Origin of the sequence: Parafrankia soli (genome assembly GCF_001854695.1) — a bacterium.
GTDB classification, from domain to species: domain Bacteria; phylum Actinomycetota; class Actinomycetes; order Frankiales; family Frankiaceae; genus Parafrankia; species Parafrankia soli.
Genome location: NZ_MAXA01000247.1, coordinates 1 through 51,944, shown reverse-complemented (window position 1 = coordinate 51,944; position 51,944 = coordinate 1). Strand labels below are relative to the sequence as shown.

Here is a 51,944-nt window from a genome sequence, read left to right as displayed (position 1 = left end):
AGCCCGAGCCGACGAAGTACTGGCTGTCGACCCTGCCCGCGGGCACCCCGCTGCGGCGCCTGGTCCGGATGGCGAAGATCCGCTGGCGGGTCGAACACGACTACCGCGAGCTCAAGACCGCCCTGGGACTCGGGCATTTCGAGGGCCGCACCTTCCACGGGTTCCTGCGCCACCTCACCCTGGCCTCGGTCGCGCAGGCATTCTGCACTCTGGAGCGGCTGTGCCCRCCAGCGGCGGCCACGGCCTGACGCTTTACCAGGTCGTGGCCGAGCTCCAGGTGCTGCTGGCCTGCTGGGTGGGATGGTGCCCGACCTGCCGACAGCCCCTGCCGCCCCTTCGACACATCGACCTCGCCCCGACTTAACCAAGTCCTACTAGCTGGTCGGGGTGGCGGGATTCGAACCCACGACCTCTTCGTCCCGAACGAAGCGCGCTACCAAGCTGCGCCACACCCCGCGACCGTGGCTCAGTGTACTAGACGCAAGGATCCGAGTGGCGTGCCGGGGTGCCCCGGTTTTCGGAACGGTCCACCGGGCCGGCACCGGCGCTCCGCCGGCTCGCCCGCCCTCCAGCCCGCCCTCGGGACCGCCGGCCTGCCCTCCGGGGACGGGCACGGATCAGCGACGTTCGGTGAGCGTGAGCAGCGTCGCCTCCGGGCGGCAGTTGAAGCGGAACGGGGCGAACGGTGAGGTACCGAGCCCGGCGGACACGTGCAGCCAGGAGTGCCGCCCGCCCGCCGCGTGCCGCGACAGGCCCCAGGCCCGCTCCCGGCCGATGCCGCAGTTGGTGACCAGCGCGCCGTAGCCGGGCAGCCGGATCTGTCCGCCGTGGGTGTGGCCGGAGAGGATGAGGTCGACCCCGTCCGCCGTGAAGGCGTCCAGCACCCTGGGCTCGGGGGTGTGTGACAGGCCGAGCGCCAGCGCCGCGCCCGGCTCGGGCGGGCCGGAGACCAGGGCGAGCCGGTCGCGGCGCAGGCGGGCGTCGTCGACCCCACGCAGGTCCAGGGTGCGGCCCCCCATGTCGATCGTGCCCCGGATGTTGGTCAGCTCACGCCAGCCGCTGGCCGTGGCGAGCGCGCGGGCGAAACCCGCCCAGTCGAGCGCCGGGCCCTTCGGCCCGGGCGTGTTCGTGCGTTCGAGATAGCGGTGTGGGCTGCGCAACGTCGGTGCGTGGTAGTCGTTGTTGCCCGGCACGAACAGGCCGGGGAACGTGAAGAGCGGGTCGAGCGCGGCGAGCAGCGGGGCCTGGGCCCGGGGGTGCGAGAGCACGTCGCCGGTGAGCACGACGAGGTCGGGGACCAGCCGGGCCAGATCCGACAGCCAGGCGAACTTGCCGTGCTGGTTCGGGGTGACATGCAGGTCCGAGATGTGCAGCAGGCGCAGAGAGGTACTTCCCGGCGCGAGAACCGCCACCTCGCGCCGGCGCAGGGTGTAGGCGGTCCGCTCGTAGACGCCCGCGTAGAGCGCGGTGCCGAGACCCGCGGCCGCGAGCCCCGACACCGCGCGGACAGTTCCCCGGCTCGGTCGCATCGGTCGCATCGCTCCAGTCTCGCCCAGCCGCACGACGGCCCGGCTGCCCGGTGCCACGCCCGCGGACGTGTCCGACCACCCCGGCGGACAGGTCCCGCCACCCCGGCGGACGTCCCCGGTCGCGTCGGCGCCGTCTACCAACGGCCGCACCGGCGCGAACCGGACCAGCGGCTGCACCTGAACGGAAACCGCGTGGCCGCCGGTGCGGGCGGGCCGTAGGCTCGGCGACCATGAGCACACTCAAGGAGCGGCTGCGCGAGGATCTCACTGTCGCCATGCGAGCACGTGACGACCTGCGCCTGTCGACGCTGCGCCTTGCCCTCGCCGCGGTGAAGGACGCGGAGGTCGCCGGCACCACCGCCCGGGAGCTCGACGACGCCGAGGTCGAGAAGATCCTGGCCCGGGAGGTCCGCAAGCGCCGGGAGGCCGCGGAGGCGTTCGCCGCCGCCGGGCGGCCCGAGCAGTCCAGCCGCGAGAACGCCGAGGGTGACGTTCTCGCCGACTACCTGCCCAGCCAGCTCGGCGAGGACGAGCTGCGAGCGATCATCGACGAGGTGATGGCCGAGCTCGGGCTCACCGGCATGAAGGCGATGGGCCAGGTGATGAAGGCCGCGCAGGCGCGCATCGCCGGCCGGGCGGACGGGAGGCGGGTGTCCGAGCTCGTCCGCGCGCGGCTGAGCGAGTCCTGACAGCCGGATCCCGCCGCGCCGCGCCGGCCTTCAGTTCCGGAGCTGGTTGCGCAGGTCCGGCAGCCTCGGGATGCCTGCGCGGCCGTCCCCCGCCGGTGGGGCGGCGGGCTGGCCGGGGCGTGCGCCGGCGCCGTTCGGCAGCAGCACCGCGCCGGTGAGGCCGCCGGACACCTGGAGCACCACCTCGGTATCCATGGAGACCTCCCCCCCGGGCTCGGGAGCCATGCCGACGACGATCCCGGGCGGGGCCACGTGCGGCACGGTCTCCGAGCGGACCCGGAATCCCAGCGAGCGCAGGGCGTACTCGGCCGCCTGCTGGCTCTGCCCGCGGACGTCCGGCAGGGCCTTCTTGGGCACCTGCGGCTGGGTGTTGTCCGGCGCCGGCAGTGGCATGACGGGCAGCGCCAGGCCGTCGATCGTGCGCGTCATCGTCCGGGCCCAGATCTGGGCCGGGAATCCGCCGCCGAACACCACACGGCTGGTGAGCACGTTGCGGAGCTGATGAGTCGTCGGGCCGCGCGGGTCGGCGAGGGTGACCGCGGTGGCCAGCTGCGGGATGAAACCGGCGAAGGACGCCGTGCTGAATGCCTCGGCCGTTCCGGTCTTGCCCGCCGCCGGACGTCCGATCTGCGCGTTCCCGGACGCGGTCCCGTGGTTGATGACGCCCTGGAGAACCGAGGCGACGGTGTCCGCGATCCCGGGGGCGAGGACCTRTTCGCACGGCTTTCCGGTGTTGAAGGCCAGCGGACGGTCAGCCGTCCCGACGCGCTGTGTGATCGAGAGCACTGTGCGGGGATAGCAGCGGTTTCCGCGGGCGGCGAGCGTCGCGTAGGCGGTGGCGAGGTCCAGCGTGCTGATCTCGTTCGAGCCGAGGATCGCAGAGCCGTCGACCGGTCCGATCCCCCCGCCCCTGCACTCGGGGTCGTTCTCTTCGTTCGGCCGGATCCGGCAGGAGGAGACGCCTAGCCGGCGGGCCATCTCGGCGGTCTTCATGACACCGAGACGCTCGGCGAGCTGGATGTAGTAGGTGTTGACCGAGTTCCAGGTCGCCGTGGTGAGGGAGTAGAAGCCGTCCTCGCTCGGGTCGGCGTTGCTGTAGCAGTTCTTCCCGCCCGGATCGGGGTTGGGGAAGCGCTCCGAGCGATAGCACAGCGGCGAGTGGAAGGTGGTCGACAGCGGGATGTTGTTCTCCAGCGCGGCGGCCAGTGTGAAGACCTTGAACGTGGAGCCGGGCGAGAACGAGTCGGGGTCGACCGGGTAGATCTCCTTGGTGTGGACGAAGTCGGCGGTCAGCGCCGGCGGCTGGTTGTCGTCCGGCGTGCCGTAATCCCGGTTCACGGCGAGCGCCAGCACGTTGCCGGTGCCCGGCTGCACCATCGCGACGCCGGCGGCGACCCGGTTCCCGGTGGGGATCACCTCGCGTGCGGACGTCTGCGCCGCGCCCTGCGCGACCGGGTCGAGCGTGGTCCGGATGGTGAGCCCGCCCTCGAACAACAGCCGGCGGGCGTCCTCGGGGGTGGCGGCGAACGTCCGGTCGGCCAGCAGCACCTGGCGGACGTAGGAGCAGAAGAAGGGGGCTGAGGAGTCCTGGCAGGCGTCCGGTGACCGCGCCGGGCGGTTGAGGACGAGTTCCTCGGCCCGGCCCGCCTTCCACGCGGCGGCGTCGAGGTGGCCGAGCTCGCGCATCCGGTCGAGGACGATGTTGCGGCGTTCCCTGGCGGCCTGTGGGTGAAGCGCCGGGTTGTACGCGGTGGGGTTCTTCACCAGGCCGGCCAGCATCGCCGACTGGGTGACGCCGAGCTGGCTGACGTCGATGTTGAAGTAGTGCCGGGCGGCCGCCTGGACGCCGTACGCGCCGTCGCCGAAATAGGCGATGTTGAGGTACCGCTCGAGGATCTCGTCCTTGGTGAGGTGTTCTTCCAGATACAGCGCGTAACGGGCTTCGCGGAGCTTGCGGTCGACCGTCTGCTCGGTCGCGGCCGCCTTTTCCTCCGGTGTCCGGGCGGAGGCCAGCAGGACGTTCTTCACGTACTGCTGGGTGAGGGTCGATCCGCCCTGGGTGACCCCGCCGGACTCCTGGTTGGCGAGGTACGCGCGGATCATTCCGCGGTAGTCGACGCCGGTGTGCTCGTAGAAGCGCGCGTCCTCGATGTCGATCATCGCCTGGCGCATCTGCGGCGGGACCTTGTCCAGGGCGACGATCTCGCGGTCCTGCTCGCCGCGCAGCACCGCGATCTGGTTTCCGGCGGCGTCCAGGATGCGTGAGGGCTGGGCCAGCGGGGGGACGGTCAGATTCGCGGGGAGAGAAAGGAAATGGTCCGCGCCGCCCTTGGCGGTCACGCCGGCCAGGCCGATGACGGGCAGCGCGAGCATGCCGACCAGAACGCCCGCCGCCACGCTGGCGGTGAGGACACCGAGCAGCCGTTTCGGTGTGACTCGGCGGCGGCGCGCCGAGTCGGGCCCGATATGCCGTGAGGCTGTGCCGGAGGCCGGCGCGGACAGGCCTGATTGCCACGTGGACCGCGCGTCGGCCGCGCCGCGGAGTTTCGACCGGATCACGCCTGGACCCACCGTGGCGCCGGGAACGCTCCGAACACGGGGTGCACGGGGTACGCGGGGAACGGCTGGGTGCACGGAACGCCCCGGGGCTCGGTCCCGGCTTCGGCGACCGGCGCTTCACCGGTGTTTCGGCCTGGTATGAACACTGAGCCCGGGACCCCCTGCTCGAGTCCTCCGCTGCCGTCGACGATGCCCGCCTTCGTCAGGTGCCCGCACCGGCCGCGGCCGAGGCGCTGATCCAGTACTGCGCTGACCCAAACACCGTGCCCGCCCGGGGCCCGCCAGTCCAGGACTGTGGTCCCGCACACTGCCCGCCCGGGACCACACGGGCACACACGGCAAGGCGTCCGAACGGCTACCTCATCGAGCTAAGACTACGACGCCACAGCAAGGTCACGGTTGCGTCACCGAAGTGACACACGGGCGTCACAGATCGCACTACTGTGGCGATCGGGATCAATGGCCCGGACTAGTCATTTGGACAACCACCCGTGTGGGGTCTGTGCCGTGGCCACGCCACTCCGTACGGTTTCGGTTCAACGCCACGTCACCACCCGCACGGGCCCCCTGACCCGGACTCGAGAAGAAAGGCAGGTGGCATGACCAGTAGCCTGACCCCACCCGTCAGCCTGTCACGCCGTACCAGTACGACCGGGCTCGTCGGCTCCACCACCGACGGCGACTGGACGGCCCACGCCGCCTGTCGCGACCTCGACCCGGATGAGCTCTTCGTCCAGGGAGCGGCCCAGAACCGGGTGAAGACCAGGTGCTTCGGGTGCGTCGTGCGCACCGAGTGCCTGGCGGACGCCCTCGACAACCATGTCGAGTTCGGCGTCTGGGGAGGAATGACCGAGCGGGAGCGCCGCGCGCTGCTCCGCCGCCGTCCGGACGTCACGTCCTGGCGGAAGCTGCTCGCGGACGCCCAGGCGGATCACCGCTCCGCGTCCGCCGGCTAGCCCGGCCTCGAGCCCTCATCCGGAGGTGTCCGACGACAGCGGGGTCGAGCGGACACCACCACCCCGAACGTGACACCAGCAGTACACAGTTGTTTCCATCCGAGTCGCGTATAGCCCGGATGGGCGGTGAAGTCTCCACCAGTGGCGCTGGTCCCCCGCAACATCCCGGGCAACACGTTCCTGTGTATGGCCCGGACGGGCGGAGGCCCTCCTTGGACCCGGGTTCACATCGCACCGGCGCGATTCCCGGGGCCGTCATCTCAGTGCGTCAAGCCAGTTCAGTGCGTTGAGTCAGTGCATCGAGCGAGTGCGTCGAGTTCCGTACGCGGTCCCCGACGGGTCCCGCGGAACGACCCTTCGTGCCTACGGCAGGACCCCGCCAGGTGCCTACGCCAGCCACCTCCACGTCGGCCTCCCCCAGAACACGCGCCGCGCGCTCCCACCCGCCGTTCCCCGGCCGGTCAGCCGGCCGCCGCGGCCCGTTCGTCCCCGGCGAGCGCGCGACCGATCTCCCGCAGCCCGGCCAGGTCGTGGACGTCCTCGGACAACGCCTCGACCTCGACGAGTGCCGTGTCCGGATGGGCACTGGTGAACCGTTCACGCAGCCGGACCTCACGTTCGGCGAGCCGCGCCCGGTCGGCGTGGATACGCAGCACAGCCGCGGCCAGCGGATGCTCGCCGTGGTCGGTGAGATTCTCAGCGGCGGCCAGCCCCCGCTCGACGGTCAGCGCGGAGGCGGCGCAGAAGTGCATCCTGTTGACGATCAGTCCCGCGAGCGGCATGCCGTCCGCGTCGAGCCGGTCCACGAAGTAGGACGCCTCCCGCAGCGCGGCCGCCTCGGGCGCCGCGACCACCACGAAAGAGGTGCCGGGCGCCGCGAGCAGGCGGAACGTCTCGTCGGCGCGGGCCCGGAAACCGCCGAACATCGTCTCCAGCGCGGCCACGAACTGGCTCACGTCGGCCAGCAGCTGCGCGCCGAGCACCTTCGTGATGACCCGGGTGAACATGCCCAGGCTGGCTCCGATGACCTTCGCGTACGCCCGGCCACCGGCCTTCGCGGGCGCCAGCAGCAGGCGCAGCAGGCGCCCGTCGAGGAAGTCGCCGAGCCGGTTCGGCGCGTCCAGGAAGTCCAGCGCCGAACGGGTCGGCGGGGTGTCGACGACGATCAGGTCCCAGGAGCCGCTGGCGTCGAGCTGCCCCAGCTTCTCCATCGCCATGTACTCCTGCGTACCGGCGAAGGACGACGACAGCGACTGGTAGAACGGGTTCGCCAGCAGCGCCTCGGCCCGTTCGGGCGTGCTGTGGTCGAGGACGATCTCGTCGAACGTCCGCTTCATGTCGAGCATCATCGCGTCGAGACGGCCACCGGCGGCCGGGTCGACCCCCGCGACCTCGCGGGGGTTGTTGTCGAGCGCGGTCAGGCCGAGCGACTGCGCGAGGCGCCTGGCCGGGTCGATCGTCAGTACCACCACGCGCCGGCCACGCTCGGCGGCGCGCAGCGCGAGCGCGGCGGCGGTCGTGGTCTTGCCGACCCCGCCCGACCCGCAGCACACGATGATCCGCTCGGTGTCGAGCATGGCGTCGACGTCCAACCGCGGGACCCCGAGCGGATGCGGACGCGGCCGCGGCCGGCTCGGCGCCGTCCGCTGACCCCGTCCCGTGGCCCTACGGGCCCCGGTCGCCTTCCGCGGCGATCCGGGCGTCGCCTTCGCCCGCCCCGTGGTGGTCTTCTTCCCCGCAGCGCGTGATCCCGTAGCGCGTGACCCCGCGGCGCGGGTCGGCTTCCCGGCCGTCGCGCCGGAACCACTCTCACCGGCGCCATCGCCGCCACCGGCCCGCCCGCGGCCGCCCGTGGAGCCACCGGCCGGGTCCATGCCGGTGGTCGGGTCAGCCGGGTTCTCGCCCGCGGGGGTCATGCCACCATCCGCTGGGCTCGGAGCATCTCGGCGAACCGGTAGAGCGAACCGAGATCCACGCCGTCCGCCAGCAGCGGCACCTCGTAGACCGGACGTCCCAGCGCGGCGATCTCGGCACGTTGCGCCGTCTCCAGCGCGACCCGCTCGGCGTGCTGCGCGGCCTCCCAGGCCAGGTTCGAGATCAGTTCCTCGGTCGGCTCGATGCCGGTCTCCTTGATGCCGGTGGCCAGTTCCTCGCGGTCGAGCTGGCCACGCCGGGCCAGGTCGAGATCGCCGGGGGCGAGCAGCGGGCTGCGCACCATGTTCACCACCACCGCGCCGACCGGCAGGCCCACCTCGCGCAGCTCCCGGATGCCGTCCACCGTCTCCTGGACCGGCATCTCCTCGAGCAGGGTGACCAGGTGGACCGCCGCCCGCTCGGGCGCCAGCACCGCCATCACGCTGTCCGCCTGTGCCCTGATCGGGCCCATCCGCGCCAGCCCCGCGACCTCCGCGGTGACATTCAGAAAACGGGCGATCCGGCCGGTGGGGGGCGCGTCGAGCACGACCGCGTCGTAGGCGAGCCCACTCGGACGGGTGCCGTCCGGCCGGTTGACGGCCTCCTTCACCTTGCCGGTGAGGAGCACGTCACGGACACCGGGGGCGACCGTGGTGGCGAAGTCGACGGCGCCGATGCGGCCGAGCGCCCGACCCGCGCGGCGCAGGTTGTAGAACATCTCGAGGTACTCCAGCAACGCCTCGTCCGCGTCGATGGCCAGCGCGAAGACCTCGCCGCCGCCGGGCGCGCTCGCCACCTTGCGCTCACGGTAGGGCAGCGGCGGGGTATCGAAGAGCTGGGCGATCTGCTGGCGCCCCTCGACCTCGGTCAGCAGCACCCGGCGCCCCCCGGTGGCCAGCGCGACGGCCAGCGCGCCGGCGATCGTGGTCTTTCCCGTGCCGCCCTTGCCGGTGACGATGTGCAACCGACAGTCCCAGGGGCCGGCGGTCGCCGCTGGCGCGTTGTCGTCACCGGTCACGTGCTCGACCGTACCCGTGGGCCGCCGATCCGGACTGCCACGCCCCGGACCCTCGTCACGGCGGCCACACCKCCTACCCAACCGGGTGGCGGTCCGCGGATGCTCTAGGGTCCATCGTCATGCAGACCAAGTGGGAGTACATGACTGCCCCGCTCCTGATCCACGCCACCAAGCAGATCCTCGACAACTTCGGTGCCGACGGCTGGGAGCTCGTCCAGGTCGTCCCCGGGCCCAACCCGGAGAGCCTGGTGGCGTACTTCAAGCGGCCGAAGTCCCAGTAGGGACGTCCGCCCGCGACGGGACGGTCGTCCCCGCCCCCCGCCCCCTGTTCCCTGACGTGCCCTCCTCGACAGAAGGTCGACTCCGACGATGACCGCTCCCGTCCCGCCCGCGGCCGCCACGACGCCGTCCGGGCGGCTCGCCGAGCTCGGGCTGGTCCTCCCGGCGGTGCCCACCCCGGCCGGGGCCTATGTCCCCGCGGTGCGCGACGGCGATCTGGTCTGGACCGCGGGGCAGCTCCCGCTGGTGGCCGGGAAACTGCTGGCGTCCGGCCTGGTCGGTGCGGAGATCACCGCCGAGCGGGCCGCTGAGCTGGCCCGCGTGTGCGCGCTCAACGCGCTCGCCGCGGCCGCGGCCGCGGCGGGTGGCCTGGACACGATCACCCGGATCGTGAAGGTCGTCGGCTTCGTCGCGAGYGCGCCGGGATTCGTCGGCCAGCCGGTCGTCCTGAACGGCGCCAGCGAGCTGCTCGGCGCCGTCTTCGGTGCCGCCGGACTGCACGCGCGCTCCGCCGTCGGGGTCGCGGCGCTCCCGCTGGGAGCGCCCGTGGAGGTGGAGCTCGTCGCCCGCGTGGCCGGCTGACCTCGGCTTCTGTCGGCCGTACTGTCTACCATCAGGGGATGGTTGATCATCAGGCGGCAATCGTCGCCCGGTTCGGCGCGTCCCGCCGGATGGAACCGGAGGAGGAACTCCGGCTGGCTCGGCTGGCCGCCAACCCGGCACCCGCCCGGGACGCGGCGACCGTTGTGCTCCTGCGCGACGCGCCGGTCGGGTCCGGCATCGAGGCCTACCTGCTCAGGCGCACCCGGGCGATGTCGTTCGCGGGCGGCATGCACGTCTTCCCGGGCGGGCGGGTCGACCCGTCGGACGCCGCCGAGGATCTCCCGTGGGTCGGGCCCTCCGTCGAGGAGGCGATGCCGGGGCTGGACGACGATCCCGCCCGCGCGCGGGCCCTGGTCTGCGCGGCCGTCCGCGAGACCTTCGAGGAGTGCGGCGTCCTGCTCGCCGTACCGACGGGCACATCCGCACCAGCCGGCAGAGCCGCACCAGCCGGCAGAGCCGCACCAGCCGGCGGAGCCGCGCCGACGGGCAGGAACGTGCCGGCCGGACGTGTCGACGCGGCGGGCGGCGCTGCCGGTACCGGCGATCCGGGCTGGGCCGCCGAGCGGCGGGCGGTGGAGAGCCACCGCAGTGGCCTCGCCGAGCTGCTGACCCGCCGCGGGCTGACCCTGCGGGCCGACCTGCTGGCCCCGTGGACCCGTTGGATAGCCCCTGAGCTGGAGCCACGACGGTACGACACCAGGTTCTTCGTCGCCGCGCTGCCGGCCGGGCAGCTGCCGGGCGAGCTCGCGACGGAGCTCTCGACCGAGGCTGACGGAATGCTGTGGATCCGTCCGGCGGAGGCGATGGAGCGGTTTGTCGCCGGCGAGATCGGCATGCTCCCGCCCACCGCCTTCACCCTCGCGGAGCTGTCGGCCTACGACGACGTCGCCGGTGCGCTCGCGGCCGCGCGCACCCGCGACCTGAAGCCGATCATGGCGAGGATCGTCGCCCGCGACGGCACCTGGCAGCTGTCGTTCCCACACCTGTTACCGCCGGACGGTGCCCCCGGCACACCGCCGGACGGTGCCCCCGGCACCGAGCCGGGCACGCCTTCGGGAACCGCCCCGGCACCGGCCGCGGGCACCCGCGGTGGTGTCCCGCGGTGACCGCCCTCCGCCGGGTCACGAAGCTGGCCTCCGTCGTCCTCGCGCCGAATCCCGGCCCGATGACCCTCGACGGCACGAACACCTGGATCCTGCGGTCACCGGGCGACGCCGGCTGCGTGGTGGTCGATCCCGGCCCCGACCACGGCGAGCACCTCGCCCGGGTCGCGGCCGCCGGCCTGGTGCGCACGATCCTGCTGACCCACGGCCACTCCGACCACAGCGAGGGCGCCGCGACGCTGCACGCGCTGACCGGGGCGCAGGTGCGCGCCCTCGACCCAGCGCACCGCCTCGGCTCGGAGGGCCTCGGCGCCGGGGACGTCGTCGCCGCCGCCGGGGTCGAGTTGCGGGTGCTGGCCACCCCTGGGCATACCTCGGACTCGCTGTCCTTCGTGCTGGCCGGCGACGACGAGCACCCGGCCGTGCTCACCGGCGACACGATCCTGGGGCGCGGCAGCACGGTCGTCGCCCATCCCGACGGCCGGCTCGCCGACTACCTCGCGAGCCTGCGCCTGCTGCGCGAGCTCGGCGACACCACMGTGCTGCCCGGCCACGGCCCCGAGCTGCCAGCGGCCGGGCGGGCGGCCGAGGCCTACCTGGAGCACCGGGCCCGGCGGCTCGATCAGGTGGTCTCCGCGTTAGCCGATCTGGGTGCGTCGGCCGAGCAGGTGACGCCGATCGACGTGGTCCGGATCGTGTACGCGGACGTCGACGTGGCACTCTGGCCGGCGGCCGAGCTGTCGGTACGGGCCCAGTTGGACTATCTCCGCCCACGCTGAGCCACCCGCCGCCGCGCGCGCGGGGTCACCCCGGCGCACGCCGGTCCGCCACGCCCCGCGCAGGTCAGGGCCCCGGCGGCGGTCACCGCGGGTAGCCGGCGGGGCCGGTGTGGACGTTCAGAGACTGGCCGCAACCTGCCGAAAGACGCGGGTCATATCCCGGAAACCGGGTAGACAAGTGAGCTGCGCCACTATAGAGGCCGGGCCGCTCGCGGTCTGGATCCCCGCGAACGGGGCCAGGTCGGTCATCCGACACACCTTGATCCAGAAAGGGAGACGAAGGCCACTAAACTTTCCGGCGGAGGAGACCGCTCGTGCGCTTTGTGACCCTTTGGACCATTGGTACCGACCGCGGGCCCTCGTACCCGCGGGACGTTACCGACCGCGCGCGCTCCGGTGCCGGCCCCCACCCGGCCTTCCGACCCAGCGGTTCGCGCGGCCCAGCGATCATCCGGCGGAGAGGAACCGATCCACGATGGTGATCAGCTCCCCCACGACCGGTCCCCTGGTCTGTCCCAGATGCGGCACCCCGACGGTGCCCGGCGGGCGGTTCTGCTTCAACTGCGGGCTCCGGTTCACCCAGACCGACACGCCGCGCGCCGAGGCCGCCGAGCGCCGGGTCGTCACCGTCCTGTTCGGCGACCTGTCCGACTTCACCGCCTGGGCGGAGGACCGCGACCCCGAACGGGTCGGCGAGGTCACCGACCGGGTTCTCGCCGCGCTCGCGCGCGAGGTCGACGAGGTCGGCGGGCGGGTCGACAACCTTAGCGGTGACGGGATCATGGCCGTCTTCGGCGCCCCGACGGCGCACGAGGACGACCCGGAACGCGCCGTGCGCGCCGCGGCGGCGATGCAGGAGACGGCCCGTCGCCTGATCAAGGACGAGGGCGGCGACAGCAGCCCGCTCGGCCTGCGGGTCGGCGTCAACACCGGCGAGGTGCTCGCCGGCGTGCAGGCGGCGCTGTCATACACGGTCATCGGGGACACGGTGAACACCGCCGCGCGGTTGTCCGGCGCGGCGGCGGTGGGCACCGTCTACGCCGGCCGGGACACGGTCACCGCCACCCGCTCCGTCGCCACCTGGCGCGATCTGCCGCCCCTGGTGCTCAAGGGCAAGCGCGAGCCGGTGCCCGCCTACGAGCTGGTCAGCCTGCGCCCGTCCAACATCGCCCGGCCGGGCCTGGCCGACGACGCGACGTTCATCGGGCGCGAGCAGGAGCTGGCCGAGCTCAGCCGCTACTTCGCCGGCGTGGTCGACGCCGGCCAGCCCGACATGGCGGTGGTCATCGGCGAGGCCGGCATCGGCAAGACCCGGCTGGCCCGGGAGCTCGCCGAGACCGCCGAGGCGACCGCGGGCGCGACCGTGCTGTGGGGGCGCACCGTGCGCCACGGCGACGTCCGCGACCTCGCCCCGCTGATCGACCTCATCCGCGGGGCGTGCGGCATCACCGACGGCGACACCCTCGACCGGGTCGCCGACCGCGTACGCCGCACGGTCGCCGGCCTCACCCATCCGATCTTCGAAACGAAGCTGCCGAGCGGCATCGGGGACCGCCTGCTCGGGATGCTCGGCGTGCCGCCGGACCGCCGTCCCAGCGCCGGGGCGACCACCCCGCCGGGTGACCCGGTCGGCCGGGCCTCCCACGGCGAGGCTGTCCAGCGGGCCGCCGACGACGCCGTCGAGACGGTCGGCCTCCTGCTGAGCGCGCTGGCGGTCCGCAACCCGGTGCTGGTCGTCGTCGACGACCTGGAGTGGGCGACCAGCCGGCTGACGACGGCCCTGCGGCGGCTGACGACGACCCTCAACGGCCCGGTGATGCTCGTCCTGCTCGACCGGGAGAGCCCGCAGTTCTCCGATCTCGTCGGCGCGCGCCGCATCGCGCTCAGCCCGCTGCCGGAGAGCGCGGCGCGTGCCCTGCTCAAGGACTACCTGGGCGAGCCCGGCCTGTCCCGGGCGACCCAGGCCGAGCTGCTGGCCCGGGTGCACGGGAACCCGTTCTTCCTGACCGAGCTGCTCAACCTGCTGGTGGACCGCGGTCTGCTGCACCAGGTGCCCGACCCTGGCGGTGAGGGGATGCGCTGGGTGCTGGAGGGCTCGCTGGCCGCGACCGTCCTGCCCGCCGGTGTCCAGTCGGTGCTGGCAGCCAGGATCGACGACCTGGACGCGGCCGCCAAGGCGGCGCTGCGGGCGGCGGCCGTGCTCGGCCCGCGCTTCCCCGCCGAGGCGCTCCAGGTGGTCGGCGAGCGCCCGGCGGCCGAGGTCGAACGCGCGCTGTCGGTGCTCACCGAGCGCCAGCTCGTCCGCCCACCGCGGCAGGGCGAGACCCTGTGGCGGTTCGTCCACCCGATGGCGCGCGACGTCGCCTACTCGGGCCTGCCGAAGGTGGAGCGGGCCCGCCGGCACGCCACGGCGGCGCGCTGGGGCGTCACGGCGATGATCGGTTCGTCCCGCGAGGTGTCGACCTTCGTCGCCACCCACGCGCTGCGCGCCTACGACCTGGCCGCCTCGATGGCGCTGCCCGCGGGTGACCCGGCCTGGTCAGCGCGGGAGGCCGGCTTCCACGCGCACGTCCGGCTGGCCCGCTCGGCGCTCGCCCGCGACGACCATCGGGCCGCGGCGGACCTGCTCGCCGACGCCCGCCGGCTCGGGCGGGGCGTCATCGACGGCGACGACGACATCAACGTGCGGATCCTGCACGCCGAGGCGCTGGTCTGGCTGCGCCGGCTCGACGAGGCGGAGCGGACGCTGCGCCCGGCGCTGCGGGTGAACGTCCCGAGCCGGCGGGCCGCCGCCTACGCGGTGCTCGGTGAGCTACGGCAGAAGCAGGGCCGTGGCGAGGAGGCCCGCCAGTCGCTGATCACGGCGCTGGAGGCCGCGCACCGGGCCGGCGACGACCGGGCAGTGGCCGCGGCGCTGCGCCGGCTCGGCCTGCTCGAATACGCCGCCGGCCGCATCCAGGCCGCGGAGGAGCGCTACCGCGAAGCACTCTCGCTCGCCCGCCGCGTCGACGACCCCCGCGGGGTCGGCTGGGCGCTGCAGCACCTGGCGTGGAGCRCCACCACCCGCGGGGACTACGCGAAGGCCGAGCGCACGCTGCGCGAGGCGTCCGCGGTGTTCGAGCGGCTGGAGGACGCCGGCGGGCTCGGCTGGTGCTCGGGCACCGAGGCCCTCGTCCTGCTGCTCTCGGGTCAGCTCACCCGGACCCGCAAGGTCTCCCGCGTGCTCATCAACCTCGCCGAGTCGATGCGCGAGCGCTGGGGGCAGGCGGTCTGCCTGACGATCGACGCGGTCGCCGCGGCCGAGCTCGGCGACATCGAGACCGCCGAGAGCGAGGCGGCCCGCGCGGCGGAGCTGTTCACCGAGACCGGCGACAGTTGGGGGCGCACCCTGACCCTCATCGCGCGCGGGCTGGCCGCCCGTGGGGCTGGCCGCCCCCGGCGCGGTGCGGACCTGCTGACCGAGGCGTGCGCGGAGGCGGCGTCCACCGGGCATGTGCTCATCGGCGCCTTCGCCCAGGTGCTGCTCGGCCTGACCAGGCTGGACGCCGGCGAGGTGGATGCCGCGGAGGAGGCCGCCCGGCGCGCCCTGGCCGACCTGGACCGGCTGGAACTGCGCCCGCACGCCCAGCTCGGGGCGAAGGTGCTCGTCGCGCAGATCGCGCGGGCGCGCGGGCGCCTCGACGAGGCGATCACCGAGCTGCGGGGGGCGCTGTCCGCCAGCGAGCCGGCGACGCTGATGTTCCCGCGCCGGCAGGCCTACGCCCACCTCGCGGGCACCCTGCTCGACGCGGGCGAGCCCGACGAGGCCCTGCGGGTGGCCCGCCAGGCGGTCGGAGTGGACGCCGAGGACGTCCGGGCACAGGTGCTGGCATACCGGGCGCTGGGGACGGTCCTGGCGGCGCACGGTGACGTCGAGGGCAGCCGCGAGGCCTACGAGCAGGCCCTGGCCGCCGCGACGGCCACCGGCGCGATCAGCGAGGCGCCGCAGACCCGGCGGCTGCTCGCGGCCCTGCCGGGATCCGCCCCGGACGCCCTCGACGCACCGGACGGGCTCAGCGCACCGGAAGGGCTCGGCGCAGCAGACGGACCGGGCGTGGCGGACGGGCTGGGCACACCACACCAGGACGGGCTGGCCGCCCAGGATGACCTGAGCGCACAGGACGGGCTGGGCGCGGCGGCCGCGCTGGCGAAGGTGAGCGTGAACGGGACGAGGGCGCGGGCCAGGACGGCGGCGCGCCTGCCGGGATCACCGGTGGTCGTGCCGGTGGCCGACCCGTCCGGTGAGGCCGTGCCCTCGGTGGAGATGCCGCCCGCCGAGGGCACCAGCCGGTAGCCGGGTACCGCTGGCGACTACCGCTGAGGACGTCTGCCGCACGGATGCGTCCCCCGGATCCGGCGGCGGCGGCGGATCCGGGGGACGAACGGGCAGGGGACAGGCCGGTTTTCAAACCGGCGGTGGGTTCAGCGGGCCCGGCGGGCGAGCCGCTCACGGTCGAGCAGCACGACAGCGCGGGAATCCAGCCGGAGCCAGCCACGGGTGGCGAAGTCGGCGAGGGCCTTGTTCACCGTCTCCCGCGAGGCTCCGACGAGTTGAGCCAGCTCCTCCTGAGTGAGGCCGTGTTCGACCCGGACCCCGGCCGCCTCGTTACCCGGCTGGGCCGGTTCACCGAAGCGGTCGGCCAGGTCGAGCAGCGCCTTGGCGACGCGACCGGGCACGTCGGTGAACACCATGTCCGCCATCGTGTCGTTGGTCCGCCGCAGGCGGCGGGCCAGCACACGCAGCAGCAGCGCTCCGGCTTCGGGCCGGGAACGCAGCCATGGCCGCAGCGCGGTGTGCTCCAGCGCGACGAGCGACGCGTCGGTCACGGCGGTCGCCGTCGCGGTGCGCGGCCCGGGATCGAACAGGGAGAGCTCTCCGAACAGGTCTCCCGGCCCCATCACATACAGCAGGTTCTCCCGCCCATCGGCGGACTGGCGTCCTATCTTGACCTTGCCGGACAGAACCACGAAAACGCGGTCGCCGACATCCCCTTCGCGGAACAGYACGTCGCCACGGGTCACGTCCTGCCGGTCCAGGTGATCGGAAAGCGCCTGGCGGTCGGGCTCGGACAACCCGGCGAACAGCGGAACGCGGGCTAGCAGATCGTCCACGCCCTGAGCATGCCAGGACACGGGACGCAGAGCACGGCCAGGGACCCCCATCGGCCTGACCAGGTCACGCAGATGCACCCGAATGCTCTGTTCTGATACGTAAAGTGACGCAAGAAGGACCACCAAAGTGGTCCAGGTCACAATCCGCCTAGTACGGCCGATCGGCACCGGCCCGATCGTGCCACTCCCGGCGGGGGTCACATCGACACAGCCCGGCCCAGTTCAGGACGGCTGTTCGGGGGTCAGGAGGGCACGACACGCGACACGCCCGGGGCCGCATGAGTTGCCCGTCAGGCGGCACGGTGCTTGCCCGGCGGCGTGCGGCGAAGCCGGCGCCGGTAACGCTCGAGCGCGGCCGGCAGGCCCTGTTGGACGAACGTGGCGACTTCGTCCGGGCGGGCGCTGTCGAGGAAGCCCTCGAGCCCCTTACCCGTGTCGGCGGCGTTGAGTGGCCGCTCGACCCGCTCCATCGCCAGCAGGAGCCCGAGCAGCACCAATGGGAACGTGATCGCGGCAAAGACAAACATGGCCCGTCCATGGTCGCCGATGTCGGCGCCGCGCCCGCACCCGGGGGGTCGACGCGCCCTGCCGGACCACGTCGAAGCGACGGGTCCCGCGGGCCGACACGCCGGATACGCTGCGAGGCATGGCAACCACCGTCGACGCGCGAGCCGAGACGGCGCTGGCGCGCACCCGGCGCGCCCGGCGGATCGTGCGCGCGCTCGGCGAGCTTCACCCCGACGCCCGCATCGCGCTGCATTTCAGCAGTCCGCTGGAGCTTCTCGTCGCCACGGTGCTGTCGGCGCAGTGCACGGACAAGAAGGTCAACGAGGTCACGCCGGGAGTCTTCGCCCGCTACCCGACCGCCGCCGCCTACGCCGCCGCGGACCGCGACGAGCTCGAGGCGATCCTGCGGCCCACCGGCTTCTTCCGGGCGAAGGCGAACTCGCTGATGGGCATCGGCGCCGCCCTGGTCGAGCGCTTCGACGGCGAGGTCCCTGGCCGGCTGGAAGCCCTGGTCACCCTGCCCGGTGTGGGCCGCAAGACCGCGAACGTCGTGCTGGGCCACTGCTTCGGCATCCCCGGGATCACGGTCGACACCCATGTCGGGCGGCTCTCCCGCCGCTTCGGCCTGACCACCGAGACCGATCCCGTCCGGGCCGAGAGCGACCTCGCCGCGCTGATCGAGCGGCGCGACTGGACGATCGCCTCCGACCGCATGATCTTCCACGGCCGCCGGGTGTGCCACGCCCGCCGGCCGGCCTGCGGCGCCTGCGCCATCGCGCGGATGTGCCCGTCCTTCGGCACCGGCCCGACCGAGCCGGCCGAGGCCGCGCGTCTCGTCCGCGGGGACGCGGAGGCGGCCCGGTGAGCGACCCCGCGCCGTCCGGGGATCCGAGCAGCCAGGACGTCAGCCAGGACGCCCACTCCGCGAGCGCCGGCGGAGACACTCGTCCGGCGAGGGGCGGCGGAGCTCCGGTTCCCCCGTGGCTGACCGCGCTGATGGCGGCGGTGGGCGACGGCATCCCCGTCCAGACGCGACACGCTCGCCAGACGCGGCCGGGCGGGCGGGCGGCGGCCGTCCTGATCCTGTTCGGGGAGGGTCCGGACGGGCCTGACGTGCTGCTCCTGCAGCGGGCCGCCGACATGCGCGACCATGCCGGGCAACCGGCGTTCCCCGGCGGCGGCGCCGACGAGACCGACGCGTCGAGGGCCGCGACGGCGCTGCGTGAGGCGGAGGAGGAGGTCGGGCTCGACCCGGCCGGCGTCGAGGTCCTCGCCACCGCCAGCCCCCTCTACCTGGCTGCCAGCCACTTCCTGGTCACCCCCGTGCTCGCCTGGTGGCGCACGCCCACCGCGGTGGACGCGGTCGACCCGGCGGAGACGTCCTCGGTGGCCCGGGTACCCGTCGCGGAGCTCGCCGACCCGGCGAACCGGATCCTGCTGTGGCATCCGTCCGGCTTCGGCAGCCCGGCGTTCCGCGTCCGCGGTATGACGGTCTGGGGTTTCACCGCGGGCGTCCTCGACGCCCTGCTGCGGCTCGGCGGATGGGAACGCCCCTGGGACACCGAGACGAAAGTGGACGTGCCCGAGATCACCGTGGCGATCTCCGCGGCCATGGCCCTCCCCCACGCGGTGGTGGAGCCGCGGGGACCACTCGACGAAGCGGGCGGTACCGTCGGAAGATGACCTCAAGATCCGCTCGATCGGCCCTGGTCGCGCTGGCCACGGCCGTGGCGGTGCTCACCGCGTTGACCGGGTGCGGGAGCGGCGGCGACGATGCCGGCACACCCTCGGCCGCGGCGACGCTGACCCCGAGCGTCAGTGACGGCACCCAGGTCTTCGCCGTGGTCGGCCAGGTGGACCAGACGTTCTCGGCCCGCGAGCTCGTCGCCCACCCCGGCACGATCCGGGTCGACTTCTCGGTCGCGAAGGGGTCCGCGCCGCACAACTTCGTCATCTCCGCCATCCCCGGCGCCACCACGAGGATCGTCAGCGCCGGCAACTCCCAGTCGATCACGTTCACCGCCGACAAGCCCGGGCGATATCCGGTGGTCTGCACCCTGCACCAGGGCATGACAGCCACGCTTGTGATCGTCTGAGCTCGGCCGACGAGCCCCGGTGAACCTTCTCGATCTCGTCCTGATCGTCCTGGTCGTGATGTTCGCGGTCTCCGGCTACCGCCAGGGGTTCGCCGTGGGGGCGCTGTCGTTCGTCGGCTTCCTCGGCGGCGGTGTGCTCGGCGCCAAGGTGGCACGCCCCTTCGCAGAGCTCATCGGCCGCGAGGAGGACGGCGCCCTGGTCGGCCTCATCGTCGTGGTGGGCCTGGCCCTCGTCGGGCAGATCGCGGGCACCGCGCTCGGAGCGGCCCTGCGCGGCCGGCTCACCTGGCGGCCCGGCCAGCGGCTGGACGCGGTCGCCGGCGCCGTGCTCTCCGGGGTGTCCGTGCTGCTGGTCGCCTGGCTCGTCGCGACCGCGGTCGACCGCTCGCCGTTCCAGACCCTCGCCCGCGCCGCCCGCGGATCCGAGGTACTGGGCACCGTCGACACGACGATGCCCGACGACGTCCGCCACACCTTCGCCGACCTGCGCCGACTCATGGACGACCAGGGCTTTCCCGAGGTGTTCGCCGGCCTGGACGGCGAGCGCATCGTGGCCACCGATCCACCGGACCCTGCGGTCGTCAGCGCGGCGGACGTCCAGAACGCCGCGGCGAGCATCCTCAAGGTGCGGGGGCAGGCGCCGTCGTGCGGGAAGCAGGTCGAGGGCACCGGCTTCGTCATCGCGCCCCAGCGGGTGATGACGAACGCGCACGTCGTGGCCGGTGTCACCGAGGCCGTCGTGGAGCTGGACTCCGGGGCGCTGCCGGCCGAGGTGGTGCTGTTCGACCCCGACCGGGATGTGGCCGTCCTGCACGTACCGGGGCTGCTCCGGCCCCCGCTGCGCTTCCAGTCCGCGCCGCCCGGTGACATGGGCGACTCGGCGGTCGTCGCCGGCTACCCCCAGGACGGGCCATACACCACCGAGCCCGCGCGCATCCGCAACGAGCAGGTCGCGCGGGCGCCGGACATCTACTCCCGCGGCACGGTTCGCCGCGAGATCTACGCGATCCGCGGGCGGGTACGGCCGGGCAACTCCGGCGGGCCGCTGCTGTCGAGCGCCGGGACGGTCTACGGCGTGGTCTTCGCCGCGGCCACCGACGACAACGACACCGGGTACGTGCTGACTGCCGACGAGGTCAGCGAGCCCGTGCGGCAGGGAGCGCAGGCCCTCGTGCCGGTGAGCACCCAGAGCTGCGACTGACCGGCGGGGTCACCGCCGCCCGTACCCCCGTCCAGGCTCCGCTCGGGCGTCCGGCTCGGCGTTCGGTTCAGCCGCCGGCTCGGCGTCCGGTTCGACGTCCGGTTCGACGTCCGGTGCCGGTTCGGCCGCGCCCTCGGCCGTGCGGGCCTGCTCGGGCGCGGTCTCGGCCAGCCAGGTGATCAGGTCACGGGTGACGGTGTCGGGGTCCTCCTCGTGCGGGAAGTGGCCCAGCCCGTCGTACAGCCGCCAGGAGTAGCTGGCAGCCACGTGGCGGTCCGAGCCGGCCGCCGTGGATGGCAGGAAACAGCGGTCGAGCCGTCCGTGCAGCTGCAGCGTCGGCACCCGCACGGACGTCCGGAGCAGCTCGGCGAAACGTGCCCCGTCGGGGCGGAACAGCGAGCGCACGACCCAGCGGTGGTACTCCAGGGAGCTGTGCGCGACCCCGGGGATCCGCATCGCGAGGCGGTAGCGGGCCTCGGTCTCCGGCGCCGGGTAGCCCGGTCCGCCCCAGGAGCGCAGCAGCTCGCCGACGTGCGCCGCCCCGTCGGCGACGAGGCGACGCTCAGGCCGCCACGGCAGCTGGTAGGCGGCCAGGTGGCGGCTGGCCAGGCCCTGTCCGCGGGGGTCCGCGGCGATCTGGCGCCGGATCCGCAGCGGATGGGGCATGCCGATCACCGCCAGCGCGCGCACCACCCGCGGGCGGCGGACCGCGGTCGTCCAGCCGAGCAGGCCCCCCCAGTCGTGCCCGACGATCACCGCGTCCCGCTCGCCGAGGGCCCGCACCAGGCCGGCGACGTCGTCGGCCAGGGTGAACGCGTCGTAGCCTCTGGGCGGCTTGTCGCTGGCGCCGTACCCGCGCAGGTCCGCGGCGACCACCCGGTAGCCGGCCCGCGGGAGGTCCCGGAGCTGGCTGCACCACGTCCACCAGAACTGCGGGAAGCCATGGAGAAGGAGGACCAGCGGCCCCTCGCCGGCCTCGGCGACGTGCAGGCGGGTCCCGTTGGTCGATACGTCACGGTGGCGCCACGGCCCGTCGACGAGAACCGTGGCGGACTCGGGGGTCGCATCCTCCATCGCTCGCAAGGATGGCAGATCCCGCGGCTGTGCCGACCAGTGGTTGCGCGGGTCACACGGATCGTCGGGACCTCGGCGGCCTGAGTGACCAGAGGGGCCTCCGCGGCTCCGCGGCTCCGCGGCTCCGCGGCCTCAGTGGACGCTGGGGCCGTCGTCCAGGTGCGCCGTCGGCGCCGGCGGCGTTCCGGCGTTTCCCGGCTTCGTGCGCGCCCGCGCCGAGCCGTTGGACCCGTTCGTCGGGTTGCGCAGCCAGGCGATGTCGTCGCGGACGGTCTGGATGGTCCGTTCGGGCGGTGAGAGGCGCTTGAACCTGGTCACGGCGAAGATCGTGAGCAGGCCGGCCGCGGCGAGGTAGAGCACCGCCGTCAACAGGTACGCCCAGAATCGCTCCAGGCCCGCCCAGGTGAACAGCTCACCCAGGAACACCGTGCCGGCGATGAACGCGCCCAGGCCCAGAGCGGCCGCCGCGACGAGGAACCCGATGCCCAGCCCGGCCGACACCGCCTGGCGCGCGAGCTCCGCCTTGGCGAGCTCGATCTCCTGGCGGATCAGCAACGACATGTCCCGGGTCGCGAGCGCGACCAGCTCCCCCAGCGTCGGTTCCCGCCCCGCTCGCGAACTGTCGGTCGTCATCGGCACACTGGCCCTCCCTCTCGAAGTCGGTCGGCGGACCCCGCGGTCAGATCCGGGACTGATGCCCTCCCGGGAGCGCGCACGGCCGCCGTCACGCGGCCGACCCGTCCGGATGCCCTGCCTGCAGTGTGACCGCTCGTTGCGGACCACGGGGGGCAACAACCCGAAGGAGCGATGTGATCCGGAGGACGATTCGCCCACCTCACGCTTCACGGCGCACCTCATGACACACCTGATGGCGGACGACCTGGCGCCTTCCGCCCGCACGGTGGGCCGGTGCCGGCGAACCCAGCCGGGGTAGCGTCTGCGGGGTGACAGCACGTTCGTCGGTATCAGTCGTCGGAACCGACCCATTGAGCCAGGTTGCGGCGATTCCCGGTGTCGACGAGGCCGCGACGGCGGCCCGCGCGGCCGTCGACGCGCTCCTTCGGCATCGCATCCTGCGGCGCCGCAGTGCCGAGGTGACCGCCGAGGCATCGCTGCGGGCGGCCCGCGCCTCGGCCGCGCTGGAGGGCCACGACATCGCGCTGGACGCGCTGCGGGCCCGGCTGGGCGAGACCGGCCGCGACAACGACCAGCCCGCGGTCTCGGTCAGCCAGTCGGCTGACCCATGGGAACGCTCACTCGCCGTGACGCTGGGGGCGGTACGCCTCTACGCGGAGCTGGGCACGCTCTCCTCCGCCTGGGAGCGCGCGCCGCGCCAGGCGCTGGCACGCATGCACGTCCTCGCCGGGCGCGGGCTGCTTCCCGACGACGTGCTCGGCCGGCCGCGAACGGACGCCTCATGGTCGCCGACCAGCATCACCGGGGCCGCCGTCACGGACGTCGCGGGATCTCCGCCCGTGCCGGCGATGCCGGCGGCGGAGATGTCCCAGCGCCTGGACGGGCTCACCGCGGTGCTGACCGTGCCGACCAGGGCTCCCGCGATCGTGGTCGCGGCGATCACGCACGGTGAGCTGCTCGCGATCCGTCCCTTCGGCGCGCTCGACGGGATCATCGCCCGGGCCGCCGCGCGCCTCGTCCTGGTCAGCCGCGGCCTGGACCCGAAGGCACTGGTGGCAACGGACGTCGGCCATCTCGAGCTCGACCGCGACCGCACCGGCTCGGCGGGAGCGGCCGGCACGGATGCCGTAGTGCCGGGTGTGGGTGTCGGCACGGAGCCGGACTACCGTGCCGCGCTCGCCGCGTATGTCGCGGGCGGCGCCGAGGGTGTCGGGGTCTGGGTGCGGCACTGTGCCGGAGCCCTGGAGCTGGCGGCACGGGAGTCCCTCGCGGTGTGCGAGGCACTCTCCCGGGGCTGAGTACAGGCCCGTTCCCGGCGGGACGCCTGCCGAGGCACGGCCCGCGCGAAACGGTTCTTATAGCACGGCCCGGCCCACCCTGAAGATCCACTCAGACCGGGGGGCACGGCGCATGGTGGCCGCACACAGCCACCCGCGCCGAAGGGACGGGCCCCGCCATGACTCCCGCGAAGCCCCTGACATCAGCAGACGACAACCATCGCCAGCGCCCCCTCGTCGTCACCGACGCGCCCGACCTGCTGGACGACCTGCTCCGGCTCGCGGCCGCGGCAGGAGCGGCCGTCACGGTGGTGCCGACGGCCAGAGCCGCGAGCCGGTACTGGGCGAGCGCGCCGCTCGTCGTCGTGGGCGCCGACCGCGCCGCCGCCTGCGTCGCCGCGGGCCTGCCGGAGCGGTCCGACATCGTGCTCGTCGGCACCGACGTCGACGATCACCGCACCTGGAACCTCGCCCTCCTGATCAACGCCGAGCACGTGATCTTCCTACCCGAGGCCGAGACCTGGCTGGTCAACCTGCTCTCGCGCGCGGCTGACGCGGCGCGGCGGCGGTCGCGGACGGTGGGCGTCCTCGGCGGCCGGGGCGGGGTCGGCTCGACGACGCTGGCGGTGGCCCTCGCCCGGGCGGGGCTGCGGCGTGGCGTCCGTTCGGTGCTGCTGGAGGTCGACCCGTTCGGCGGCATCGCGGTGGGCGACGACAGGCCGCCGACGGCCGGCCCGTCAGCGGCCACGATGCCGTCGACCGCGGCACCGCCGGCGGACCCGCCCGGGGTCGGCCGGGGCCCGTTCACCACCGCCCCTCGCGGCGCACGCCCGGTGCCGCCGGGTGACCGGTCGCGGCGGCACCGTCCCGGCCCGCCCAGCGGGGCGCACGGACGTCCCGGCGGAGGCACCGCGACCGGCGGGAGCCCACGCGAGGCGCCCATCACCGACGAGGAGGACGGCTTCCTCGACGGGCTGCTCGCGGGGCCGACCATGACCGGCGGCGACCTGCCGGTGCTCTCCTGGGACCGCGGGGCGATCCCGGTGCTGCCACCCGCGGCGGTCGGCGCCCTGTTCGCCACGGCGCGCGGGAGCGCCGACCTGATCGTCGCGGATCTCCCCCGCTCGGCCGACCCGGCCTGCGACGTCGGCCTGTTCCTCTGCGAGACGGTGCTCGTCGTCGTGACGACGCAGCCGTGGGCGACCGCCGCGGCGGCCCGGGTGATCGCGCACGCCGCTCGCACCTGCTCGGACGTCAGGCTGGTCGTCCGGCTGCCGCCGTCCGGTCCCGGTGGCGGCGGCGAGCTCATGCTGCCCGGTGGGACGGACCTGTCCGGGCGTCCGGCGACGGCCGGAGCGGTCGCGGCCCGGCTGGGCCTCCCCCTGGCCGGGGTGATCCACGACGAGCCCGGGGCGAGCCCCGCCGCGCTCGCCACCGAGGGCCGGCGGCGGGAGGCGGACGGCGAGGGAGACCCTCCGACCACAGGTCGCACTTCGGGCAAGCCGCGCTCAGATGCCACAGACGGGACCACGAAGCGGGGCGTCGTCGACAACGCGGCGACCGGCTCGGAACCCCGAATCGGCGCATCGATCATCGAGTTCAGTGATCTCTTCATCGCGGAACTCGGGCTGGACGGCGGAGCTCGGCGATGAATGGCCGCCAGTCGCTCCCCTCCCCGGGGAACCGCCCGCGCCTGCCCGGCGTTGCTCGCGCCAGTTCTCCTCTCCCCGGAACGGGTGGAGCCGGTGGGACCGGTGGGACCGGTGGAATCGGTGGGCTCAGCGCGACCAGCGGGATCGACCGAATCAGCCAGATCGGCCAGATCAGCCAGATCAGTCGATTCGGCGCAATGGCCGGGATGGCGGAGATCGGTGGGATCACCGGCAGCGGCCCCGGCCGAACAGGCGAACGCGAGGCCGCCCCGAAAATCCCCGGCGCATCCGCGGGCGGCGAGCAACGACTCGGGCCACTCAGCGTCCTGCTGCGGGACCCGGAGGTCACCGACGTCCTGGTCAACGGCCCCGATCAGGTCTGGATCGAGCGGGCCGGCCGCCTGCGGCACACGGCCGTGCGCTTCCCCGACGACGCCGCCGTCCGCGGGCTCGCCGTGCGGCTCGCCGGCAGTGGCGGCCGGCGCCTGGACACGGCGATGCCGTTCGTCGACGTCCGGCTGCCCGACGGGATCCGGCTGCACGCGGTTCTCTCCCCGCCCGCGCTCGGCGGGACGTGCCTCTCGCTGCGCAGGCCACGGCCCCGGCCGTTCACCCTGGACGAGCTCGCCGCGCTGGGAACGATCGGGCCGTCCGAGGTGATCGTGCTGCGCGCCGTCCTCGCCGCCAGGTTGACGACCGTGATCAGCGGCGGGACGGGCACCGGGAAGAGCACCCTGCTCGCCGCGCTGCTCGACGCCGTCCCCGCGGGCGAACGGATCGTGCTGGTCGAGGACACCGCCGAGCTCGTCCTCGCCCGGGTCAACCTGGTGCGGATGGAGGCCCGCCCGCCCAACATCGAGGGCGCGGGCGAGATCACCCAACGCGAGCTCGTCCGGCAGGCACTCCGGATGCGCCCGGACCGGCTGGTCGTCGGCGAGGTGCGGGGGCCGGAAGTGCTCGACCTCCTGATGGCGATGAATACGGGTCACGAAGGGGGGCTCGGTACGGTTCATGCCAACACAGCCGAGACGGTGCCCGCCCGGTTCGAGGCTCTCGGGGCGCTCGCCGGCCTGCCGCGCGCCGCGCTGCACAGTCATCTGGCCGCGGCCGTCCACGTCGCCGTCCACCTCGGTCGCGACGGCGACGGCGCCCGCCGCGTCACCGGCATCGGTGTCGTGCGCCGCGACACGGACGGGATCGTGCGGATCGTGCCCGCGCTTGCCGGCGGAACCGGCCCGGTCCACCGCGACCCGCACGGCGACGACCGAGCACGTGGCGATGACCGAGCACGCGGCGACCGGCGGGCCCACGACGACCACCGGTCCCGCGGCGGCCAGCGAGCGCGCGGTGACCAGCGGACGTCCGGCGATCAGCGGCCACCCGGTGGCCGGGGAGTCCACGGCGGGCGTCCGTTCGCCGGCGTCGAGCGCGAGGGGCTTCCCATCCTGCGGGCGCTCCTGCGCGACCGCGGGTTCTCGCTGTGGCCCTTCGATCAGGCCACCCCGGTCCGGCGCGGCCCACGGCCGGCCCCGGTCACCGCACCGCCGCCTCCCGCGAGCGCCCCGGAGGCACGATGACCACCGGCGGCCGCGGGCGGCGGGTGGCGACCTCGAGGCTCGCCGGCGGGGCCGCACGGCTGGGCCTGATCGTCGCCGTGACGGCTCTCGCCGGCCCGCTCGCCGGGCTTGCCGTCATCGTCGCTCGGGCGGCGCAGCTCGCCATCCGGCGCGCGGCTGACCAGCGGTACGAGGCGGAGCTGCGCGGCGCGGCTGAGGACGTGCTGGCCGCTCTGTCGACCGAGCTCGATGCCGGCGCGGCCCCCGACGAGGCTCTCCGAACCGCTCTGTACTCGGTCGGGGACCTGCCGACCCGGGCCGGCCGACGGCGACGCGGCGCGGGCCACGGCCACGGCCAGGCAGGCGTGACCGGGCAGGCGGCCGGTGGGCTCGACCTGGCGCACCTGCGGGAGCTGCTGCCCGGCACGGAGGACCCCGCGCGCCTGCTGGCCCGGTGCGAGGCTCCCGCGCTGCGCCAGCTCGCGACGGCGTACCGGGTCTGCCGGCTGGCCGGCGTCCGGCTCGCCCCCGTCGCGACCATGCTCGCCGACGCCGCCCGCGCGGATGCCGCCCGGGCCGACGAGCTGGCGTCCGCGCTCGCCGGGCCACGGTCCTCGGGTCGCCTGGTGGCGGGGCTGCCCCTGCTCGGGCTCGCGCTGGGCGCGCTCGTCGGCTCGTCGCCGGTGGAGGTGCTGCTGACCGGATCGGCCGGTCGGGCGTGCCTGACCGCAGGCGTCCTGCTCGACCTCGCGGGACTGCGCTGGCTGCGCCGCATCGCGGACGGCGTGCAGGCTCGAGTGCCGCCGGTCTGCGCCGGGCCGCTGCCCGCCGGCCGGCGCTGGGGCGGTTCGACCTCGCGCGAGTACCGGCGCCGCCTACTGGCCGATCTTCCGCTCGCCCTCGACCTCGTGGCCGCGTGCCTGCGGTCGGGCGCGACCACCCAGCACGCGCTGGAGGTCGTCGGCGTGGCGACGGGCGGTGCGGCGGGCTCCCAGCTGAAAGCCGCCGGCCGGGCCATGCGCCGGGGCGTCCCCGTCGACGAGGCATGCGACCGGCTCCTGGCGGCCGGCGGCGCCCCTCGTCCCGATGCGGCCCGTGCCGGAACGGGCCGCGCCGGCGCGGCCCGCGCGGTGGGGCGGCGTGGGGGCGACCGGCGCGCGGCCGGTCGCCGTGAGGGGCTCAGGCACGACTCCTCCAGGCACGAGAGCGGCGGACCAGGCAGGGGCCCGACCCGGCACTCGCGCAGGTCGTGGCGAGCCGATCCGCACCGCACGGGGCGCGGGTCGAACCGGCACAGGGAGACCCGCGTGGTGACGGCCACCGCCGCCGCCATCGGCCGGACGGAGTCGTCGGGGGCGAAGCTCGCCGCGACACTGGCCAGGATCGGGGACCGCGCCCGACAGGAGGCCCACGCCGCGGCCATCGCCGCCGCACGCCGAGCGGGTGTCCTCGCCGTCGCCCCGCTCGGGCTGTGCTTCCTGCCCGCGTTCCTGCTGCTGGGGGTCGTACCCGTCGTCATCGGCTCGGCGCCGGATCTCGGCCCGGCGTTCGGCCCGACCACTCCACCCACGCACCAGGGCTGAGGCGCCTTGACCACGCCGGGAGGACCCGTTTGCGGCCCCTCGGTCGCGGCCGTTCGGTTACGGCGGCCCCTGTGGACGGGAACCCGCCGTCCACAGGAGCTCCTTCGTCGGCGCGGGGCGGCTGATCCGGCGACACGATCGATGGTGCACGGGCCGGTCCGGCCCGGCTCCCCTTGAACCCGGAGGCAACCATGCTGTTCCTGTACGCGCTGCTCCGCCCGCGGCGCTCCGTGCCCTCGCCGCGGCCACGGCACCGGCGCTGGTACCGCTCGCCCCGGTCGAACACGGGCATGCCGACGGACGCGGGAATGTCGACGGCCGAATACGCGGTCGGAACGCTGGCCGCCGTCGCGTTCGCGGGGGTCCTCTACGCAGTCATCTCGAGCTCGGCCACCCGCTCGTTGATCTCCTCGGTCGTGCAGCGCGCGCTGACGGTCACGTTCTGACCTCGCCGCGATGCCCGTACCGGTACGGCAGCCACACGACGACCACGACGACGACGGCGGCCAGGTGACCGCCGAGCTCGCCATGGGCCTGCCGAGTCTCGTGGCGGTCGTGTTCATGCTCATCTGGATGATCGGCGCGGTGTCGGCGCAGGCCCGGTGTGCCGACGCCGCCCGCCTCGGCGCACGGGCCGCCGCCCGCGGCGAGGCGGAGGCCGCCACCCGGGCCTGGGCGCAGCGCGTGGCACCGCCAGGCGCCGCCATCGAGATCACCCGGGCCGAGGGCGCGGTCCGCGTCCGCGTCACCGTGGCGGTGGGTGGCGACGACATCGGCCGCCTGGTGCCGGTGGTCACGGTGGCGGCGGTCGCGGTCGCCGCTGTGGAGGAGGGCCTGGTGGAACACCCGTGAATCGGCTTCCACCGCCCGCGAGGCGGCTCTCGCGCCTGCTTCTCGGGGAAGCCCGCGCCGACCGCGGCTCGGCCACGATCTGGCTGCTCGGCGCCCTTTCCGTCATCGTGCTGGTCGGGTCGGCGACGCTGGGCCTGATGGTGGCCGGGGCGGCCCGCCAGCGCGCGGCGGCCGCGGCCGACCTCGCCGCACTTGCCGCGGCGTCGGACCGATCGGCCCAGCCCGAGGCGGCCTGTCGCCGGGCCGCGGCGACGGCGTCCGCCAACGCCGGAAGGCTGTCCCGCTGTCAGGTCGAATCCGACAGCATCAGGATCGACGTGGAGGCCGACCTGCCCGGCCCGCTGCGGGTGCTCGGCCCGGCCCGGTCATGGGCGCGCGCCGGGCCCTGGGAGGGTGGGCCCGGCGCGTATCAGCCGACCGCGGTGGAAGGCGTCAGCCCCACTCGCTCACTTGATGGTCAGGGCGTGCGCACACCGACGGATCGGGCGGTGCGCACGCCCACGGGTCAGGGGGTGCGCACACCCACGGGAGGTGTGGGCGACCCGCACTCCGGCACCGCCCCGGACGCCCCGGAGACGGGCCCCGGCGCCGTGGGAGCACCAGGGACGGTCTCGGCCGCCTGCGCCTCGCGCTTCTTGCGCCGCAGGTCGGAAACCCGGGCCACGACGCGGTCCCCCGGATGCGCCGTCGGCACGGGCCGCGCCGGAGCGGCCGGCGAGCCGGTCGTGGCGGCGCGCTCGGCGCGGGCGGACCGACGTCCCGCCGACCGTCCCGACCCCGGCGCGGGGGCGGTTGCGTTCGCTCGCCCGCCCCCGGCCTGGCCGACCGGAACGGTCACGGCGGCACCCTGTTGGGTCGGTGCGCCAGCGGCCCGCCCCTCGCCGGGCTGGCCCTCCCCGGTCCCACGGCGCCCCATCCGAAGCGGACCGGTGTCGGCTGCCGCGGCAGCCGCCTGGCGACTGGACTGGGAACGCACGACCGGGTCAGGCGCGGTCGTCGGCACGGAGCCGGTCTGTGCGGGCATAGCCGGTGTCGGTACCGCGGATCGGCGCGAGGGCGCGGTACCAGCGACCCCACCCGGCATGACGGCGCCGGGGCCACCGGCGGGGACCGGGGCCGGGCCGGAACGAGGCGCCACCCCCACCGGAGTGGGCCCAGCGGTCGCGGCGGACTTAGTGGTCGCGGCAGACCCAGCTGTCGGGGCGGACGCGGTGGTCGGGGCGGAGGCGGTAGTCGGTGCGGTCGGGGCCGAGTGCCGAGGTGCCGGGGTGGGCACGGCCCGCGTCATGGCGGCCAGGTCACGGGCACGCTGGCGCTCCAGCCGACGCCGGTGCCTGTCCCGGGCGAAGCCCTGCAGCGTGATCTGCGTACCGGCCACCACCAACACGCCGGTCGCGAGCCCGAGAACGAATAGCCCCCAGACGTCGAAGGAGAGCGACTGACCCATGATCATTACTTCTGTCTGACCGGAGTTCTCCAGGACGATGTCCGCGGTGAGAACACCCGCCAGAAGCAACAGGACCACACCGACGGTGACCACCGGAACCTCCAGATTTCCTGCTACGTATCGATTGCGCCGCCTTGAAAATCCGACAGAGGGCGGTCTACCCCCGATACGGTCGTCTGCACCCCCGGCCCGCGATCGTGTTCATTCCCGCCGGGGGCTCGGCGGGTCCGCAGGGTCGCCGTCCACCGCTGCCAGCACGGCGTCGAGCAGCCGGACCGCGGCTGCCTTCTCGAGCGGCTCGTTGCCGTTGCCGCACTTCGGCGACTGGACGCAGGACGGGCAGCCGGCCGGGCATTCGCACGCGGCGACGGCGTCCCGGGTCGCCCGTAGCCAGTTCGCCACCCGCAGGAAACCGCGTTCGGCGAACCCCGCCCCACCGGCATGGCCGTCGTAGACGAAGACGCTGGTGCGGCCGGTGTCCGGGTGCAGATCGGTGGAGACCCCGCCGATGTCCCACCGGTCGCATGTGGCGAACAGGGGCAGCAGGCCGATCGCCGCGTGCTCGGCGGCGTGCACCGCCCCCGGCACGTCGGCGGGTTCGATTTGGGCCGCGGCGAGGAGCTCGTCGGTCACCGTGTACCAGACAGCCCGCGTACGCAGCTGGCGCGGCGGCAGGTCGAGCGGCTCCTGCCCGAGGACCTCCCCGGTTGTCAGCCGGCGCCGTTGGAAGGCGATCACCTGATTGGTGACCTCGACCGTCCCGAGATGGATCTCGACGTCGGCGAACCGCGCGGAGCGGGTGGACTCGACGACCCGGATGTCGGTGTGCTCCCGCGCGACCGTGGTCCAGTCCGGCGTCGCCGCGTCGACGAAGGCCACCGCGTCGTCCAGGTCGAGCTCGTTGACGATGAAGCTGGCGCCCTGATGCAGGTACACCGCCCCCGCGTGCACCGTCGAGTGCGAGGTCGCCGCGTCGACGGTGCCGAGCAGCCGGCCCGTCGCCGTCTCGACGATCCGCACCGGTGGGCCGCCGACACCACGGATGTCGACGTCCGGGCGGTGCCGCTGGGTCCAGAACCAGCCGGTGGGTCGTCGACGCAGCCGCCCGCGCCGGACGAGGTCGTCGACCGCCGCGCGGGCACCGGGCCCGAACAGCTCCAGGTCGTCCTCGGTCAGCGGCAGTTCGCTGGCGGCGCATTCCAGGTGGGGCATGAGCACGTACGGGTTGTCGGGGTCGAACACGCTGGCCTCGATCGGCCGGCCGAAGACGGCCTCCGGATGGTGGACGAGGTAGGTGTCCAGCGGATCGTCCCGCGCGACCAGGACCGCGAGCGCCGCCTGCCCCGTCCGGCCCGCGCGGCCGGCCTGCTGCCACAGCGATGCCAGGGTCCCGGGAAAGCCAGCGATCACCGTGGCGTCGAGTCCGCTGATGTCGACGCCGAGCTCGAGCGCGGACGTGGCGGCCACGCCGAGGAGCTCACCCGTCCGGAGGCGTCCCTCCAGCGAACGGCGTTCCTCGGGCAGGTATCCCGCCCGGTAGGCGGCGACCCGCTCGACCAGTTCGGGGGCGGCCTCGCCCAGGCCGCGGCGGGCGGCGGCGGCCACCACCTCAGCGGCCCGGCGGGAACGGACGAACACCAGCGTCCGCACGCCCTCGGCGACAAGATCGGCGAGCAGATCAGCGGACTCGGCGGTCGCGGCCCGCCGGACGGGGGCGTCGTTCTCTCCGTGTGGCACGGGAGCGCCCGCACCGTCCACGTCCGGGCCACCCGCGGGGGTGCTCGGCCGTCCCGCGCGGACGCCGAGCAGCGGCGGCTCGTACAGCGCGAAGTCCATGGGCCCTCGGGGAGACGCGTCGGCGTCGACCACGTCGACGTCCACGCCGGTAAGCCGGGAGGCGGACAGGCCCGGATCAGCCACCGTCGCCGAGGCGAGCACGAACACCGGCCGGGTGCCGTACCGGGCGCAGACCCGCCGCAGGCGCCGCAGGATCTGGGCGACGTGCGCGCCGAACACGCCCCGGTAGCCGTGGCACTCGTCGACGATGACGAACCGGAGACCGCGCAGGAACGGGGCCCAGCGGCGGTGTGCCGGCAGGATCCCGCGATGCAGCATGTCCGGGTTGGTGAGGACGAACGTGGCATGCGCGCGCACCCACTCCCGCTCGGGGCCCGGGGTGTCACCGTCATAGGTGGACGCCCGGACACCGGTCAGCATCAGTGAGCGCACCGAACGAAGCTGGTCGTTGGCCAGCGCCTTGGTGGGCGCCAGGTAGATGGCGCGCGAGCTCGGCTCCGCCAGCAGCCGGGTCAGCACGGGCAGCAGGTAGCCCACAGACTTCCCCGAAGCGGTACCGGTGGCCAGCACGACGCCGCGCCCCTCGTGCGCCGCCCGGGCCGCCTCGACCTGGTGGGTCCACGGCTGCTCGATCCCCGCCGCGCGCAGCCGGCTCACGAGCAGCGGGTCGGCCCACTCCGGCCACGCGGCCGGCTGGCCCCGCCGGGCGGGAACGCTCTCGACGTGGGTGATGTTGGCCGCCCGTCGACTGTCCCGGGCGAGTCGGTTCAGGACGGTTCCGACTCGCGCGGGATCGTGCTCGGTGACGGCCGGCGAACCCACGCCCGTCACGATAGGCGGTCGCCCGAGGACGATGTCCGCCCACCATCCAAACCACTTGCTCCCATTACCTGGCCGATCCCTGCCAGGTCACGGTAGGCAACCTGATGACACCCCACACCGGGTCCAACACTAGATCGGCGATAGCATCATCCGAGGTGCGTCGCCTCGGATGAGCGAGGAGCAACACCGGGTCGATTCATCCGTCGGCGGCGCCGAATGCCGGCTCGCCATCTGTGTTGCGGGCCATCGGATTGATCCTCCTCATGGGAGGGTAGTGCCGCCGTGATGTCGGTCGCCCGAGGCGCGGGCGCCGGGAAGAACCACTAGGAGGATCCGTGGATCTGTCCCTCACGACTCGCCAGGAGGGGACCCACACGGTCGTCGTGGTGGGCGGCGAGATCGACGTTTACACCGCCCCCAAGCTTCGCGAGCAGCTCATCGACCTGGTCTCGGCCGGGTCGTACCACCTGGTGGTCGACATGGAGGGGGTGGAGTTCCTCGACTCCACCGGTCTCGGCGTCCTGGTCGGCGGGCTCAAGCGGGTTCGTGCCCACGAGGGCTCGCTGCACCTGGTCTGCACCCAGGAACGTATCCTCAAGATCTTCAGGATCACGGGACTCACCAAGGTCTTCCCCATCCACTCCTCCGTCGAGGAAGCCCTGGCCGCCAGGGACTGATCAGGTCCCGTTCGCGAAAGGCAGGTCCTCGGACGCATGCCCACCGTCGAGTTGCACTTCGCCGCCTTGCCCGGCCATGTCCGTACCGCCCGGATGATCGCGACCGCGGTCAGCAGGCGCGCGGGCGTGCCAGCCGGCGCCGTCGACGAGATCAAGTTGGCGGTTGGTGAGGCGTGCGCCCGAGCCGTCCGGGTCAACCGCCGGAGCAATCCCGAGGCGCTGGTGCACGTGGCGCTGACCGACGCGCCGGAGACGTTCACCGTCGTCGTGTCGGACAGTGGCGCCCCGGGAGACGAGGTCGCCCCCGGGCCGGACGGCGGCCTCATCAGCGCGCCTGCCCTGCTGGACCTCGGTGGCGCGGACCTCGGTGGCGCGGCGGCCCTCGGCTCCGCCGCGCTCACCGCGCCGGGCCTCGATGGCGACCCTGACGCCGACCAGCCCTTCCCGCCCGGCCTGGGCCTGGCCCTCATCGAGGGCCTGGTCGACGAGGTCGCCGTCCGGCGCGGCACGGACGGCACGGGCACCGTCGTCGAGATGACCTGGCACACCGGTGAGCCGCCGGCCGATTCCGATCTCGACTCCGCCGCCTACGCGGCACTGGCCGCGGAGATCGCCGGTTCCGCCCGCCGCGAGGCCTGACGAGCCGACAGCGAGACCTGGCGAGCCGCAGTGAGACCCTGCGGCCCTGACGCGGCCGAGAAAGGCCCGACGCCTGCTTGACGCCTGGCAGCGACTCGGGTGAGTTCCCGACAGCGATCGGGGCCCACCCGAGGTTCGAGCGCGTCCAGCCACACTTCGAGCAGGCCGTCGGCAGCCGAACGGCACGCCGGCCTGCGGGCGTCAGCCCGGGCGACACCTCACGGGCCGCGCTACAACAAAAACGGGCGACTCGGCCAGCCACAACCGAAAAACGAGCGCACGTCACAGACGTGCGGATAGACTCCGCCGCATCTCACCGACGGTCGATCGGGGCCGTCGGTGTTTCCCTTGGTGTTCCCCGTGGGGCCTGGCCCCGGGCCACAGGCCAGGGCCACACGAAGGCGTTCACCGCGCGGGCTGGTCGGCGGCGCCGGGTACGGACCGGCACCGCTACCTCACCGGAGTAACGTCCGGCGCCCGCTCGGCGCCCGCTGGAAGGTGGCTCCCGCCCGCTGACCGGTGTCGGTCGCCACCCAGGACGTCGTCGGATGCGACGTGTACGGCTGTGATCGACGAACGGTGCACGGCGGGCGTTCTGTGCCCGACCCACATCTGCCGCGGCCACAGAGGGCGCACACAGCAGACCGGGAGGAGCCATGTCCCCGATCCACACCCTACAGGCCGAGGACCCCCCTATCGACCTTAGCGGTGGAGCTGTCGGATTGGTCGCCGGTGTGGCGATCGTCGCAGCACTCGCCCTCCTCGTCGCCGCCTACCTGGTGCGCGAGGTACTGGCGGCGAACGCGGGCACTCCGAAAATGATCGAGGTGGGCAGAGCGGTTCAGGAGGGAGCCGCAGCCTACCTCCGCCGGCAGTTCCGGACCCTCGCCGGGTTCGTCATCGTGATCCCGTTCGTCCTGTTGCTCCTACCGGCGGATGACACGGGCGCTCGCGTGGGCCGTTCCGTGTTCTTCGTCGTGGGCGCCGTCTTCTCCGCGCTGGTCGGCTTCGTCGGCATGTCGCTCGCGACCCGGGCCAACACCCGCACCGCGGCGGCGGCGATCGAGAGCGGTGAACGTGCCGCGATGCGGATCGCGTTCCGTACCGGCGGCGTCGTCGGGATGTTCACCGTCGGACTCGGCCTCCTCGGGGCGGCGGTGGTGGTCCTGGCCTTTCGGGACACCGCCCCGCAGGTGCTCGAGGGGTTCGGGTTCGGCGCCGCCCTTCTCGCGATGTTCATGCGAGTCGGCGGCGGGATCTTCACCAAGGCGGCAGACGTCGGAGCGGACCTGGTCGGCAAGGTCGAGCAGGGCATTCCCGAGGACGACCCGCGCAATGCGGCGACGATCGCCGACAACGTCGGCGACAACGTCGGCGACTGCGCCGGGATGGCCGCCGACCTGTTCGAGTCATACGCGGTGACCCTGGTCGCGGCGCTGATTCTCGGGGTCAAGGCGTTCGGCGAGAACGGGCTGGTATATCCGCTGCTGATCCCGGCGGTCGGCGTGCTCACGGCGATCATCGGGATCTTCGCCGTCTCCCCCAGAGACGGCGACCGCACCGGCATGACCGCGATCAACCGGGGCTTCTTCATCTCCGCCGTGGTCTCCGCGATCGGCGTGGTGATCGTCTCCATGGTCTACCTGCCGGGCAGTTTCGCCGAGTTCCCGGGGCTGGAAGGCAGCACCCAGAGCGGCGATCCGCGGGTGATCGCGATCAGCGCGGTGCTCATCGGCATCGTGCTCGCCGCCGCCATCCAGCTGCTGACCGGCTACTTCACCGAGACGAACCGCCGCCCGGTCCTTGGCGTCGCCGAGGCGTCGACGACCGGGCCGGCGACGAACATCCTGGCCGGAATCGGGGTGGGTCTCGAGTCGGCTGTGTACTCCGCGTTGCTCATAGGCGCGGCTGTGTTCGGCGCGTATCTCCTCGGCTCGGGCAGCGTCACGATCGCCCTGTTCGCGGTGGCGCTTGCCGGAACCGGCCTGCTCACCACGGTCGGTGTCATCGTCTCGATGGACACATTCGGCCCGGTCAGCGACAACGCCCAGGGCATCGCCGAGATGTCGGCCGGGCCGGAGGGCATCGACGAACGCGCCGGGGCGATCCTGACCTCGCTGGACGCGGTGGGCAACACCACCAAGGCGATCACCAAGGGCATCGCGATCGCCACGGCGGTGCTCGCCGCGACCGCGTTGTTCGGCTCGTTCACCGACACGGTCACGACCGCGCTCGCCGACGCGGGGGCGTCCACGGAGGCCGCCCGGGGCACCGTTGGTGGGCTGAACATCGCCTATCCGGACGCCCTGGTCGGCCTCATCATCGGCGCCGCCGTAGTCTTCCTGTTCTCCGGTTTGGCGATCAACGCGGTCGGCCGCGCCGCCGGCCGGGTCGTGATGGAGGTGCGCAACCAGTTCCGGACCAAGCCGGGAATCATGGAGGGCACAGAGAAGCCCGACTACGGCGCCGTTGTGGACATCTGTACCAGGGACTCGCTGCGCGAGCTGGTGACACCGGGAACACTCGCCGTGATGGCCCCGATCGCGGTCGGGTTCGGCCTCGGCTACCCGCCGTTGGGCGCGTTCCTCGGCGGGGCGATCGCCGCCGGGGTGCTGATGGCGGTCTTCCTCGCGAACTCGGGCGGCGCCTGGGACAACGCGAAGAAACTCGTGGAGGACGGCAACTACGGCGGCAAGGGCTCTGAGGTGCACGCCGCGACGGTGATCGGGGACACCGTCGGCGACCCGTTCAAGGACACCGCCGGACCGTCGATCAACCCACTACTCAAGGTGATGAACCTCGTCAGCCTGCTGATCGCTCCGCTGGTCGTGAAGTTCTCGGTGGGCGAGGACGAGAACACGGCCGCCCGCATCGGCATCGCCCTCGCCGCCGTCGTGGTGATCGTCGCGGTCGTCGCGACGTCCAGGCGGCGGGGCTCGTCGGTGGGGGACGGGCCGCCGACGCCCTCGGCACCGCCGACGCGCACCCCGCCGTCGGGCTCGGAGGTGAAGGTCTGACGACGAGATCCGGCGCTGTCGGCGCGTAACCGGCACACCGACCGCGTGATCTGACGGTGTCCCGCAGCGAATGCTGCCCGACGATCTCCGTCCGACCCCGTCCGGATCGCCACCGGTGCTGTGTCGAGGCCTGGTGGACGCCCGCCCGTGCGGTCGTGCGCAGCCGGTCGGCCCTTCGCTCGCCGAAGCGATGCGGGGCCGCATCCCGCCTGGTAGGCGGGATGCGGCCCCGTTCGTGGTCGCCGGGTCCGGCAGTCCGGCGAGCGTCTCCGGGGCAAAGTGGTGATCGGGCGGGGTCATCCGGCACGCGATCGTCTGCCGCTGGACCGCCCGGTGTGGACGACGGCACGATGGTGCGGATGCCTGCCGGCGCAACCGCCGAGGGAGTGCCCGCGCGGCCCCCGACGGCGGACGGGGGGAGCCCTCCAGCCACACACCGGCGTACGGTGCTCCCTGCGGCCGATTCCGGCAGCGGGAGATGTCCGGTCGCGCCGGGCCCGTGTCCACGCCCATGGAGCGGGGATCGCCGGCGCGCCGACAACAGCCCCGGGCGGGCATTGGAGCAACTGACAGAGGTAGATCACACGAGGATCACCCGGGCGGCACTGACGTCCCGAGCGGTCCACCGGAGCAGCACGCCGTAACGAGGAGAGAAGTGCCACCGCGCACGAATTCGACGAGCCGGACGACCGCGGGGTCGCCCACGCCGGTCGCCGAGCCCGCCAAGCCCGCCAAGCCCGCGGCAGCGAGCGCCACGGCGGCCGAGGCCGAAGCGGCCGAGACGGCCGAGACGGCCGAGGCCGGCGCCACCGCAGGGCGCGCTTCGGGCGCCCGCGCCACGGGCGGGCGCCGCCCGGCGCGGGCCACCACGAACGGGAACGGGACCCGTCTGGTGATCGTGGAGTCGCCGGCCAAGGCGAAGACGATCGCGGGCTACCTGGGCCCGGGGTGGCAGGTGGAGTCGAGCATCGGCCACATCCGCGACCTGCCGCGCAGCGCCGCCGACGTGCCGACCGCGCACAAGGGCAAGCCGTGGGCCCGGCTCGGGGTCGACGTCGACAACGGCTTCGAGCCCCTCTACGTCGTCAGCCCGGATAAGAAGGTCCAGGTCAGCAAGCTCAAGTCGCTCGTCAAGGACGCCAGCGAGCTCTACCTGGCGACAGACGAGGACCGCGAGGGCGAGGCGATCGCCTGGCACCTCCTGCAGACCCTGAAGCCGACCGTCCCGGTCAAGCGGATGGTCTTCCACGAGATCACCCCGCAGGCGATCCAGCGTGCGGTCGACAGCCCGCGGGAGATCAACGAGAACCTGGTCAACGCGCAGGAGACCCGGCGGATCCTGGACCGGCTCTACGGCTACGAGGTCTCCCCCGTGCTGTGGAAGAAGGTCATGCCCAAGCTCTCGGCGGGGCGGGTCCAGAGCGTGGCGACCCGCGTCCTCGTCGAGCGGGAGCGGGCGCGGATGCGGTTCCGCACCGCGGAGTACTGGAACATCGAGGGTGTCTTCCAGCAGACCGTCGCGCACGACGGCGCCGCCCTCGACACGACCCCGCTCCCGGCGACCCTCGTCGCGCTGGACGGGCGGCGCCTGGCCAGCGGCCGCGACTTCGCCCCGACCGGCGAGCTGACGTCCGACGGGGTCGCGCTGCTCGACGAGGCCGGCGCCCGCGCGCTGGCCGGCCGGCTCACCGGCGCCGCGTTCGCGGTGCGGTCGGTCGAGACCAAGCCGTACCGGCGCTCGCCCTACCCGCCGTTCATGACCTCCACGCTCCAGCAGGAGGCCGGCCGCAAACTGCGGTTCTCCAGCCAGCGCACGATGCAGGTCGCGCAGCGCCTCTACGAGAACGGCTACATCACCTACATGCGGACGGACTCGACGAACCTGTCCGAGACCGCCCTGGTCGCCGCCCGGGACCAGGCCCGCACCCTCTACGGCGCCGAGTACGTCCCAGACCGGCCCCGCACCTACGCCAAGAAGGTCAAGAACGCCCAGGAGGCCCACGAGGCGATCCGGCCCGCCGGGGATCACTTCCGGACCCCGGGTGAGGTGCGCTCGGAGCTCGACGGTGACTCGTTCCGCCTGTACGAGCTGATCTGGCAGCGCACGGTGGCCAGCCAGATGGCCGACGCGCGCGGCACCAGCGCCACCATCCGCCTGGGCGCGACCTCCAGCTCCGGGGAGGACGCGGAGTTCTCCGCCTCCGGCAAGGTGATCACCTTCCCCGGGTTCCTGCGCGCGTACGTCGAGGGCGCCGACGACCCGGACGCCGAGCTCGAGGACCGCGAGCGGCGGCTGCCCGACGTCCGGCGGGGGGACCCGCTGGCCACCCGCACGCTCACCCCGCGTGGCCACACGACCAGCCCGCCGCCGCGGTTCACCGAGGCCAGCCTGGTCAAGACGCTGGAGGAGCTGGGGATCGGCCGGCCGTCCACCTACGCGTCGATCATCGGCACGATCCAGGACCGCGGCTACGTGTGGAAGAAGGGGTCCGCGCTGGTCCCGAGCTTCGTCGCGTTCGCGGTGGTCGGGCTGTTGGAGGACCACTTCACCCGGCTCGTGGACTACCAGTTCACGGCCTCGATGGAGGACGACCTCGACGCGATCGCCGCTGGTACGGCCGCGTCCACGGACTGGCTCACCGGGTTCTACTTCGGTCTGCCCGACACGACCGACACCGGCGGTTCCGGCGCGGTCGAGGGCCTCAAGCACCTGGTCGGCGAGCGGCTCGGGGAGATCGACGCCCGCGAGGTCAACTCCATCCCGCTGGGCAAGGCGGACGACGGCGAGCCTGTCGTCGTGCGGGTCGGTCGTTACGGGCCCTATGTCCAGCACGCTGACGGGCGTGCCAGCGTCCCGGACGAGGTCGCTCCCGACGAGCTGACCGTGGAGCGCGCGCTCGAGCTGCTGGCCGCGCCCAGCGGCGACCGTCTGCTCGGCACGGACCCGAAGACGGGTGCGTCGATCACCGCGAAGGCCGGCCGCTACGGCCCGTACGTGACGACGGACAGCGAGCCGCCGCAGACCGCGAGCCTGCTGCGCACCATGTCGTTGGAGACCGTGACCCTCGAGGACGCGCTGCGGCTGCTGACGCTCCCCCGCGTCCTCGGCATCGACGCGGAAGGCGCGGAGGTCACCGCCCAGAACGGGCGGTACGGCCCCTATGTGAAGAGGGGCGCCGACAGCCGTTCGCTGGAGTCCGAGGACCAGTTGTTCACGGTGACGCTGGACGAGGCGCTCGCGCTGCTCGCGCAGCCGAAGGCCCGCGGTCGGCGCCAGGCTGCGCAGACGCCGCCGCTGCGTGAGCTCGGGCCCGACCCCGCCACCGAGCGCCCGATGGTCCTGCGCGAGGGCCGGTTCGGCCCGTACGTGACCGACGGCGAGACCAACGCCAGCCTGCGCAAGGGCGACGCGGTCGAGACCATCACGGTCGAGCGTGCCGCCGAGCTCCTCGCGGACCGCCGAGCCCGCGGCACGACCACGCCGCGCCGGACCACGAAGACCACGGCCAAGGCGCCCGCGAAGGCCACAGCCAAGCCCCGGACGGCCGCGAAGACCACCACGAAGGCCAAGACCGCGGGCAAGACGTCGGGCGGCACGGCGAAGTCCGGCTCCCGCGCGTCGAAGTCCGCCGCCAGCGGCGCCGGGGAGACCGGCACCGCCGCGGGCGACGCGTCCGGCACCGACAGCGCCACCGGAGCAACGTCCGGTGGCTCTCAGCGGTCGAGCTGATGGATCTGCCCGTCGGCGAGAGCCACGGCAAGCTGGACCAGACACCGCTGCGGGCCGCGCGGGCGGCTCCGCGGGAGCCCGCGGCGACTCCCGTGGTCAACACCGACCCGCCGAGCGCCAACTCGACGAGCACCGATTCGCCGACCGCTGACCCGCCAGGCACTCACCTGCCAAACACCGAGCCGCCAAACACCGAGCCGCCAGGCACTGGGCCGCCGGCTGGTCGGCGGGCCCCGCGTCCGCCACGGATGCGGGTCCGGCGGCCACTGAGCCGTCATCCGGTCACGACGGTGCCCTCGCCACCGCGTGCGCGCACCACCAGCGGCTCGGACGGCGACCTGCGGGCGGTTCTGCGAATTCCCGAGTTCCGCCGGATGTGGATCCAGCTCAGCCTTTCCAGCCTGGGCGACTGGATGGGCCTGCTGGCGACCACCGCCCTGGTCACCCAGCTGACCGAGAGCTTCTCCGGACAGGCGTTCGCGATCAGCTCCCTGCTGATCGTCCGTCTGCTGCCCGCGCTCGTGCTGGGCCCGCTCGCCGGAGCGATCGCCGACCGCCTCGACCGCCGGATGACCATGGTCATCACCGACGTGATGCGGTTCGGGCTGTTCCTGTCCATCCCGATCGTGGGAACCCTCGGATGGCTACTGATCGCGTCCTTTCTCGTCGAGTGCGTGAGCCTGGTGTGGGCACCGGCCAAGGAGGCCTCGATCCCGCATCTGGTCCCGCGTAACCGGCTCGCGGCGGCCAACACCCTCAGCCTGATAACGACCTACGGCACGGCGCCGCTGGCCGCGGCGATCTTCACGCTGCTCGCCACCGTGTCCCGGGCCCTGGGCCCGTCCATTCACTTCTTCCGCGACTCCTCCCTGGACATCGCGCTGTACTTCAACGCGGCCACGTTCCTCGGGTCGGCGATCGTCATCTGGGGCCTGCGGTCGATCGGCCGCGCGGAACGGCCCGAGCACAGCACGGAGCCGGGCTTCTTCGCCTCGATCACCGAGGGCTGGAAGTTCGTCGGCCAGGACCGCCTCGTCCGCGGGCTGGTCGTCGGAATCCTCGGCGGCTTCGCCGGCGCCGGCTGTGTGGTGGCGCTCGGCAAGCTCTACGTCGAGATCCTCGGCGGTGGCGACTCGGCCTACGGCGTGCTGTTCGGCGCGGTGTTCATCGGCCTCGCCGCCGGAATGGGCGCCGGCCCGAAGCTGCTCGGGGATTACAGCCGTACCCGCCTTTTCGGCGTCTGCGTCACCGCCGCGGGAATCACGCTGGTGATCGTCGCGATCATCCCGAACCTGGTGATCGCCTGCATTCTGGTCGTGTTCGTCGGCGCCCTCGCCGGCGTCGCCTGGGTGACCGGGTACACCCTGCTGCAGGCCGAGGTCGCCGATGAGCTGCGCGGGCGCACCTTCGCGCTGGTCCAGTCGCTGGTACGGGTCGACCTGCTGGTCGTACTCGCGGCCGCGCCGGCCCTCGTCGGTCTGATCGGTTCGCACCAGGTCCACCTCTGGGGTGACATCAACGTCCGGGCCGACGGTGTCACCGTCGTCCTGCTCGCCGGCGGGCTGCTCGCCGTCGCGGTCGGCCTGTTCTCCTACCGCCAGATGGACGACCACACCGGGGAAGCCGTCCTGCCCGAGCTGTGGAACGCGCTGCGCGGGCGGCGGCCGGGCGCTGCCCGCCGCCGTCATGGCGGGTTGTTCATCACCGTCGAGGGTGCCGCGGGCGCCGGCAAGACGACCCAGCTGGAGCTGTTGCGAAGCTGGCTGTCCTCGAGCGGGCGCGAGGTCGTTCCGGCGTACGAGACCGACGGGACGTCCCTCGGCGCGGGCCTGCGGGACCTGCTGGACGACCCCGCGAACCGGCTGCACGCCCGGACCGAGCTGCTGCTGGACGCGGCCGACCGCGCCGAGCACGTGGCCCGGGTCATCGAACCGGCGCTGGCACGGGGCGCGATCGTGCTCACCGACCGTTACGTGGACTCCGCGATCGCGTGCCAGGCGCTCGGCCAGCGGATCGACAGCGACGAGCTGACGGTGCTGACCCAGTGGGCCAGCCACTCGTTGCTGCCCGACGTGACGATCCTGCTGGACCTGCCTGCGGAGCAGGCGCTGGCCCGAGGCGGGAGTGATCCTCACCTCGGGCGGGAGAGCGAGGACGACGGCGGCGGACACGATGGCGGTACCGGACACGATGGCGGTACCGGGCGCGGCGGCGGTGCCGGGCACGGCGCAGGGCCGGATCGCTCCGGCACCGACCCGGTCGCGGCCGTGGCCTACCACCGACGGGTTCGCGAGCACTTCCGCAGGCTCGCGGACGAGGATCCGGACCGGCACGTCATCCTGGACGCGACGCTCTCCCCGCAGGAGCTGCACCGGCAGATCCGTGCGGTGATCGCCGGACGCCTGCGCCCGGCGATCACCGGTGACGACCCGCGATGACGATCAGCTCGCGGTGATGCACGACAATGACGGTGTGACGGTCTGGGACACCCTGGTCGGACAGGACGCGGTCGTCGCCACCCTGACCGCCGCGGCCACGGCGGCGGCGCTGGTCACCGAAGGTGGGTCGCTGGTCGCCGCCCGGGCGGGCATGACCCACTCCTGGCTGTTCACCGGCCCGGCCGGCTCGGGCCTCGCCGACGCGGCCCGGGCCTTCGCCGCCGGCCTGCTCTGCGAGAACATCCCGCCAGGCTGCGGGCAGTGCCCTGGCTGCCACACCGTCCTCTCCAACACCGCGGCCGACCTTCGCACGGTCCGCCCGGAGGGTCTCTCGATCGGAGTGCGGGACGTCCGTGCCCTGATCAGGGACGCCGCCAGCGCCCCCAGCGCGGGCCGATGGCGCATCCTGCTGATTGAGGACGCGGACCGCTTCACCGACTCGGCGGCGAACGCGCTACTCAAGGCGCTGGAGGAGCCGGCCGAGCGAGCCGTGTTCCTGCTGTGCGCCCCGTCCGTCGACGACGTGCTGCCCACCATCCGCTCCCGGTGCCGGTCGGTCGCCCTGCGGCTGCCGAACCCGAAGAACGTGGCCGACGTCCTCATCCGGGAGGGCACAGCCGAGGATCTCGCCGCCGTGCTGGCGCAGGCGTCCCAGGGGCATGTCGGGCAGGCTCGCAGGCTGGCCACCGACCCGCAGGCCCGCGCACGGCGGGAGTCGGTGCTGCGCCTGCCCTCCCGGCTGCGGCGGGTCGGCGACTGCCTGGCCGCGGCCGCCGACCTGGTGGACGCCGCGAACGCCGACGCGCAGGCCGCGAACGCCGAGCGCGACGAGGTCGAGACCGAGGCGCTGAAGACGGCGCTGGGCGTCGGCGCGACGTCCTCCGGTACCAGGTCGACGTCCGCGCGGGGTGCCAAGGCGGGGGCCAAGCCGAGGTCTCTCCAGGTCCGCGGCGCTGCCGGGGCACTCAAGGAGCTGGAGCGGACCCAGAAGAGCCGCGGGCGGCGCACTGTTCTCGACTCCCTCGACCGGGCCCTGGTGGATCTTGCCGGGCTGTACCGGGACGTACTGGTCCAGCAGCTGCGGGGGCAGGTCACCCCGGTGCACCCCGACCAGGCCGACACCGTCGCCCAGCTGGCCGCCGCGGCCACCCCGGAGCAGACGTTGCGCCGGTGGGAGGCCGTCCTGGCGACACGGCAGGCGCTGGCGGACAACCCGGGTCTTGTGCCGCAGCTGGCTGCCGAGTCTCTTGCCCTCACGCTGCGCGACGCATAAGAACCTGTTCGGCGGCAGGCGCCACCGGAGGAGAGGACGGGCATGCGGGTTGCGGCGGTCGGCGACCTCCATGTCGTTCCCGGATCCGCGTTCCGGCTCCGGCCGCTCTACCAGCGGGCGGCGATCGTCGCCGACGTCCTGCTGCTGGCCGGTGATCTGACCAACGACGGCGAGCTGGACTCCGCGGCGGAGCTGTGCATGGTTGTCCGCGGGCTCGACCTGCCGGTCGTGGCGGTGCTGGGAAACCACGACCACGACGCCGGCGAGGGCCCGCGGGTCGCCGCGATGCTCGGTGACGCCGGCGCGATCGTGCTCGACGGCACCGCGGCGACGATCGGGACGGCGGCCGGCCCGGTCGGGGTCGCGGGCGTGACGGGGTTCGCCGACAACCACCTGGCCGACGGCGGGCCCGGCGGCCGGACACCCGAGGACGCCGCGGCCGACGCCTTTCACCTGCGCGACGCGCTCGCCTCGCTCGACACCGACGTCCGCATCGCCCTCACCCACTACGCGCCCGTGCGGGAGACGCTGACGGGCGAGGCGCCGGGGCTGCACCGGTTCCTCGGCAGCTCCCTGCTCGGCGCCGCCATCGACGGTTCACGCGCGGCGGGAGCCGGGCGCGGCACCGGTCCCGGGCGCGGGGCGACCGCAGCGCGCAGGTCGGGCATGGCGGGCACGCTCGACCCGCCGGGGCCGGCGTCGGTCCTTCCCTCGGACGGCCCCGCTCCGGCGCCAGCCGACGGCTCCTGGCATGGCAGCGTGATCCCGGGCTCCGTGGCCCCGGGCTCCGTGGCCCCGGGCTCCGTGGCCCCGGGCTCCGGCGCGGGCGCCGCCGACGCGCCCGCCACCGCGCTCGCCGTCCACGGCCACGCCCACCACGGCCAGGAGACGGGACGCACCCCGGGCGGTACGCCGGTGCGCAACGTCGCCCGCCCGGTCATCGTGGCCCCGTTCGCCGTCTACCAGGTCCCGGGCGGCGCCCGCATCGGATGACACCGGCCGGCCCCGGGGCGCGCCGACCGACCCGTCTCCATCCGGAATGGAGCCGTCGCACCCCGCATCGGGCGAGATGGGCGAACCGGGAGCCTCGCCGCCGCTCCCGTCGTAGTCTTCCGTGGACCGGGCATCCGAGGGCGGAAGGTGGCGGGACGTCGCATGCCGATGATGTGCGCGGTGTCCTTCTCCCGCCGGGGTCGGCTCTACTACGCCGATCCGGGCCCGTACAGCCCGCGGGTCGGTGACCGGGTCCTGGTGCCCACCGACGAGGGGCCCGAGGTCGCTACCTGCGTGTGGGCGCCGCAGTGGGTCAGCGAGGATGTCGGCGGCCTGCCGGTGCTGGCCGGCCTCGCGGACGAGGACGACCTGCGCCGTGACGACGCCGCCCGACGGCGCCGCGCCCAGGCGAGGGTCGCCGCCCGCCGGCTCGTCYGGGAGCACGGCCTGCCGATGAAGGTGGTCGGAGTGGATGTGGTCCCCGACAGCAACGCCTTCACCGTCTACTTCACCGCCGAGAACCGTGTCGACTTCCGTGCCCTCGTGCGTGATCTCAACCGGACGCTTTCCGCCCGCGTACAGCTGCGGCAGCTCTCGGCCCGCGACAGCGCGAAACTCCAGGGCGGGATCGGCTCCTGCGGGCGGGACCTCTGCTGCTCCACCTTCCTCACCGACTTCGAGCCGGTGAGCGTGCGGATGGCCAAGGACCAGAACCTCTCACTGAACCCGATGCGCATCAGTGGGGCGTGCGGCCGGCTGATGTGCTGCCTGCGCTACGAGCATCCCCTCTACGAGGAGTTCACCGCCGCCGTCCCCGCGGTGGGCGCCCGTGCGTCCACACCGGACGGGGACGGCCGGGTCGTCGCGCACGACGTGCCGCGCCAGCAGGTGACGGTCGCCCTCGACGGCGGGGGCCGGCACGCCTGCTCCCGCGCGGACGTCTGCGGCTCACGCAAGGCCTACGAGGCCACCCATGCCGCCGGACCGGCACGCCCGGCCAGCACCGCGGACCCGACCGACACGGCAGGGCCAGCCGCCACGGCAGGGCCAGCCGCCACGGCGGAACCAACTGGGACCGCGGAACCAGCCGGGCCAGCGGGGACGGCGGGCCCGGCGCCGGACGGCGGCGAGGACAGCTCCCCCGACACGGCCGGCGGGCGGTCCCACCGCCGCCGTTCCCGGCGGCGCACGGAGCACTGAGGGCGTACGCGGCACAGACCGCCCGAACTTCGGGACGGCAGCTCGCGGCAAAACAGACAGCGCGACATGACCGCGCGCCGGCGCGGCCGGCGGCATCCACATGGGGGGAACCATGCAACGGCGGGTGTGGCTGGTACGCCACGGCGAGAGCACGGCGAACGCGGGGCAGCCGTCGGCCGATCCGCACGGGATCGGGCTCACCGACCTCGGAGTGCGCCAGGCTGACGCGGTCGCCGGGATGATTCCCCACGACCCGTCCCTGATCGTGGTCTCCTGGTACCTACGCGCCCGGCTGACCGCGGAACCGACCGCGCGCAGGTTCCCGGCCACCCCGCTGGAGGTCTGGGACGTCCAGGAGTTCACCTACCTGGGCAGTCTCCACGGTCAGAAACTGACCGACCTCGAACGGGCGCCGTTCGCGCGGCAGTACTGGCACCAGGCGAACCCGTACTCGGTGGACCGGCCCGAGCTGGGCTGTGAGTCGTTCGCCGGGCTGATGGACCGGGCCGACCGGCTCCTCGCCCGGCTGCACCAGGCGCCCCCGGGACTTGTCGTGGTCTTCACCCACGGCATGTTCATCCGCGCAGTGGACTGGTGCCTACGGGCACGCGCCGGCACGGCCGAACGGCTCGACATGGGCGGCTACCGGGAACACCACCGGCGCCGACCCGTGCCGAACGGATCGATCATCGAGCTCCAGGAGGGTGACCGGGAGCTACGCGAGGCGACGGAGCCGGATCTCAGGGATCGAACCGGTAGCCCATCCCCCGGAGCGTGGTGACCAGGCGGCGCTGCGGCGGTCTTCCCTCGACCTTGGTGCGCACCCGCCGGACGTGCTCGGTCACGGTCGCCGGGTCCTGGAAGCGGGTGCCCCAGACCTGTTCAAGCAGTTCCTCGCGGCTGAACACCCGGCGTGGATGTCGGGCGAGGAAGGCCAGCAGCTCGTACTCACGGGCGGTGAGATCCACCCGCTCACCCGCGACGGCCACCTCCCGCGCGCGCAGGTCGATCGAGACGTCGCCGTAGATGAGGGGCTCGTTGCCGTCCCCCGTTCGCTGCGGCGGCGCCTCGACGGGCCGGCGGCGCAGCCGCGCACGCACCCGGGCGACCAGCTCGCGCAACGAGTACGGCTTGACCACGTAGTCGTCGGCGCCGAGCTCCAGGCCGACGACCCGGTCGACCTCCTCGGCACGTCCGGTCAACATGATCACCGGCACTTCGCTTGTCTGGCGCAGCCGGCTGAGGACGGCGAAACCGTCCATCCGCGGCATGGCCACGTCCAGCACAACGAGATCTATCTCGGTGGTCTGGAACAGTCGCAGCGCTGCCTCGCCGTCCGCGGCCTCGAGCACCCGGTACCCAAATCGCTCAAGGCTGCGTGCCAGCGCGATTCGCGATGCCTCGTCGTCTTCGGCGACAAGCAGCGACGCTCCGCGCGTCGTGCCTGGCGCACCTTCCCCGGCCCCGGTCATGGTGCGAAACCCTACGCAACCTCTCCGGAGCCACTGCGACCGGGGGTGCCCTTTCGACACCTTCGGCCGACGCGCGGGGGTTCGAGCATTCAAATCCGTAACAGAAAGCCTTGCAAGACATGCGATCAGTGCGCGTCCCGATCATTCCGTATCCCGCGGACAACCGAACGTCGACAGGATGTGGCGGGGTGCGCAGACAGGCAGAGCGGTGACTTCCCGCCGACGGACGCCCCAGCACACACCGAGCCACCGAACTGGACCGCATCCGGATCCGGGACGCACCGGATCGAGCCCGTCACCCGCCGGCAGCCCGGCCACCCCGACCCAGGGTGGCGTGCGCGCGAGCCACGTCAGGGCCCGGACCACGGACGGGCGCCGATCGCCACATCGTCTTCGTCTGGCATACTCGTCCGGGCAGGACGGCGCCGGAGCCCACCGGCTCGCAGCCGCCTGGCCGATGCCGGAGTAGCTCAGTGGCAGAGCAATCGCCTCGTAAGCGATAGGTCGCGGGTTCAATCCCCGCCTCCGGCTCAGACTCTCTTCCCAGCCAGCGCCGTTCACCGTCAGTGGCGGCCTGGCCAACCCCCTCGCACCTGCCTCAGGGCATGCCACAGCGGCCGGTGGGGGCAATCCCACCGGCCGCCCGGGACGGCCGTGCTCGATGCCGGAGCGTGGCCGTCGCCGTGGTTGTCAGGCCGTGTGTGCGTGCGCGGCGCCGTCCTCGTCCGCGCCGTGCTCGACGCCCTCGGAGTCCTTGAGCCGGGCGATCGAGGCGAGGATCTCCTTCTCGGCGGCCCCCCGGTCCACCCAGGAGGCGCCCTCGACGGACTTCCCGGGCTCGAGGTCCTTGTAGACCTCGAAGAAGTGCTGGATCTCCAGCCGGTCGAACTCCGGCAGGTGACGGATGTCACGCAGGTGCTCCTGCCGGACGTCCGCCACCGGGACGCAGAGGACCTTGTCGTCCGGGCCCTTCTCGTCCGTCATCCGGAACATGCCGATCGTGCGGCACCGCACGAGGCAGCCCGGGAAAGTCGGCTCCTCCAGCAGAACCAGCGCGTCGAGCGGATCGCCGTCCCGACCGAGCGTGCCCTCGATGAATCCGTAGTCGGACGGATAGTGGGTGGACGTGAACAGCATCCGGTCCAGCCGGATGCGCCCGGTGTGGTGATCCATCTCGTACTTGTTGCGCTGCCCCTTGGGGATCTCGATGGTCACGTCGAACTCGAGGTCCACGCCGTTCCCTGTCTCCTTCGGTCCGTCCGGCACCGAAGGCCGGCTCTGTGTCTGAAGGACGCCGTGTCCGGCGTCCATGGGTCGTCCGTCTCGCGATGCGCCGCTACCCGCGTGGCGCGTCACTCGGTCGCGGTAGTCAAGCCGAGACCCGGACCCGCGGTTCGTGCGGGTCCACTGTGCCCTGTGCGCGGTGACGCGCTGTGGCGGGGTGCGGCCACCGGGCCGCGGTGCCACCGCACGGCGCCGCCACTCGCACGATCGCACGGCCACGCCCCGCGAGGCGCGCCGCGCAGTCGGCTCCGAGCGCCCCCGGGCGACATCCATCGTGCCTGTCACACCCCGCGGCGCACACCATGGTGTGGCCTTCTTCGTACCCGATCCACATGATTGCCGAAGCGGTTCCACCCCGGCCTGAGACCGAGCCACCCCCGCGTGGGGTGTTCCCGCTCGCCGGAAACCCACGCGGCCAGCACGGTCGCGGGCTCCGGACGGCCGGGAGGCACACCGCGTTCTCCCGTCGCCGGGGCGAGGCCGTCCACCTTACGAAAGCCGGGACGTGACCGGCAGGGCGCCACCCGCGCGACACCGACCTGCGTAACCTTCCCGGGTGACCACAGTGCCGCTGGGCGCGCGGGCCGGTGGCCTCACGGCACTCGCCGGAGCGCTGCTCGCCGGATCGCTCTCGCCCGGTCCGGCGGCGCCTCCGGGCGGCGCGTCACCGGCCCCGCCGGGTGTACGCGCCGAGGCGTCCGCGCTGCCGGGGCTGGACCCGGACGCACCGAAGGCCGACCCTGCCGCGGTGGCCGCGCGGCTGCTCGGGCCGCTCTCCGACCCCGTGCTGGGCGGCCCGGCCACACTGGTGGTCGACGCGCTGACCGGGCAGGTGCTCCTCGCGAACCGCCCCACCGAGCCGACCGCTCCCGCGTCCACGGTCAAGATCGCCACAGCGACCGCGGCGCTCACCACGCTCGATCCGGACGCCCGCCTGCGCACCCGCGCGGTCTACCTCCCGCCGGCCAGCGCGCCACCCGCGGCGACCGCGGGGTCACCTGCGGCAACCACCGGGTCGGCGGCTGTGCCCGGCCGGGCGCCCCTGGCCCCAGGCGGCACGCTCTGGCTGGTCGGCGCGGGCGATCCGACCCTGACCGCGGCGACCGGGGCGGCCGGGTACCCGCCGGCGGCCCGGTTGAGCGACCTCGCCGAGCAGGTCCGCAAGGCCGGCATCACCGCTGTCGGCGCGGTGGTCGGCGACGGGACGGCCTACGAGGGCCCGGGGATGGCACCCGGCTGGCGCGACGGCTACGTGACCGACGGGAACGTGACCCCGGTGTCCGCGCTGTCGGTCGACGCGGGGCGTGCCACACCCGGCGCCGCCGGGCCGCGCAGCCTGACCCCGGACGCCGCCGCGGCGGCCGCGTTCCGCACGGCCCTCACCGCGGCCGGCGTGTCCGTCGGCTCGGTCTCGACGGGCCGGGCGGACGCGGCGGCCCGCGAGGTCGGGTCCGTGCAGAGCCCGCCGATCCCGGTCCTGGTCGAGCGGATGCTCACCGACTCCGACAACGACCTGGCGGAAAGCCTGGGACGTCAGGTCGCGATCGCCCGGGGGCTTCCGGCGAGCTTCGACGGGGCCACCCGGGGCGTGCTCGGCGCCCTTCGCGACGCGGGCATCCCGACCGACGGCGCCTCGCTGCGCGACACCAGCGGACTTTCGATCGACAACCGGATCGCCCCGGTGACGCTCGTCGCGGCGCTGCGGACGGCCGCCCTGCCGGGTCATCCGGCCCTGCGGACGGTCCTGTCCGGGCTGCCGGTCGCGGGCTTCACCGGCACGCTCGGCGACCGGTACGGCCCCGGTGACACCTCGCCGGGGGCCGGCGTCGTCCGGGCGAAGACCGGCAGCCTGCGCATCGTGACCAGCCTCGCCGGCATGGTGACCGACAGCGACGGACGGCTGTTGCTGTTCGGGCTGTTCGCCCCGGTCGAGGAGCAGGGCCTGACCAAGATGGCGCTGGACCGGGTCGCGGCGGCCCTCGCCTCCTGCGGATGTCCGCCGGCCGGCGCCGGGCTGCCATCAGCCGGGCCACCGGCGCCGCCGGGCGGCTAGTGTCCCGGTCCGGAGATCTGCGATCTCATGGGACCTGCGGTGTCATGGAGGTATGGCAGGTAAGCCGAGTCTGCCGCTCGTGCTCACC

The 51,944-nt window shown here is 73.6% G+C and carries 40 protein-coding genes, 2 tRNA genes and 1 pseudogene; 30 read left to right on the top strand and 13 right to left on the bottom strand.

Features of this window, described 5'->3' with window-relative positions:
• Positions 1 to 248, top strand: a 248-nt coding sequence (locus BBK14_RS28045; protein WP_157904350.1) for a transposase, incomplete at its 5' end; no start/stop codon positions are given.
• A gap of 131 nt (positions 249 to 379) precedes the next feature.
• Here BBK14_RS28045 and BBK14_RS28040 read toward each other — a convergent pair.
• Together BBK14_RS28040 and BBK14_RS28035 are read right to left on the bottom strand one after the other, a co-directional pair.
• Positions 380 to 456 (bottom strand) — tRNA-Pro (locus tag BBK14_RS28040).
• Between the two features lie 161 nt (positions 457 to 617).
• Positions 618 to 1,529 (bottom strand): metallophosphoesterase, encoded by a 912-nt coding sequence (locus tag BBK14_RS28035; protein ID WP_071066215.1) that lies wholly within the window; start codon positions 1,527 to 1,529, stop codon positions 618 to 620.
• Positions 1,530 to 1,759: 230 nt separating this feature from the next.
• On the opposite strand from BBK14_RS28035, the gene BBK14_RS28030 reads away from it, so the two are divergent.
• Positions 1,760 to 2,218 carry a GatB/YqeY domain-containing protein gene (locus BBK14_RS28030; protein WP_071066208.1) on the top strand — a complete coding sequence of 153 codons (459 nt, stop codon included), beginning with the start codon at positions 1,760 to 1,762 and terminating at the stop codon, positions 2,216 to 2,218.
• A gap of 30 nt (positions 2,219 to 2,248) precedes the next feature.
• Here the strand turns inward: BBK14_RS28030 and BBK14_RS28025 are convergent, their stop codons facing one another.
• On the bottom strand, positions 2,249 to 4,777 hold the full coding sequence (locus tag BBK14_RS28025; protein WP_476739411.1) for a penicillin-binding protein: 2,529 nt from the start codon (positions 4,775 to 4,777) through the stop codon (positions 2,249 to 2,251).
• Positions 4,778 to 5,376: 599 nt separating this feature from the next.
• On the opposite strand from BBK14_RS28025, the gene BBK14_RS28015 reads away from it, so the two are divergent.
• Positions 5,377 to 5,733 carry a WhiB family transcriptional regulator gene (locus BBK14_RS28015; protein WP_071066206.1) on the top strand — a complete coding sequence of 119 codons (357 nt, stop codon included), beginning with the start codon at positions 5,377 to 5,379 and terminating at the stop codon, positions 5,731 to 5,733.
• 461 nt (positions 5,734 to 6,194) lie between these two features.
• Here the strand turns inward: BBK14_RS28015 and bagB are convergent, their stop codons facing one another.
• Positions 6,195 to 7,649, bottom strand: coding sequence for an ArsA family ATPase (bagB, locus tag BBK14_RS28010; RefSeq protein WP_241831891.1), 1,455 nt, complete (start codon positions 7,647 to 7,649; stop codon positions 6,195 to 6,197).
• Positions 7,646 to 8,665, bottom strand: coding sequence for an ATPase BagA (bagA, locus tag BBK14_RS28005; protein WP_071066205.1), 1,020 nt, complete (start codon positions 8,663 to 8,665; stop codon positions 7,646 to 7,648). Before bagA ends, bagB begins: the two co-directional genes overlap by 4 nt.
• A 119-nt stretch (positions 8,666 to 8,784) precedes the next feature.
• On the opposite strand from bagA, the gene BBK14_RS39170 reads away from it, so the two are divergent.
• From BBK14_RS39170 to BBK14_RS27985, 5 genes are all read left to right on the top strand, one after another.
• Positions 8,785 to 8,946, top strand: coding sequence for a Sp36 family protein (locus BBK14_RS39170; RefSeq protein WP_012157776.1), 162 nt, complete (start codon positions 8,785 to 8,787; stop codon positions 8,944 to 8,946).
• 88 nt (positions 8,947 to 9,034) lie between these two features.
• Positions 9,035 to 9,526: a RidA family protein gene (locus BBK14_RS28000; protein ID WP_071066204.1), complete on the top strand. Its 492-nt coding sequence runs from the start codon at positions 9,035 to 9,037 to the stop codon at positions 9,524 to 9,526.
• A gap of 38 nt (positions 9,527 to 9,564) precedes the next feature.
• Positions 9,565 to 10,653, top strand: a complete 1,089-nt coding sequence (locus tag BBK14_RS27995) for an NUDIX hydrolase (RefSeq protein WP_071066203.1) — start codon at positions 9,565 to 9,567, stop codon at positions 10,651 to 10,653.
• Complete coding sequence (locus BBK14_RS27990; protein WP_071066202.1) at positions 10,650 to 11,429, top strand: MBL fold metallo-hydrolase; 780 nt, start codon at positions 10,650 to 10,652, stop codon at positions 11,427 to 11,429. The genes BBK14_RS27995 and BBK14_RS27990 overlap by 4 nt, the downstream gene beginning before the upstream one ends.
• Before the next feature lie 475 nt (positions 11,430 to 11,904).
• Complete coding sequence (locus tag BBK14_RS27985) at positions 11,905 to 15,762, top strand: tetratricopeptide repeat protein (RefSeq protein ID WP_071066201.1); 3,858 nt, start codon at positions 11,905 to 11,907, stop codon at positions 15,760 to 15,762.
• Positions 15,763 to 15,890: 128 nt separating this feature from the next.
• Here BBK14_RS27985 and BBK14_RS27980 read toward each other — a convergent pair whose 3' ends face one another.
• Positions 15,891 to 16,580, bottom strand: coding sequence for a Crp/Fnr family transcriptional regulator (locus tag BBK14_RS27980; RefSeq protein WP_018506292.1), 690 nt, complete (start codon positions 16,578 to 16,580; stop codon positions 15,891 to 15,893).
• Between the two features lie 290 nt (positions 16,581 to 16,870).
• Positions 16,871 to 17,107 carry a hypothetical protein gene (locus BBK14_RS27975; RefSeq protein ID WP_012157770.1) on the bottom strand — a complete coding sequence of 79 codons (237 nt, stop codon included), beginning with the start codon at positions 17,105 to 17,107 and terminating at the stop codon, positions 16,871 to 16,873.
• 119 nt (positions 17,108 to 17,226) lie between these two features.
• Here BBK14_RS27975 and nth point away from each other — a divergent pair, with 119 nt between their 5' ends.
• The 4 genes from nth to BBK14_RS27955 are packed head-to-tail and all read left to right on the top strand — an operon-like array spanning position 17,227 to position 20,384.
• The gene (gene nth / locus BBK14_RS27970) at positions 17,227 to 17,952 is read left to right on the top strand and encodes an endonuclease III (RefSeq protein ID WP_012157769.1); all 726 of its coding nucleotides are present in this window, start codon (positions 17,227 to 17,229) and stop codon (positions 17,950 to 17,952) included.
• Positions 17,949 to 18,770, top strand: coding sequence for an NUDIX hydrolase (locus tag BBK14_RS27965; protein WP_071066200.1), 822 nt, complete (start codon positions 17,949 to 17,951; stop codon positions 18,768 to 18,770). Before nth ends, BBK14_RS27965 begins: the two co-directional genes overlap by 4 nt.
• The gene (locus BBK14_RS27960; protein ID WP_071066199.1) at positions 18,767 to 19,183 is read left to right on the top strand and encodes a cupredoxin domain-containing protein; all 417 of its coding nucleotides are present in this window, start codon (positions 18,767 to 18,769) and stop codon (positions 19,181 to 19,183) included. The genes BBK14_RS27965 and BBK14_RS27960 overlap by 4 nt, the downstream gene beginning before the upstream one ends.
• 19 nt (positions 19,184 to 19,202) lie before the next feature.
• A complete protein-coding gene (locus tag BBK14_RS27955; RefSeq protein ID WP_071066198.1) occupies positions 19,203 to 20,384 on the top strand; it encodes a MarP family serine protease in 1,182 nt (393 codons plus the stop codon).
• 9 nt (positions 20,385 to 20,393) lie between these two features.
• Here BBK14_RS27955 and BBK14_RS27950 read toward each other — a convergent pair whose 3' ends face one another.
• Both BBK14_RS27950 and BBK14_RS27945 read right to left on the bottom strand, forming a co-directional pair.
• On the bottom strand, positions 20,394 to 21,458 hold the full coding sequence (locus tag BBK14_RS27950) for an alpha/beta fold hydrolase (protein ID WP_071066197.1): 1,065 nt from the start codon (positions 21,456 to 21,458) through the stop codon (positions 20,394 to 20,396).
• A 132-nt stretch (positions 21,459 to 21,590) separates the two neighbouring features.
• Positions 21,591 to 22,091 (bottom strand): phage holin family protein, encoded by a 501-nt coding sequence (locus tag BBK14_RS27945; protein WP_071066196.1) that lies wholly within the window; start codon positions 22,089 to 22,091, stop codon positions 21,591 to 21,593.
• 311 nt (positions 22,092 to 22,402) lie between these two features.
• On the opposite strand from BBK14_RS27945, the gene BBK14_RS27940 reads away from it, so the two are divergent.
• From BBK14_RS27940 to BBK14_RS41790, 7 genes and pseudogenes are all read left to right on the top strand, one after another.
• Positions 22,403 to 23,392, top strand: coding sequence for a Fic family protein (locus BBK14_RS27940; protein WP_071066195.1), 990 nt, complete (start codon positions 22,403 to 22,405; stop codon positions 23,390 to 23,392).
• Between the two features lie 158 nt (positions 23,393 to 23,550).
• Positions 23,551 to 25,023 (top strand): septum site-determining protein Ssd, encoded by a 1,473-nt coding sequence (ssd, locus tag BBK14_RS27935; RefSeq protein WP_071066194.1) that lies wholly within the window; start codon positions 23,551 to 23,553, stop codon positions 25,021 to 25,023.
• 197 nt (positions 25,024 to 25,220) lie between these two features.
• Positions 25,221 to 26,600, top strand: coding sequence for a TadA family conjugal transfer-associated ATPase (locus tag BBK14_RS27930; protein WP_235014646.1), 1,380 nt, complete (start codon positions 25,221 to 25,223; stop codon positions 26,598 to 26,600).
• Complete coding sequence (locus BBK14_RS27925) at positions 26,597 to 28,162, top strand: secretion system protein (RefSeq protein ID WP_071066212.1); 1,566 nt, start codon at positions 26,597 to 26,599, stop codon at positions 28,160 to 28,162. The genes BBK14_RS27930 and BBK14_RS27925 overlap by 4 nt, the downstream gene beginning before the upstream one ends.
• 191 nt (positions 28,163 to 28,353) lie before the next feature.
• Positions 28,354 to 28,608 (top strand): DUF4244 domain-containing protein, encoded by a 255-nt coding sequence (locus BBK14_RS40715; RefSeq protein ID WP_071066192.1) that lies wholly within the window; start codon positions 28,354 to 28,356, stop codon positions 28,606 to 28,608.
• Positions 28,609 to 28,618: 10 nt separating this feature from the next.
• The gene (locus BBK14_RS27915; RefSeq protein ID WP_071066191.1) at positions 28,619 to 29,014 is read left to right on the top strand and encodes a TadE family type IV pilus minor pilin; all 396 of its coding nucleotides are present in this window, start codon (positions 28,619 to 28,621) and stop codon (positions 29,012 to 29,014) included.
• A pseudogene (locus BBK14_RS41790) lies at positions 29,011 to 29,388 on the top strand (Rv3654c family TadE-like protein); the annotation flags it as partial. The gene BBK14_RS27915 and the pseudogene BBK14_RS41790, both read left to right, overlap by 4 nt.
• 131 nt (positions 29,389 to 29,519) lie before the next feature.
• On the opposite strand, the gene BBK14_RS40710 reads toward BBK14_RS41790, so the two are convergent.
• Together BBK14_RS40710 and BBK14_RS27905 are read right to left on the bottom strand one after the other, a co-directional pair.
• Positions 29,520 to 30,554, bottom strand: a complete 1,035-nt coding sequence (locus BBK14_RS40710; protein ID WP_241831890.1) for a hypothetical protein — start codon at positions 30,552 to 30,554, stop codon at positions 29,520 to 29,522.
• Between the two features lie 108 nt (positions 30,555 to 30,662).
• Positions 30,663 to 33,080 (bottom strand): DEAD/DEAH box helicase, encoded by a 2,418-nt coding sequence (locus BBK14_RS27905; RefSeq protein ID WP_071066189.1) that lies wholly within the window; start codon positions 33,078 to 33,080, stop codon positions 30,663 to 30,665.
• A 335-nt stretch (positions 33,081 to 33,415) separates the two neighbouring features.
• On the opposite strand from BBK14_RS27905, the gene BBK14_RS27900 reads away from it, so the two are divergent.
• The 9 genes from BBK14_RS27900 to BBK14_RS27860 all read left to right on the top strand — a co-directional run bounded on the left by BBK14_RS27900 (position 33,416) and on the right by BBK14_RS27860 (position 47,828).
• Positions 33,416 to 33,757, top strand: coding sequence for an STAS domain-containing protein (locus tag BBK14_RS27900; protein ID WP_012157755.1), 342 nt, complete (start codon positions 33,416 to 33,418; stop codon positions 33,755 to 33,757).
• Positions 33,758 to 33,793: 36 nt separating this feature from the next.
• Entirely contained in the window at positions 33,794 to 34,396 is a 603-nt protein-coding gene (locus BBK14_RS27895) for an ATP-binding protein (protein ID WP_071066188.1), read from the top strand.
• Positions 34,397 to 35,052: 656 nt separating this feature from the next.
• Entirely contained in the window at positions 35,053 to 37,413 is a 2,361-nt protein-coding gene (locus BBK14_RS27890; RefSeq protein ID WP_071066187.1) for a sodium-translocating pyrophosphatase, read from the top strand.
• A gap of 655 nt (positions 37,414 to 38,068) precedes the next feature.
• Positions 38,069 to 41,143, top strand: a complete 3,075-nt coding sequence (gene topA, locus BBK14_RS27885) for a type I DNA topoisomerase (RefSeq protein WP_071066186.1) — start codon at positions 38,069 to 38,071, stop codon at positions 41,141 to 41,143.
• Entirely contained in the window at positions 41,143 to 43,581 is a 2,439-nt protein-coding gene (tmk, locus tag BBK14_RS27880) for a dTMP kinase (RefSeq protein WP_071066185.1), read from the top strand. The genes topA and tmk overlap by 1 nt, the downstream gene beginning before the upstream one ends.
• Before the next feature lie 16 nt (positions 43,582 to 43,597).
• Positions 43,598 to 44,854, top strand: coding sequence for a DNA polymerase III subunit delta' (locus BBK14_RS27875; protein ID WP_071066211.1), 1,257 nt, complete (start codon positions 43,598 to 43,600; stop codon positions 44,852 to 44,854).
• Between the two features lie 42 nt (positions 44,855 to 44,896).
• The gene (locus BBK14_RS27870; protein WP_071066184.1) at positions 44,897 to 45,847 is read left to right on the top strand and encodes a metallophosphoesterase family protein; all 951 of its coding nucleotides are present in this window, start codon (positions 44,897 to 44,899) and stop codon (positions 45,845 to 45,847) included.
• 162 nt (positions 45,848 to 46,009) lie between these two features.
• Positions 46,010 to 47,047 (top strand): PSP1 domain-containing protein, encoded by a 1,038-nt coding sequence (locus BBK14_RS27865; protein ID WP_071066183.1) that lies wholly within the window; start codon positions 46,010 to 46,012, stop codon positions 47,045 to 47,047.
• Positions 47,048 to 47,159: 112 nt separating this feature from the next.
• The gene (locus tag BBK14_RS27860) at positions 47,160 to 47,828 is read left to right on the top strand and encodes a histidine phosphatase family protein (protein ID WP_071066210.1); all 669 of its coding nucleotides are present in this window, start codon (positions 47,160 to 47,162) and stop codon (positions 47,826 to 47,828) included.
• Here BBK14_RS27860 and BBK14_RS27855 read toward each other — a convergent pair.
• Positions 47,788 to 48,519 carry a response regulator transcription factor gene (locus BBK14_RS27855; RefSeq protein ID WP_012157746.1) on the bottom strand — a complete coding sequence of 244 codons (732 nt, stop codon included), beginning with the start codon at positions 48,517 to 48,519 and terminating at the stop codon, positions 47,788 to 47,790. The genes BBK14_RS27860 and BBK14_RS27855 overlap by 41 nt on opposite strands.
• Before the next feature lie 459 nt (positions 48,520 to 48,978).
• Here BBK14_RS27855 and BBK14_RS27850 point away from each other — a divergent pair.
• A tRNA-Thr gene (locus BBK14_RS27850) sits at positions 48,979 to 49,050 on the top strand.
• A gap of 159 nt (positions 49,051 to 49,209) precedes the next feature.
• On the opposite strand, the gene BBK14_RS27845 is transcribed toward BBK14_RS27850, so the two are convergent.
• Complete coding sequence (locus BBK14_RS27845; protein ID WP_071066209.1) at positions 49,210 to 49,752, bottom strand: inorganic diphosphatase; 543 nt, start codon at positions 49,750 to 49,752, stop codon at positions 49,210 to 49,212.
• A gap of 616 nt (positions 49,753 to 50,368) precedes the next feature.
• Here BBK14_RS27845 and dacB point away from each other — a divergent pair.
• Positions 50,369 to 51,856, top strand: a complete 1,488-nt coding sequence (gene dacB, locus BBK14_RS27840; RefSeq protein ID WP_071066182.1) for a D-alanyl-D-alanine carboxypeptidase/D-alanyl-D-alanine endopeptidase — start codon at positions 50,369 to 50,371, stop codon at positions 51,854 to 51,856.
• The last annotated feature ends 88 nt before the right edge of the window (positions 51,857 to 51,944 follow it).

Bases quoted from the DNA above. Each gene is read 5' to 3' on its own strand.
- BBK14_RS28035 (WP_071066215.1), bottom strand. From the start codon at position 1,529: ATGCGACCGAGCCGGGGAACTGTCCGCGCGGTGTCGGGGCTCGCGGCC.
- BBK14_RS28030 (WP_071066208.1), top strand. From the start codon at position 1,760: ATGAGCACACTCAAGGAGCGGCTGCGCGAGGATCTCACTGTCGCCATG.
- BBK14_RS28015 (WP_071066206.1), top strand. From the start codon at position 5,377: ATGACCAGTAGCCTGACCCCACCCGTCAGCCTGTCACGCCGTACCAGT.
- bagB (WP_241831891.1), bottom strand. From the start codon at position 7,649: ATGACCCCCGCGGGCGAGAACCCGGCTGACCCGACCACCGGCATGGAC.
- BBK14_RS39170 (WP_012157776.1), top strand. From the start codon at position 8,785: ATGCAGACCAAGTGGGAGTACATGACTGCCCCGCTCCTGATCCACGCC.
- BBK14_RS27995 (WP_071066203.1), top strand. From the start codon at position 9,565: ATGGTTGATCATCAGGCGGCAATCGTCGCCCGGTTCGGCGCGTCCCGC.
- BBK14_RS27975 (WP_012157770.1), bottom strand. From the start codon at position 17,107: ATGTTTGTCTTTGCCGCGATCACGTTCCCATTGGTGCTGCTCGGGCTC.
- nth (WP_012157769.1), top strand. From the start codon at position 17,227: ATGGCAACCACCGTCGACGCGCGAGCCGAGACGGCGCTGGCGCGCACC.
- BBK14_RS27960 (WP_071066199.1), top strand. From the start codon at position 18,767: ATGACCTCAAGATCCGCTCGATCGGCCCTGGTCGCGCTGGCCACGGCC.
- BBK14_RS27950 (WP_071066197.1), bottom strand. From the start codon at position 21,458: ATGGAGGATGCGACCCCCGAGTCCGCCACGGTTCTCGTCGACGGGCCG.
- BBK14_RS27945 (WP_071066196.1), bottom strand. From the start codon at position 22,091: ATGACGACCGACAGTTCGCGAGCGGGGCGGGAACCGACGCTGGGGGAG.
- ssd (WP_071066194.1), top strand. From the start codon at position 23,551: ATGACTCCCGCGAAGCCCCTGACATCAGCAGACGACAACCATCGCCAG.
- BBK14_RS27930 (WP_235014646.1), top strand. From the start codon at position 25,221: ATGGCCGGGATGGCGGAGATCGGTGGGATCACCGGCAGCGGCCCCGGC.
- BBK14_RS27925 (WP_071066212.1), top strand. From the start codon at position 26,597: ATGACCACCGGCGGCCGCGGGCGGCGGGTGGCGACCTCGAGGCTCGCC.
- BBK14_RS40715 (WP_071066192.1), top strand. From the start codon at position 28,354: ATGCTGTTCCTGTACGCGCTGCTCCGCCCGCGGCGCTCCGTGCCCTCG.
- BBK14_RS27915 (WP_071066191.1), top strand. From the start codon at position 28,619: ATGCCCGTACCGGTACGGCAGCCACACGACGACCACGACGACGACGGC.
- BBK14_RS27895 (WP_071066188.1), top strand. From the start codon at position 33,794: ATGCCCACCGTCGAGTTGCACTTCGCCGCCTTGCCCGGCCATGTCCGT.
- BBK14_RS27890 (WP_071066187.1), top strand. From the start codon at position 35,053: ATGTCCCCGATCCACACCCTACAGGCCGAGGACCCCCCTATCGACCTT.
- tmk (WP_071066185.1), top strand. From the start codon at position 41,143: ATGGATCTGCCCGTCGGCGAGAGCCACGGCAAGCTGGACCAGACACCG.
- BBK14_RS27875 (WP_071066211.1), top strand. From the start codon at position 43,598: ATGCACGACAATGACGGTGTGACGGTCTGGGACACCCTGGTCGGACAG.
- BBK14_RS27870 (WP_071066184.1), top strand. From the start codon at position 44,897: ATGCGGGTTGCGGCGGTCGGCGACCTCCATGTCGTTCCCGGATCCGCG.
- BBK14_RS27860 (WP_071066210.1), top strand. From the start codon at position 47,160: ATGCAACGGCGGGTGTGGCTGGTACGCCACGGCGAGAGCACGGCGAAC.
- BBK14_RS27855 (WP_012157746.1), bottom strand. From the start codon at position 48,519: ATGACCGGGGCCGGGGAAGGTGCGCCAGGCACGACGCGCGGAGCGTCG.